Source organism: Acinetobacter sp. AS23 (assembly GCF_023612055.1).
Taxonomy (GTDB): Bacteria; Pseudomonadota; Gammaproteobacteria; order Pseudomonadales; family Moraxellaceae; genus Acinetobacter; species Acinetobacter oleivorans.
On record NZ_CP082274.1, the window covers coordinates 1,557,131 to 1,614,801 of the forward strand.

General features: G+C 38.1%; 56 protein-coding genes, 1 other RNA gene, 2 pseudogenes and 1 riboswitch (1 of these 60 cut by a window edge). Of the genes and pseudogenes, 36 read left to right on the forward strand and 23 right to left on the reverse strand.

Going from position 1 to position 57,671, the window contains the following annotated elements; all coding sequences use genetic code 11:
- The 3 genes from K6I41_RS07265 to sbnA all read right to left on the reverse strand — a co-directional run.
- On the reverse strand, window positions 1–1,604 hold the 5' portion of the coding sequence (locus K6I41_RS07265) for an IucA/IucC family protein (protein ID WP_250375763.1). It extends 37 nt beyond the left edge of the window; 1,604 of the gene's 1,641 nt are visible here — the first part of the coding sequence; it begins with the start codon at window positions 1,602–1,604; the stop codon falls past the left edge of the window.
- A 71-nt stretch (window positions 1,605–1,675) separates the two neighbouring features.
- Window positions 1,676–2,689 (reverse strand): 2,3-diaminopropionate biosynthesis protein SbnB, encoded by a 1,014-nt coding sequence (gene sbnB, locus K6I41_RS07270; RefSeq protein ID WP_003652251.1) that lies wholly within the window; start codon window positions 2,687–2,689, stop codon window positions 1,676–1,678.
- 21 nt (window positions 2,690–2,710) lie between these two features.
- Window positions 2,711–3,715 (reverse strand): 2,3-diaminopropionate biosynthesis protein SbnA, encoded by a 1,005-nt coding sequence (gene sbnA, locus K6I41_RS07275; RefSeq protein ID WP_250375514.1) that lies wholly within the window; start codon window positions 3,713–3,715, stop codon window positions 2,711–2,713.
- A gap of 498 nt (window positions 3,716–4,213) precedes the next feature.
- Between sbnA and K6I41_RS07280 the strand changes: the two are divergent.
- Window positions 4,214–4,309, forward strand: a pseudogene (locus K6I41_RS07280) (hypothetical protein); the annotation flags it as partial.
- 25 nt (window positions 4,310–4,334) lie between these two features.
- On the opposite strand, the gene K6I41_RS07285 reads toward K6I41_RS07280, so the two are convergent.
- A complete protein-coding gene (locus tag K6I41_RS07285; protein ID WP_250375515.1) occupies window positions 4,335–5,357 on the reverse strand; it encodes an ABC transporter substrate-binding protein in 1,023 nt (340 codons plus the stop codon).
- Entirely contained in the window at window positions 5,358–5,948 is a 591-nt protein-coding gene (locus tag K6I41_RS07290; protein WP_250375516.1) for an ANTAR domain-containing response regulator, read from the reverse strand.
- A gap of 384 nt (window positions 5,949–6,332) precedes the next feature.
- On the opposite strand from K6I41_RS07290, the gene K6I41_RS07295 reads away from it, so the two are divergent.
- The 12 genes from K6I41_RS07295 (at window position 6,333) to K6I41_RS07350 (ending at window position 21,611) form a co-directional block, all read left to right on the forward strand.
- Complete coding sequence (locus K6I41_RS07295; protein ID WP_250375517.1) at window positions 6,333–6,674, forward strand: hypothetical protein; 342 nt, start codon at window positions 6,333–6,335, stop codon at window positions 6,672–6,674.
- Window positions 6,675–6,685: 11 nt separating this feature from the next.
- Window positions 6,686–9,232 (forward strand): nitrite reductase large subunit NirB, encoded by a 2,547-nt coding sequence (gene nirB / locus K6I41_RS07300; protein ID WP_250375518.1) that lies wholly within the window; start codon window positions 6,686–6,688, stop codon window positions 9,230–9,232.
- A gap of 12 nt (window positions 9,233–9,244) precedes the next feature.
- A complete protein-coding gene (nirD, locus tag K6I41_RS07305) occupies window positions 9,245–10,867 on the forward strand; it encodes a nitrite reductase small subunit NirD (protein ID WP_250375519.1) in 1,623 nt (540 codons plus the stop codon).
- 18 nt (window positions 10,868–10,885) lie between these two features.
- Window positions 10,886–13,666 carry a nitrate reductase gene (locus K6I41_RS07310; RefSeq protein WP_250375520.1) on the forward strand — a complete coding sequence of 927 codons (2,781 nt, stop codon included), beginning with the start codon at window positions 10,886–10,888 and terminating at the stop codon, window positions 13,664–13,666.
- Window positions 13,663–14,292 (forward strand): molybdenum cofactor guanylyltransferase, encoded by a 630-nt coding sequence (gene mobA / locus K6I41_RS07315; protein ID WP_005306337.1) that lies wholly within the window; start codon window positions 13,663–13,665, stop codon window positions 14,290–14,292. The genes K6I41_RS07310 and mobA overlap by 4 nt, the downstream gene beginning before the upstream one ends.
- A gap of 148 nt (window positions 14,293–14,440) precedes the next feature.
- Window positions 14,441–16,714, forward strand: coding sequence for a molybdopterin-dependent oxidoreductase (locus tag K6I41_RS07320; protein WP_192836914.1), 2,274 nt, complete (start codon window positions 14,441–14,443; stop codon window positions 16,712–16,714).
- A 229-nt stretch (window positions 16,715–16,943) separates the two neighbouring features.
- Window positions 16,944–17,984: a GTP 3',8-cyclase MoaA gene (gene moaA, locus K6I41_RS07325; RefSeq protein ID WP_250375521.1), complete on the forward strand. Its 1,041-nt coding sequence runs from the start codon at window positions 16,944–16,946 to the stop codon at window positions 17,982–17,984.
- Entirely contained in the window at window positions 17,985–18,239 is a 255-nt protein-coding gene (locus K6I41_RS07330) for a MoaD/ThiS family protein (RefSeq protein WP_068930091.1), read from the forward strand. It begins immediately after the preceding gene.
- 3 nt (window positions 18,240–18,242) lie between these two features.
- Entirely contained in the window at window positions 18,243–18,728 is a 486-nt protein-coding gene (locus tag K6I41_RS07335) for a molybdenum cofactor biosynthesis protein MoaE (RefSeq protein ID WP_250375522.1), read from the forward strand.
- A gap of 23 nt (window positions 18,729–18,751) precedes the next feature.
- On the forward strand, window positions 18,752–19,675 hold the full coding sequence (gene moaCB, locus K6I41_RS07340) for a bifunctional molybdenum cofactor biosynthesis protein MoaC/MoaB (RefSeq protein WP_250375523.1): 924 nt from the start codon (window positions 18,752–18,754) through the stop codon (window positions 19,673–19,675).
- Entirely contained in the window at window positions 19,675–20,910 is a 1,236-nt protein-coding gene (locus K6I41_RS07345; RefSeq protein WP_250375524.1) for a molybdopterin molybdotransferase MoeA, read from the forward strand. The genes moaCB and K6I41_RS07345 overlap by 1 nt, the downstream gene beginning before the upstream one ends.
- A 218-nt stretch (window positions 20,911–21,128) precedes the next feature.
- Window positions 21,129–21,611 (forward strand): winged helix-turn-helix transcriptional regulator, encoded by a 483-nt coding sequence (locus tag K6I41_RS07350; protein WP_004791810.1) that lies wholly within the window; start codon window positions 21,129–21,131, stop codon window positions 21,609–21,611.
- A gap of 16 nt (window positions 21,612–21,627) precedes the next feature.
- Here K6I41_RS07350 and K6I41_RS07355 read toward each other — a convergent pair whose 3' ends face one another.
- On the reverse strand, window positions 21,628–23,019 hold the full coding sequence (locus K6I41_RS07355; RefSeq protein ID WP_250375525.1) for an aminotransferase-like domain-containing protein: 1,392 nt from the start codon (window positions 23,017–23,019) through the stop codon (window positions 21,628–21,630).
- A gap of 123 nt (window positions 23,020–23,142) precedes the next feature.
- On the opposite strand from K6I41_RS07355, the gene K6I41_RS07360 reads away from it, so the two are divergent.
- The gene (locus K6I41_RS07360) at window positions 23,143–24,006 is read left to right on the forward strand and encodes a DMT family transporter (protein ID WP_199987676.1); all 864 of its coding nucleotides are present in this window, start codon (window positions 23,143–23,145) and stop codon (window positions 24,004–24,006) included.
- Between the two features lie 2 nt (window positions 24,007–24,008).
- On the opposite strand, the gene K6I41_RS07365 is transcribed toward K6I41_RS07360, so the two are convergent.
- Genes K6I41_RS07365 through tusD form a run of 4 tightly spaced genes read right to left on the reverse strand, consistent with a single transcriptional unit; the run spans window position 24,009 to window position 25,404 of the window.
- Window positions 24,009–24,320 carry a TusE/DsrC/DsvC family sulfur relay protein gene (locus tag K6I41_RS07365; RefSeq protein WP_009390289.1) on the reverse strand — a complete coding sequence of 104 codons (312 nt, stop codon included), beginning with the start codon at window positions 24,318–24,320 and terminating at the stop codon, window positions 24,009–24,011.
- An 18-nt stretch (window positions 24,321–24,338) separates the two neighbouring features.
- A complete protein-coding gene (locus K6I41_RS07370) occupies window positions 24,339–24,623 on the reverse strand; it encodes a DsrH/TusB family sulfur metabolism protein (RefSeq protein WP_198307778.1) in 285 nt (94 codons plus the stop codon).
- A 17-nt stretch (window positions 24,624–24,640) separates the two neighbouring features.
- Window positions 24,641–24,991, reverse strand: coding sequence for a hypothetical protein (locus tag K6I41_RS07375; protein WP_192453986.1), 351 nt, complete (start codon window positions 24,989–24,991; stop codon window positions 24,641–24,643).
- Between the two features lie 44 nt (window positions 24,992–25,035).
- Window positions 25,036–25,404, reverse strand: a complete 369-nt coding sequence (gene tusD / locus K6I41_RS07380; RefSeq protein ID WP_004791822.1) for a sulfurtransferase complex subunit TusD — start codon at window positions 25,402–25,404, stop codon at window positions 25,036–25,038.
- 65 nt (window positions 25,405–25,469) lie between these two features.
- On the opposite strand from tusD, the gene galE reads away from it, so the two are divergent.
- The 7 genes and pseudogenes from galE to K6I41_RS07410 all read left to right on the forward strand — a co-directional run bounded on the left by galE (window position 25,470) and on the right by K6I41_RS07410 (window position 32,474).
- Entirely contained in the window at window positions 25,470–26,477 is a 1,008-nt protein-coding gene (gene galE, locus K6I41_RS07385; RefSeq protein WP_250375526.1) for a UDP-glucose 4-epimerase GalE, read from the forward strand.
- Window positions 26,478–26,593: 116 nt separating this feature from the next.
- A complete protein-coding gene (fumC, locus tag K6I41_RS07390; RefSeq protein WP_013197478.1) occupies window positions 26,594–27,988 on the forward strand; it encodes a class II fumarate hydratase in 1,395 nt (464 codons plus the stop codon).
- Between the two features lie 203 nt (window positions 27,989–28,191).
- Window positions 28,192–28,507: pseudogene (locus tag K6I41_RS19195) on the forward strand (hypothetical protein).
- Between the two features lie 416 nt (window positions 28,508–28,923).
- On the forward strand, window positions 28,924–29,154 hold the full coding sequence (locus K6I41_RS07395; protein WP_005306296.1) for a hypothetical protein: 231 nt from the start codon (window positions 28,924–28,926) through the stop codon (window positions 29,152–29,154).
- 295 nt (window positions 29,155–29,449) lie between these two features.
- A complete protein-coding gene (locus tag K6I41_RS07400; RefSeq protein ID WP_151989172.1) occupies window positions 29,450–30,001 on the forward strand; it encodes a cysteine hydrolase family protein in 552 nt (183 codons plus the stop codon).
- Between the two features lie 323 nt (window positions 30,002–30,324).
- Window positions 30,325–30,816: a hypothetical protein gene (locus tag K6I41_RS07405; protein ID WP_009390283.1), complete on the forward strand. Its 492-nt coding sequence runs from the start codon at window positions 30,325–30,327 to the stop codon at window positions 30,814–30,816.
- A 150-nt stretch (window positions 30,817–30,966) separates the two neighbouring features.
- A riboswitch (glycine riboswitch) is annotated at window positions 30,967–31,054 on the forward strand.
- Between the two features lie 175 nt (window positions 31,055–31,229).
- Window positions 31,230–32,474 (forward strand): D-amino acid dehydrogenase, encoded by a 1,245-nt coding sequence (locus K6I41_RS07410; protein WP_151989171.1) that lies wholly within the window; start codon window positions 31,230–31,232, stop codon window positions 32,472–32,474.
- 45 nt (window positions 32,475–32,519) lie between these two features.
- Here K6I41_RS07410 and K6I41_RS07415 read toward each other — a convergent pair whose 3' ends face one another.
- On the reverse strand, window positions 32,520–33,164 hold the full coding sequence (locus tag K6I41_RS07415) for an A1S_1983 family putative colistin resistance protein (RefSeq protein ID WP_013197483.1): 645 nt from the start codon (window positions 33,162–33,164) through the stop codon (window positions 32,520–32,522).
- A 99-nt stretch (window positions 33,165–33,263) separates the two neighbouring features.
- On the opposite strand from K6I41_RS07415, the gene ispF reads away from it, so the two are divergent.
- The gene (gene ispF, locus K6I41_RS07420) at window positions 33,264–33,755 is read left to right on the forward strand and encodes a 2-C-methyl-D-erythritol 2,4-cyclodiphosphate synthase (protein WP_004791837.1); all 492 of its coding nucleotides are present in this window, start codon (window positions 33,264–33,266) and stop codon (window positions 33,753–33,755) included.
- Here ispF and K6I41_RS07425 read toward each other — a convergent pair.
- From K6I41_RS07425 to glnL, 5 genes are all read right to left on the reverse strand, one after another.
- The gene (locus tag K6I41_RS07425) at window positions 33,743–34,267 is read right to left on the reverse strand and encodes a protein tyrosine phosphatase family protein (RefSeq protein WP_004791839.1); all 525 of its coding nucleotides are present in this window, start codon (window positions 34,265–34,267) and stop codon (window positions 33,743–33,745) included. The two genes, ispF and K6I41_RS07425, sit on opposite strands and share 13 nt — an antisense overlap.
- Before the next feature lie 193 nt (window positions 34,268–34,460).
- Window positions 34,461–35,378: an ornithine carbamoyltransferase gene (argF, locus tag K6I41_RS07430; RefSeq protein ID WP_005306284.1), complete on the reverse strand. Its 918-nt coding sequence runs from the start codon at window positions 35,376–35,378 to the stop codon at window positions 34,461–34,463.
- 112 nt (window positions 35,379–35,490) lie between these two features.
- Window positions 35,491–36,144, reverse strand: a complete 654-nt coding sequence (locus K6I41_RS07435; protein ID WP_005306281.1) for a TetR/AcrR family transcriptional regulator — start codon at window positions 36,142–36,144, stop codon at window positions 35,491–35,493.
- 264 nt (window positions 36,145–36,408) lie between these two features.
- Window positions 36,409–37,902 (reverse strand): nitrogen regulation protein NR(I), encoded by a 1,494-nt coding sequence (glnG, locus tag K6I41_RS07440; protein ID WP_004791845.1) that lies wholly within the window; start codon window positions 37,900–37,902, stop codon window positions 36,409–36,411.
- The gene (gene glnL / locus K6I41_RS07445; protein ID WP_004791847.1) at window positions 37,889–38,998 is read right to left on the reverse strand and encodes a nitrogen regulation protein NR(II); all 1,110 of its coding nucleotides are present in this window, start codon (window positions 38,996–38,998) and stop codon (window positions 37,889–37,891) included. Before glnL ends, glnG begins: the two co-directional genes overlap by 14 nt.
- Window positions 38,999–39,340: 342 nt before the next feature.
- Here glnL and rimO point away from each other — a divergent pair, with 342 nt between their 5' ends.
- From rimO to lpxA, 12 genes are all read left to right on the forward strand, one after another.
- Window positions 39,341–40,684, forward strand: coding sequence for a 30S ribosomal protein S12 methylthiotransferase RimO (gene rimO, locus K6I41_RS07455; protein WP_250375527.1), 1,344 nt, complete (start codon window positions 39,341–39,343; stop codon window positions 40,682–40,684).
- Between the two features lie 50 nt (window positions 40,685–40,734).
- Window positions 40,735–41,463, forward strand: a complete 729-nt coding sequence (gene pyrH / locus K6I41_RS07460; RefSeq protein ID WP_004791851.1) for a UMP kinase — start codon at window positions 40,735–40,737, stop codon at window positions 41,461–41,463.
- Window positions 41,464–41,548: 85 nt separating this feature from the next.
- Window positions 41,549–42,103 (forward strand): ribosome recycling factor, encoded by a 555-nt coding sequence (gene frr, locus K6I41_RS07465; protein ID WP_004791853.1) that lies wholly within the window; start codon window positions 41,549–41,551, stop codon window positions 42,101–42,103.
- A 5-nt stretch (window positions 42,104–42,108) separates the two neighbouring features.
- Window positions 42,109–42,861, forward strand: a complete 753-nt coding sequence (gene uppS, locus K6I41_RS07470; protein ID WP_004791854.1) for a polyprenyl diphosphate synthase — start codon at window positions 42,109–42,111, stop codon at window positions 42,859–42,861.
- Complete coding sequence (locus tag K6I41_RS07475) at window positions 42,861–43,685, forward strand: phosphatidate cytidylyltransferase (protein ID WP_004791856.1); 825 nt, start codon at window positions 42,861–42,863, stop codon at window positions 43,683–43,685. Before uppS ends, K6I41_RS07475 begins: the two co-directional genes overlap by 1 nt.
- A complete protein-coding gene (gene ispC / locus K6I41_RS07480; RefSeq protein ID WP_151989167.1) occupies window positions 43,686–44,882 on the forward strand; it encodes a 1-deoxy-D-xylulose-5-phosphate reductoisomerase in 1,197 nt (398 codons plus the stop codon).
- A gap of 1 nt (window position 44,883) precedes the next feature.
- Window positions 44,884–46,239: an RIP metalloprotease RseP gene (rseP, locus tag K6I41_RS07485; RefSeq protein WP_151989166.1), complete on the forward strand. Its 1,356-nt coding sequence runs from the start codon at window positions 44,884–44,886 to the stop codon at window positions 46,237–46,239.
- A gap of 36 nt (window positions 46,240–46,275) precedes the next feature.
- Window positions 46,276–48,798 (forward strand): outer membrane protein assembly factor BamA, encoded by a 2,523-nt coding sequence (gene bamA / locus K6I41_RS07490; RefSeq protein ID WP_174765175.1) that lies wholly within the window; start codon window positions 46,276–46,278, stop codon window positions 48,796–48,798.
- Window positions 48,799–48,838: 40 nt separating this feature from the next.
- Window positions 48,839–49,339, forward strand: a complete 501-nt coding sequence (locus tag K6I41_RS07495; RefSeq protein WP_250375528.1) for an OmpH/Skp family outer membrane protein — start codon at window positions 48,839–48,841, stop codon at window positions 49,337–49,339.
- 4 nt (window positions 49,340–49,343) lie between these two features.
- Entirely contained in the window at window positions 49,344–50,414 is a 1,071-nt protein-coding gene (gene lpxD / locus K6I41_RS07500; protein WP_151767440.1) for a UDP-3-O-(3-hydroxymyristoyl)glucosamine N-acyltransferase, read from the forward strand.
- A gap of 6 nt (window positions 50,415–50,420) precedes the next feature.
- Window positions 50,421–50,906, forward strand: coding sequence for a 3-hydroxyacyl-ACP dehydratase FabZ (fabZ, locus tag K6I41_RS07505; RefSeq protein WP_003652176.1), 486 nt, complete (start codon window positions 50,421–50,423; stop codon window positions 50,904–50,906).
- A complete protein-coding gene (gene lpxA / locus K6I41_RS07510; RefSeq protein ID WP_003652175.1) occupies window positions 50,903–51,691 on the forward strand; it encodes an acyl-ACP--UDP-N-acetylglucosamine O-acyltransferase in 789 nt (262 codons plus the stop codon). Before fabZ ends, lpxA begins: the two co-directional genes overlap by 4 nt.
- 57 nt (window positions 51,692–51,748) lie before the next feature.
- On the opposite strand, the gene K6I41_RS07515 is transcribed toward lpxA, so the two are convergent.
- Window positions 51,749–52,612: a YbgF trimerization domain-containing protein gene (locus tag K6I41_RS07515; RefSeq protein WP_250375529.1), complete on the reverse strand. Its 864-nt coding sequence runs from the start codon at window positions 52,610–52,612 to the stop codon at window positions 51,749–51,751.
- Between the two features lie 317 nt (window positions 52,613–52,929).
- On the opposite strand from K6I41_RS07515, the gene ffs reads away from it, so the two are divergent.
- Window positions 52,930–53,026, forward strand: an RNA gene (gene ffs, locus K6I41_RS07520) — signal recognition particle sRNA small type.
- 14 nt (window positions 53,027–53,040) lie between these two features.
- Here the strand turns inward: ffs and K6I41_RS07525 are convergent.
- The 4 genes from K6I41_RS07525 to K6I41_RS07540 all read right to left on the reverse strand — a co-directional run bounded on the left by K6I41_RS07525 (window position 53,041) and on the right by K6I41_RS07540 (window position 55,873).
- A complete protein-coding gene (locus tag K6I41_RS07525) occupies window positions 53,041–53,523 on the reverse strand; it encodes a regulatory protein RecX (RefSeq protein ID WP_005306262.1) in 483 nt (160 codons plus the stop codon).
- 59 nt (window positions 53,524–53,582) lie between these two features.
- The gene (gene recA, locus K6I41_RS07530; protein WP_250375530.1) at window positions 53,583–54,629 is read right to left on the reverse strand and encodes a recombinase RecA; all 1,047 of its coding nucleotides are present in this window, start codon (window positions 54,627–54,629) and stop codon (window positions 53,583–53,585) included.
- A 145-nt stretch (window positions 54,630–54,774) separates the two neighbouring features.
- The gene (locus tag K6I41_RS07535) at window positions 54,775–55,203 is read right to left on the reverse strand and encodes an RNA-binding S4 domain-containing protein (protein WP_005306259.1); all 429 of its coding nucleotides are present in this window, start codon (window positions 55,201–55,203) and stop codon (window positions 54,775–54,777) included.
- Entirely contained in the window at window positions 55,187–55,873 is a 687-nt protein-coding gene (locus tag K6I41_RS07540; protein ID WP_250375531.1) for an HAD-IA family hydrolase, read from the reverse strand. Before K6I41_RS07540 ends, K6I41_RS07535 begins: the two co-directional genes overlap by 17 nt.
- 390 nt (window positions 55,874–56,263) lie before the next feature.
- Between K6I41_RS07540 and K6I41_RS07545 the strand changes: the two genes are divergently transcribed.
- Complete coding sequence (locus K6I41_RS07545; protein ID WP_004791883.1) at window positions 56,264–56,557, forward strand: hypothetical protein; 294 nt, start codon at window positions 56,264–56,266, stop codon at window positions 56,555–56,557.
- Here K6I41_RS07545 and K6I41_RS07550 read toward each other — a convergent pair.
- Window positions 56,539–57,078 carry a GNAT family N-acetyltransferase gene (locus K6I41_RS07550; protein WP_250375532.1) on the reverse strand — a complete coding sequence of 180 codons (540 nt, stop codon included), beginning with the start codon at window positions 57,076–57,078 and terminating at the stop codon, window positions 56,539–56,541. The two genes, K6I41_RS07545 and K6I41_RS07550, sit on opposite strands and share 19 nt — an antisense overlap.
- Before the next feature lie 29 nt (window positions 57,079–57,107).
- Entirely contained in the window at window positions 57,108–57,557 is a 450-nt protein-coding gene (gigD, locus tag K6I41_RS07555; protein WP_004791887.1) for an Lrp/AsnC family transcriptional regulator GigD, read from the reverse strand.
- Window positions 57,558–57,671: the final 114 nt, after the last annotated feature.

The window sequence follows — 57,671 nt, forward strand, 5'->3', positions numbered from 1 at the left end:
CTCTGATAAGGGTTTGGCGTCGTTCCGATTTTACTTGGCATGCCTGTTGAGTCGCTTTCTTGCGCAAGTAAAGGCGTAAGTAGCTGTTTAAATGGCCAAGTCTTATTGTCAAAAAGATAGGTTTGAATTTGTGATTTTGTTTGTTCTGAAATGGGTTGGGTTTCTACAAAATCTTGAATAATGTCTTGAACCATCTCCCAAAAATCGCTTTCTGTACGATCCGTATATTTCAAGGCAGCTAAAGCAATTGGATAGAGGTTAATTTGAATCCCTAAGGTAATGAAGTAATTAAATAAGTCTTCATTTTTAGTAAAGATAAGATTGTTTGGCGTACTCGTATCGATGGTATAAATCGGGGGTGTAAAACCGCTTTCTTCAATGGCTGTGGTACATATTCTTAAGGTATCGTGGTCACGTAAAATAAAGCATTTCAACTTATTATTTTCATAACACACCATGGTATTTTGCCCGTGGCATTCAGGCATGATGCCTTTCGACCAAAGCGTTAAGAATGTTTGAATAAAATGAACACTTAAGTCTTTTAATAATGACCATTTGTCACCTTCAACGCCTAAAGTTTCCCAAGGGTCAACATAGGTACAGCTTAAAGCTGACATGGTGATTGGTGTAACGTTTTTATCTTGGCAAAAGTCGGGTAAATGTCTGACTTGGCAGCCAATCACCCCTAAATTTTTTACAATTGGCTCTCGCTTACCCAGTACCCACCAGTGCGTTTCATTACTCAAAAAGAGGCGATTTTTTATTAAAGAAATTTCATTAATGACGTCATTTAAAAAATCATAAGCCGTATGCCCATTCATTAAATAACGGCCTGGCATAGAGCGGATTGCACCTAATGTTTTGGCATTGGTTGAAAGTTTTAAATGCAGAGTAGGGTTTGTGTTGTGAATAAGCGTTCTTAAAGAAGAAGTTGGTAAACCAATTGTGGTGACGTGTTTTAGGTCAATACCTTCATACTTATTTTCATCAAATTTTAAATAGCGGTGTTGCGTCTCTAACAAAGGTAGGGCTAAGTAGTCATCTGAAAGCTCAGCCATTTTGTTAGTAATAAGACTTTCCTCAACTTTTGATAACAAAAGCTCTTTGTGAGGAACAGATTCCATATTATTGATCACATCATCTTTCTTAAAAGCCCACCAATACACCTCAATTTCTTTTTGAGTTGTGAGTGGTGCAAGTTCACCTTTTGAGTGAGCGAACGGATGAAATGGACGATCAGCTACCAGCGATAGCAATTCACTCGTAATCAAAGGCGAAGAAAATGAAAGGGCTGACTGTAAAATTTGAGGAATTTTTTCAGCCGTTACTAAGTTATCTAGCCAGTAATTAATCGCTTTTTGATGGTGTGGTGAAGGCCACCAAGTTGCTTGGGTTAAATAGTTAAAAACTTCAGAAATCGAAATTTTAGTTGTCGTATTGTTTAAGAGGTTATGAAGCAAAACTTCGGGTTGGGTAACATAGAAAGGATTTACACCATCTACTTTTAAACAGTTGAAATAGAGCTCCAACTCATCATTGAGAGTAATTGCCAGATAAGGCTTTTTATAGGAAATATGATCTTTAAAATCTCCATAATTCTCCATGTAGAGTGCATCTATCGTTTTTTGTAGTTGTGCTGTGTAAATCCGATCTAACATTTTAGTTATTCCTATTCTTATAAAAGCGGTAGAACCGTGCCAACATTTTGTTCTTGTGCGGCATTGAAGAACCACTTAGCGCAGACAATGTCATCAATCGCCATGCCCATTGGGTTGAGCAAAATGATTTCATCTTCGTGTTCGCGGCCGTTTTTATGACCAATAATGATGTCGCCAAGTTCAGCATGTAGTTTTTCACGGCTGAATAAGCCATCTTCAACCAGCACGTTGATGACTTTCTTTTCTCGGTTTGATTGGTCCCAGTCATCTACAATCACTTTGTCGACTTTTAAGAAGACTTCTGGCTCAATATCCATAATTGAAATGTTTGAAACAAAGCAGCCTTTTTTAAGCCACTCAAACGGAATGTAAGGCTTATCTGAAACGGTACAGGTAATGAGGACATCGGCTTGCTGAATTGCAGACTTGGCACTGTCATGAATTTCAATTTCTAGATGTGGATATTCCGATAAGAACAACGCTTTGAGTTTTTCAGCCGCTTCAGGGTTCACATCAAATAAATGGATTTTTTTCACTTGAGCATATTGTTCAAGTACAGTCTTAATCTGCATTTGAGCAATTGGACCGCAGCCAATCACGGTAATGTCTGAAAAGTCTTTTTTTGCTAAATATTTAATTGAAACACCCGTAATTGCCGCAGTTCGCATAGCACTGATTAAGCTGCCTTCCATTACTGCAACTGGATAATTTGTTTCTGAGTCATTTAAAACAATTAGTGCACTAGCACGCGGAATATTGAATTTTTTAGGGTTATGTTGTCTTGAGCCAATCCATTTGATGCCAGCAATTGGGTCGTTGCCGCCTAAATAACAAGGCATTGCGATAATACGGTCAGCAATATGGTCTGCACCTTGCCAGCGAAGGTACGGTTTTAAGGGTTGTACAAACTGTTTATTTGCATGCAGGGTTAAACCTTCAGTAATCGCTTCAATAAATGAATTACTATGATTTGCGCCAAGATTTAATAAATCTGATTGACTTAAATAGCGAAGGGTAGCCAAATTGCTCATGAATATTTCCTAAGGAGAAAGTTAAACAACATTTTGTAAAGTAAGATTTTCTTGGCATCGTACGTTTCGATTGAAGTGACGCTTCTTGATCATTTCAAACCATTCATCTTCATAAACCAGATCGAGATAACGGTCACCGCGATCGGGTAACAGCGTTAAGACGCACGATCCATCAGGAATGGTTGGAATCAGTTTTTTGATGGCTGAAATAGATGAGCCGCTCGAACCGCCTGCAAAGATTCCTTCATGTTCAAGAAGTTCTCTGCACCCGAGTGCTGATTCATAGTCATCTACATAAATGACATCATCAATTTCATCGGGGGAGAGGAGAGCTGGAACAGTGCTTGCTCCAATGCCAGGAATTTCGCGTGGACCAGATGTTCCACCGAACAGCACAGAGCCGACAATATCGACTGCGATGACTTTTAATTCGGGGAACTTTTCTTTAAGGCGACGAGACACGCCCATAATCGTGCCGGAGGTACTTGCTCCAATCACGAGGTAATCAATCTTGCGATCAATTTGATTTAGGATTTCTTCTGCTTCACCAAAGTAGTGACTTTTCCAGTTGTTTGGATTTGCATACTGGTTAATCCAGACTGCATTTGGCAGTTGTTGGCAGAGACGTTTTACGGTATCAATTCGGGTTTTTAAATAACCACCGTTTTGGTCTTTTTCAGAGACCATTTCGATGTTGGCTTTGTAGAGCTTCAGCATTTGTAGGTTTGCTGAGGCAATTTTCGGGTCAATAACGGCAGTAAATTTTAATCCATATATTTTGCATGCCATCGCAAGCGCAATCGCTAAGTTTCCTGAAGAACTTTCAACAATATGACTATCTTTATTAATCACTCCCGATTTCAGGCCTTCCTGTAGCATGAATAATGCTGGACGGTCTTTAATACTTCCTCCTGGGTTTAACAATTCCATTTTCGCAATCACTGAGATCGATTGATGCGTGAATAGCCTTGATAGTTGTAATAGTGGCGTTTTACCTATGCAGTCGAGAATATTTTCATGGATCATGGTAGATCTTCTCAGGTTTTATGTGATGTGAATGATAATGATTATTAATTTAATTATTATTACCATTTGTGCCATGATTGTTGCGGTTTGTAACGCAAAATAGGGGGGACTTATAGGATTTTTCACTAATTTTTTTTGTGTAATTGTTTGAATCGTAATATTTATATTTTATAAAGTTAGAAATTAATAAATGTTTTAAATATAACTAGATAGGCAATAAATTACTTTTTAGCTAAAAAAATTAATCTAATTAAGACGGATGATTGAAATTACTTTGAAGCAATAAAATTTATGACCTGACCCACATAATTTGTGTATCACTATTTTGTAAAGATGATAGAGAGGTTTAATGCATAAAAAGAGAGGAATATTTGAGTACTTTCTTAACAGGCTGAGAATGATTAACGAAATTGATGATGTGGCAGTTATTGATATGAAAATGTCTGAAAATGATATGTTTAGATAGATATGATCATTTCCATAAGCGCTATATTTTCAATGGATCAGTTGAGCCTAGAAAATATAGTAATGCGTGTTTCGCATTTTGTCTTATGGGTCTTTCAAGCTGTCTTTTTTATAAAAGACAGCTTTTTTTATGCTGATTTGACTCTTAGATTACTTATGAAGAATATCGCTGTTTGGCTTGTTCATAAGCCTCAAGATTAATGCATTGAGCTCCTAAGCTTATGATTTGTGCTTGGTCAATTTGAAGTTCATCCCACTTTTGCATTTGCTCAAGCAGCCAATAAAAGTCTTCTACTTTTGGAAACGCACTTTCTTTTACTAAATGACGAACAATTTCCTGAATCTTAAAATATTTATCGACATGCACTTCTTCTGAGCAATGAAAACGAACAATTTCAAACTCAACCAATAACTTTAAAATTGGAGCAAAGTCTTGGAACTCACTCAATTCTTGTTGGGCTTTCATAATTGCTGCGGTGAGCGCGACTAGTGTTTGTGGGTGCTGATTTGCCCATTCCTGTGTTACGGCTAAAACCTTGTCAGCCACTGGAGGAATAATGTTTTGGCTTGAGCAGATCATTTTACTTAAACCAAGAAGCTCACCTTGGGTATTCCAAGGTTCACCCACACAAAAACCATCAATCACATGTTTATCGAGTGCTTCGACCATATAAGGTGGTGGTAATGTTTTGAGCTGAATAGACTGCGCGATTTTTGGATTTGCTAAAGCCAACCATTCTCTTAAACAATAATGATGAATGGAATGCTTAAACACATGCGCTAATGAAATGGGGTGACCTTGTTCAAGATAGCTCGCCACTTTCTGCGCCGTTATTTGAGCCGTATCATTTTCTTTAATTGCAAGTTGATGAGTAAGTTTTTGACTTAAGCTAATGAAAGCACGGTTTTCACTTAAAACCAGTGATGTTTGTAGTGGTGTGCCAATTTGATCTGTGCCTACAGCCGCCGCAGGTAACATTGCAGATAAACAGTGCGCTGCATCTAATAATCCAAAAGCCAAACGGTCTCGAAGACTTGCCCAAGATGCTTCTTTAACTAAAGTGACGTCTAAACCGACTTCTTCAAAGAAACCTCTTTGTTTTGCCCAAAGTAATGCAAGACAATCAAGCAAAGGAATATAGCCGAGTTGTAATTGAGTCTTTTCTAATATGCTCATTTATTCATCCTTCAGTTGGTTGCCAAGTAATTTTTGAGCGTCAAGTAAATGCCTTGCCATTTCTCCAATCGTAATCCGGTGACTCATCGCATTTTTTCTAAGAAGCTGAAATGCAGTTTCTTCTGGTAGTCCATGTAATTGCATCAGTAGCACTTTAGCTTTTTCAACATCCTTACGGTCAGCAAGTTTGGTTTGAGCTTCTTTTAAATCACCTTCGAGTTTTTTGTGCTTTTTATATTGCTCGATCGAGATTTCTAAAATGGTATGTAAGCGGGCAGGATCTATGCCATCGACGATATAAGCAGTTACTCCTGCATCGATGGCTTGTTTGATAGTGTCTTTATCTGAATTTTTAGTGAACAGGACAGTAGGTAGATCATAGCTACTGACACAGCTTTCAATAATGTCGCGATGAGGATGATCCATATCGAGCAAGATTACATCGGCTTGTAAATCTTCAAGACGAAAGATATTCAAGTGATCCAAAGTAAGGCAAGCGACCACTTCAAAGTCATTTTCAAGCAGACTGTTTTTTATATAGTCCGCTCGCGCATGATCATCATCAATAAGGGCTATTTTGAGTTTTGGCATAAGTTCAGAAAATCAGGCTAAGAAAATGCGCCAATTCGACGCGTTTTTTGTTATTGGGTTTTAAGCAAGATTAGTGCCATCCAAAACCACTCAAAAATCAGGATTTAGTGGCAATTTTGGATGCTTAAGAGTTGGTGTGTTCGATCTTGGTGCAAAAATACGGTTCATTTTGTGGCAAAGCTTATTTTTGTTTAAACCATATGAGTGTGCAGTGATAGAGCAAGTAAAATAAGGTTTGATTCTTTTCTCACATGTTAAAAACTTATATCTGTATGAAATTAAATATAAAAGTATTATTAGGTTAAATTTTTTTAAATATTGGCATGTAAAGTGCTTACTTAATTACAGGTCGAAGACGACCATGAGTTTTAAAGACGGCCAACGATGTCCGTTCTGATCGAGTTTGTGAGTGCAACCGCACATACAAAGAAGTTACGTTCAGTCGGAGTGAAGGTCATGTCTTTATTTTTATTGCATAAAAAAGTTACATCTGAATTATTTAATTTTTCAGTTCCAGCGATGCGAGCCTTCTCTAAAAGGGGGCTCGCTTTTTTTATTTCTTTTTTTGATTTTGCTGTGCATTGGGTGTCGTTAACGAGTGAAAAAAATTGGTTTCAAGCAGCTACATGCCATGTGAGCTTGATTCATTTCTCGATAGAGCACAAAGCAAAAGAACAATGTCTATTTGAGAACGGAATAACGCAGCTTAAAAGCAACGTGATTTGAGGAGAAGCACTATGAAATTGGTAATGATTGGTCATGGTATGGTGGGCCACAAATTCATCGAAGCCATTTTAGAAAAAGCAGATGATGAACTAGAAATCACGATTCTCGCGGAAGAACCTCGTATCGCCTATGACCGCGTGCATTTGACAGAATATTTCTCTGGGAAATCGGCAAAAGATTTATCTTTAGCACGTTTTGACTTTGCCGATGCTCATGGCATTGACTTACGTCTTAATACAAAAGCAACTGCAATTGATACAGCTGCGCAAACAGTCACAACCAACCATGGTGATGTGATTAGCTATGACAAATTGGTGTTGGCTACTGGTTCTTATGCATTTGTTCCACCAATTCCGGGTAATGACCGTGAAAACTGTTTTGTCTACCGTACGATTGAAGACTTAGACGCGATTCGTGCAGCGAGTCTTAATGCAAAAACAGGTGTGGTGATTGGTGGTGGTTTGCTCGGTCTTGAAGCAGCGAAAGCTTTACGCGACCTAGAGTTGGAAACACATGTTGTTGAATTTGCTCCGCGTTTAATGGCAGTTCAAATTGATGATTTAGGCGGTAAAGTTTTACGCCGTAAAATCGAAGATCTTGGTGTAAAAGTTCATACACAAAAAGCGACTCAATCTATTGAATGCGGTGACAGCACAACGCATGTGATGAAATTTGCAGATGGTAGCGAGCTTGAAGCAGATGTGATTTTATTCTCTGCGGGGATTCGTCCGCGTGATGAGCTTGCACGTAATAGTGGACTCGCGATTGGTGAGCGTGGCGGTATCGTCATTAATGATTACTGCCAAACTTCAGATCAAAACATTTATGCCATTGGTGAATGTGCGCTTTGGCAAAACAAGATTTATGGTTTGGTTGCACCAGGCTATGACATGGCGCGTATTGCAGCAAAACATATTTCGGATGAGGAATGTAACTGCTTTGCTGGCGCGGACATGAGCACCAAGTTGAAATTGATGGGTGTGGATGTTGCCTCTGTAGGTGATGCGCATGCCATGACCCCGGGTGCATTAAGCTACTTCTATGCAGATGAGCATGCGCTGGTTTATAAAAAGATTGTTGTAAATGCAGATAAAACCAAATTGCTGGGCGCAGTTTTGGTGGGCGATGCGAAAGAGTACAATGACCTTTTACAAATGATGTTAAATGGTCTGGCTTTACCGGAAGTGCCTGAAAGTTTAATCATGCCAGGCTTTGAGCAGTCGGTAGGAAAATCTGGTGGTAGCGGTGTAGATTTGCTGCCGGACAGCGCAACAATCTGTTCGTGTAACAACGTATCAAAAGCAGACATTTGCCAAGCGATTAGTGATGGTTCGACCTCTTTAGGTGCATTAAAGAAATGCACCAAAGCAGCAACTGCATGTGGTGGTTGTGCACCATTAGTGACTCAAGTTTTAAAGTCAGAGTTACAACGTCAAGGTGTGACTGTAAATAACCACATTTGCGAACATTTTCCGTACTCGCGTCAAGAATTACATCACTTGGTTCGTGTCAATGAAATCAAAACTTTTGATGATTTAATTCACCAACATGGCCATGGTTTGGGTTGTGACATCTGTAAACCGACTGCGGCAAACATTTTAGCCTCTTGCTGGAACGATTTCGTACTTGAGCCAAGTCATGCAGGCTTACAAGACAGTAATGACTACTATTTGGGTAATATCCAAAAAGACGGTTCTTACTCGGTTGTACCACGTATGGCTGGTGGTGAAGTGACTCCAGATGGTTTAATCGCGATTGGTCAAATTGCGAAGAAATATAACCTGTACACCAAAATTACTGGTGGTCAACGCGTTGACATGTTCGGTGCGCAAGTTCATGAGCTTCCATTTATTTGGGAAGAGCTAAATGCGGCGGGCTTTGAGTCTGGTCATGCTTACGGTAAATCTTTGCGTACTGTGAAATCTTGTGTGGGTAGCACATGGTGCCGTTACGGGGTAGACAACTCAGTTGGTTTGGCGATTGAGCTTGAAAATCGTTACAAGGGTTTGCGTTCACCACATAAATTAAAAATGGCGGTGTCTGGCTGTACCCGTGAGTGTGCAGAAGCGCAAGGTAAAGATGTGGGTATTATCGCGACTGAAAAAGGTTGGAACCTTTATGTATGTGGTAATGGTGGTATGAAACCACGTCATGCCGAGTTACTTGCATCTGACCTTGATAAAGCAACGCTCATCCGTTACATCGACCGTTTCTATATGTTCTACATTCAAACCGCAGACCGTTTACAACGTACCAGTGTGTGGCGCGACAACATGGAAGGCGGTCTAGACTACCTTAAATCTGTGATCGTTGAGGACTCTCTTGGTTTGGCTGCCGAGCTTGAGCGCCGTATGGAACACATTATTGGCACATATCAAGACGAATGGCGTACTGCGGTAGAAAATCCTGAAGTTCGTAAACGCTTCCAAACCTATATCAACGCAGGTGCAAATGAGCAGGCTGATCCGCACATTCAATTTACAACTGAACGTGGTCAAATCCGTCCATTAACCGAAGCTGAACGTTCAGAAGACCGTATTCCAATGGTTGAAGCATAAAGGAGAACTTATATGAATATTGTACAAGACAAAAATATGCTTCCTGATGATCAGTGGATTGACGTTTGCGCACTCGATGATTTAACCCCAAACACTGGTGCGGGTGCGCTAGTTGGTGGTCAAGCGGTAGCAATCTTCCGTGTGGGGCATGAAAAACGTGTTTACGTGCTGAGCAATAAAGATCCATTTAGCCAAGCGAATGTGATGAGCCGTGGGATTATCGGAGATTTACAAGGTGAGCGTGTTATTGCATCACCAATCTATAAACAACATTTCAGCTTAGCAACAGGGCGTTGTTTAGAGGATAAAGACCAAAAGCTTTCAGTTTATCCGAGCAAAATTGTTGATGGCCGTGTTTGGGTCAATGCAGTACCGCAAAAAACTTATATTACCAATACAGGTGTATCACAAGACAAACTTAAACTGGTGCTAATCGGGAATGGTTTAGCAGGAATGCGTTGCCTCGAAGATTTACTCGATATGGCACCAGACCGTTATGAAGTTACGGTGATTGGTGAAGAACCTTGGGGTAACTATAACCGCATTATGTTATCTCCAGTTTTATCGGGTGAAAAAACCATTGAAGATATTATGTTGCATCCACCAAAGTGGTATGACGATAAAGGCATTAAATTTATTGCAGGCGATAAAGCGGTAAAAATTGATCGCCCTCGTAAAGTGGTTTACACCGGAAAAGGGCAAACTGTTGATTATGATCGTTTGATTTTGGCAACAGGTTCGGCTCCGTTTATTCCACCAGTTCAAGGTGTCAACTTAAAAGGCGTCTTAACTTTCCGTGATATTTATGACGTTAACACCATGATTGAATACTGTGGTTCAAAAACTAATGCAGTCGTGATTGGTGGCGGTTTACTTGGTTTAGAAGCTGCGTATGGTTTAAAACAACGCGGTATGAATGTGACAGTATTGCATTTGATGGACCGTATTATGGAACGTCAACTTGACAGCCGTGCGAGCCAGTTACTGCGTCATAGCATTGATCAAAAAGGTATTAACATTATTACCGATGCTAATACCGAAGCGTTAATTGGTGATGAAAACGGTCATGTGAAGCAAATACGCTTGAAAGATGGCACAGTGTTAGATGCTGACCTTGTGGTGTTCGCTGTAGGTATCCGTCCAAATATTAGCTTGGCGCAAAGTGCTGGTCTACGCTGCAACCGAGGTGTATTGGTGAATGACACCATGCAAACGTTTGACCCAAGTATTTACGCGGTGGGTGAGTGTATTGAACACCGTGGACAGACCTTTGGTTTAGTTGAGCCACTATGGGGCCAAGCTTTTATTTGCGCGACCCATTTGGCTGAACACGGCAGTTTAACTTTTAAAGCACCTACTGTGCCGACTCAGTTAAAAGTCAGTGGTGTCGATGTATTCTCTGCGGGCAATTTTGAGCCGAAAGATGATTATGAAGATATTATCCTGAACGATGAAAAACGCCAGATTTATAAGCGTATTATCATTCAAAGTGATCGGGTAATCGGTGCAGTACTGTTCGGTGATACTGAAGATGGTATGTGGTATGCAGAGTTAATTGCAGACCAAACCCCAGTCTCATCATTTAGAAATAAGCTGCTATTTGGTCGAGATTTTGCATTAAAAAATGCAGGCTAAATAGGGAAAGGAGCAGTTATGAACAGTATTCCAAGCGTTGAAGTCGATAGCTCCGATCATGTTGCAAAAACAATCAAAACAACATGTCCATATTGTGGGGTGGGTTGCGGTGTTAGCGTAAACGTCCAACAAAAACCTCAAGGACCTGTGGTGCAAGTTGAGGGGGATGCTGAGCATCCTTCCAACTTTGGACGCTTATGTATTAAAGGTAGCCGACTCGCGGATACATTGGGATTAGAAACACGTGTTTTACAACCAATGATGGGGCGCAAAGCTGATCGGGTGGTAACGACATGGGATGCGGCAATCAATAAAATTGCTAATAAATTCCAATCTTGTATCGATCAATATGGTCGTGACAGCATTGCATTTTATGTTTCAGGTCAGGTTTTGACTGAAGATTATTATGTGGTGAACAAGTTTGTAAAAGGCTATTTGGGTACTGCAAATATTGACACCAATTCACGACTTTGTATGTCATCTGCGGTTGCGGGCCATAAACGTAGTTTCGGTGAAGATATTGTCCCTGCAAGTTATGAAGATTTTGAACATGCAGATATGGTGGTATTGGTCGGATCTAATACTGCATGGTGCCATCCTGTGCTGTATCAGCGGATTATGCAGGCTAAAAGCCAAAATCCCGATATGTTTGTGGTGGTAATTGACCCACGTTTTACCAGTACTTGTGAGCAAGCGGATTTACATTTACCGATTTTACCGGGCCAAGATGTCGCATTGTTCAATGGCTTATTCCAATATCTATATCAAAATGGTCATGCCGATCAGACCTTTGTGAATGCCTATACTGAAGGTATGCAAGAAGTTTTGGCAAGCAGTCAGCCAGAAACTGATATCGAATATGTGGTAAAGCGTACGGGAATTGCACTCGATAAATTACAGCAGTTTTTTGAAAAATTTGCACAGACTGAAAAAGTAATCACCCTATTTTCAATGGGGGTGAATCAATCAAGTCAGGGCGTAAATAAAGCCAACAGTATTATTAACTGCCACTTACTGACCGGCAAAATTGGAAAGCTTGGTGCTGCACCATTTTCGATGACAGGTCAACCCAATGCGATGGGTGGTCGAGAAGTTGGTGGCTTAGCCAATATGCTGGCAGCGCATATGGACTTAGATAATCCACTACATCAAAAAGTAGTGCAAACCTTTTGGGATAGTCCATTTATTGCGACTCAAGCTGGCTTAAAAGCAGTTGATCTTTTCCGTGCCGTTGAAACTGGAAAAATTAAAGCCATCTGGATTATGGCGACCAATCCAGTCGTGAGTTTGCCAGATGCCGATCAAGTTAAACGTGCATTAGAAAAGTGCGAATTGGTCGTTGTATCAGATATCTGCGCAGATACGGATACTACTGCTTATGCTGATGTTTTGCTTCCCGCTTTAGGTTGGGGCGAAAAAGATGGAACTGTTACTAACTCTGAGCGCCGTATTTCACGTCAACGCGCATTTTTACCTGCACCGGGTGAAGCAAAAGCAGACTGGTGGTCGGTGAGTCAAGTCGCGAAAAAATTAGGCTTTAAAGGTTTTGACTTTAATAGTGCTGTTGATATTTTTAATGAGCATGCAGCGTTATCTGCACAAGACAATACAGACATAAATGCTCGTTCAGAAAGTAATAATTTTCGTTATTTCAATCTAAAAGGTTTAATGGATCTGAGTAATGCTGAGTACGATGCTCTACAACCAGTGCAATGGCCAGTGTGGAATAAAAACCAAGACGCTAAAGCCGTTCAACAACTGTTTGGGAAAGGACAGTTTAGTCATAAAAATGCCAAGGCAAAACTGATCCCAACTGTTGCAATTGATCCAGTACATGCAGTTTCAGAAGACTATCCACTCATTTTAAACACAGGGCGTATTCGTGACCAATGGCACACCATGACGCGTACTGGTTTGTCACCAAATTTGACTAGTCATCGCGCTGAACCATTCTGTGAGATTCATCCGAGTGATGCCTTAAAGTTTGGTGTTCGTGATCAAGGCTTGGTAGAAGTTCGTTCGAAATGGGGTAGTTGTGTACTACGTGTGACCTTCTCATCGGGTGTGCGTCGTGGGCAAATTTTTGCACCAATTCACTGGACTGAACAAGTTGCGTCCGATGCGCGTATTGGTAAAGTTGTTAATCCAGAAGTTGATGCAATTTCAGGTGAACCCGAGTTCAAACATACACCTGTCACCATTCAACAGTTCTATACCACTTGGCAGGGTGTGCTTTATGTACGTGAAGGATACGATTCGTATATCCAAGAATCGCTACAACACTGTGCATGGTGGAACAAGGTCAAAATGTTGAAAACTAACCGTTACGAACTTGCAGACCGTCAAACTTTTCATGACACTCAAAAGAACTTAAAAAGCTTCTTGCCGTTTGCAGATGAAACTTTTGAATGGCTGAGTATTGAAGATATTTCATCACAATTAAGTCATAGCGTTGTTTTGAAAGATGGCATCGTAATTGCAAGTCTATATATTGCACCGCCAGAATTATTGCCAGATCGTGATTGGGTGGCAAGTCTGTTTAAACGCGAGCGTTTAAGTGCGTTACACCGAAAAGCATTACTGGCTGGCATGCCAATGTCTGCTACAAATAATGACGGACCTTTAGTCTGTAGTTGTTTTAAAGTAGGTAAGAACAAAATTATAGATGTAATCAAAACTCAAAATATTACTCATGAAAAACAAGTGACGGCTTGTTTAAAAGCAGGTGGTAATTGTGGTTCATGTTTACCTGAAATCCGTGGCTTGATTAAAGCTTGCCAACAGGAGGTGGAAGTGTGAATAAGGGGTATCCCGTAACTGATCTGGTCATTCTGGCAGGCGGACAAGCCCGCCGTATGAATGGTTTAAATAAGTTGTTACAGCAATTTGATGGTGAAACTCAACTCATTAAAATTCATCAGAAATTAAGATCATCCGTGTCTGAAATTTGGGTGAATAGTCATCGTGATTATTCAATTTATCAAAGTATTGTGCCTGACATTCAATGTTATCAAGACGATGCTTCCGGTTTTTTCGGTCCACTGATGGGAATGAAAAGTGCATGGTCAAATGTAAGCGCAGACTATGTTTTGTTTATTCCTTGTGATGTGACCTATATCCCTACGCAAGTCGTTGCCAAATTACATGGCGCACTTCGGAAAAATAAACAGGCTCAGGCAGCCTATGTTTCAATTAATGGAGATGCCTTATATCCATTTTGCTTATTAAAACGTGAAAGCCTCATTAACATAACGGAGCAAATTGAAAAGCAACGATTAAGTTTGAAAGAGTGCTTTAAGCTTTTGCATGCACAAGTCGCTATATTTCAAAAACAGAATCTTTTTTTTCATAGTATTAATTCATTGGATGAGCTTCAGCAATACAAACAAATCAAAGCATTTAAAGAAATTTTTACAGCAAATTAACTTCGGATATTAGCGGTTTAAAATTTACATTGGTCGAGTGAACCACATTTTTAATCTTTGTGCGGTTGACTATTTATTGTTTAAGTTCTATTTTGGAACTTGATGTTTTTATTCTAGCCAGATGTATAAAAATAAACGGAGCCAGAAAATGATGGATGTAGTGCAGCAAAATAAAACAGATGTGACCGCATGTATTTTATGTTCAAGAAACTGCGGTTTAAGTGTGGAAATTAAAGATAACCAATTTGTTAAAATTAAAGGTAATCCTGAGCATCCATTTTCACAAGGCTACATTTGCCAAAAAGCTGCCAGATTACAGCATTACCAGAAACATGCAGACCGTTTGACTACGCCTTTAAAACGCCAACCAGATGGCTCATTTCAAGAAATTAGTTGGGATGTGGCGATACAAGAAATTGCCGATCAATTGGTTCAGATTAGAGATAATTTTGGCGGAACTGCTTTTGCTTCTGTTGGGGGCGGTGGTCAAGGCAATCATCTCGGTGCAGCGTATGGCCGACAGCTCTTGCTAGCCATGAAAAGTTATTATGCTTATAACTCTCTTGCTCAAGAAAAAACAGGTGATTTCTGGCTCAATGGGCGTTTGTTCGGTAGTCAGGCTTGCCATACCACAGAAGATGTTGAATATGCTGACTATGTACTTTTCATTGGAACAAATCCGTTTCAGGCACATGGTATTCCCAACGCACGAGACACGCTAAAACATATTAAGAAAGATCCGAACCGAACCATGGTGGTGTTCGACCCGCGTGTTACCGAAACGGCAAAACAAGCAGACATTCACGTGCAGCTAAAACCGGGAACTGATGCTTTTTTAATGTCGGCGATGATTGCAATCATTATTAAAGAAAAGCTTTATGATGTAGCGTTTATTGAGCAGCATACACAAGGTTTTGAAGACGTAAAAACAGCATTTAGTCGTGTGCCGATTGAAGACTATATTGCCAAAGCAGATGTTCCAGTCGACTTGATTTTCCAAGTGGTTCGAGATTTTGCCAAAGCTAAAAGAGGCTGTGTGCGGATTGATTTAGGTATTCAACATACTTTAAATACGACATTAAATGGATATTTAGAAAAACTACTGTACTTAGTGACTGGAAACTTTGGAAAGCAAGGTACCAATAATTTGCATACAATGTTTATTCCGATCTTAAGCGATACAGATGAAAGAAAGCCAAAATATCGACGGAGTGTTTATCATAAAATGTTCCCGATTTCGGGATTCTTCCCGCCTAATATTTTACCCGATGAAATCTTAAAAGCAGGGGAAAAGCGAATTCGCGCAGTTTTTGTAGATAGCTGTAACCCGTTATTAACTTATCCTGATACACCTGCTTATGAGGAAGCATTTAAAGCATTAGATTTGTTGGTTGTGGTCGATGTTGCTATGACGGAAACTGCTAGGCTTGCGGACTACATTTTGCCAGCGCATACCCAGTTTGAAAAATGGGAATTTACAGGTTTTAATTTAGAATTTCCTAAAAATGGTTTTCACCTACGTCATCCGGTATTGACCGCTCAAGCGGATACTTTGCCAGAGGCAGAAATTTATACACGATTACTTGAAGCTATGCAGGTGATTCCAAAACGCTTTCCAATTTTAGAAAAAATAGCTTCAGTTGACTCGAAAAAAACAGCCTATTTACCGTACTTGTCGGCATTAGGACTTACTTTTGCACGAAATAAAAAATACATTCCTTTTGCAGCCTCAATTCTCTATCGCACTTTAGGTAAACAGTTAGAAAAATCAGCTGATTCAGTTGCTTTTTTATTACCGCTGTCGATTCAATATGCTGTCTTACATACTAAAGCGGTACGCCGTGCAGGTTACAAAGGTAATCCTTTAACTTTAGGCGTTCGGTTATTTGAACAAATTTTAACGCAACGTTCAGGCGTAGTGTTGTCGCAACACGAATATGACGAAATCTGGAAACTGGTTGCTTATAAAGACAAGAAAATACGTCTTGTTATTCCAGAGATGTTAGCTGAGCTGGCAAATTTAAAAAATCATCAGGTTAATGTTGAAGAATTCCCATTCATACTTTTATCAGGTGAGCGACGTAGCTATAACGCCAATCAAATTTACCGTGATCCAGCTTGGCGAAAAGTAGATGCTGAAGGGGCTTTACGAATTCATCCTGAAGATGCAAAGCACCTAAATGTAGATGCAGGAGGTCAGCTTAAATGTATTTCACAACATGGAGAAATTCAGGTTACTGTAGATTTTGATGAGGGAATGCGAAAAGGGGTAGTTTCACTTCCACATGGTTATGGCATGCGCTTTCAAGGTGGTGAACCCATTGGACCACAATTAAATCGACTGATTTCCGCTGAACATTGTGATCCATTATCTAAAACGCCGTACCATAAATATGTACCCATCCGCTTAGAAAAGTGCTAGAAATAATGTAAGGCAAATAAGAGATTAATGCTGCACCAACTTTATACAGTTTTAAAATTACAGTGAAGTGGTGCAGCCAAAGGTCTATCAAAAAACCGAAGAAGTTATGGATGATAAATAGAACTGGAACAAATTTTGCAATAAAGATCAAAGCACTACTAAGGCGCAATTTTACAAGTTTAATTGCTCTTAATGAGTGCTTGCAATATTTGAACTGTTCTCGATATGAGTGCAAATAATGAAACAATATCACTCTGAAACTGCGCCAATGCTTTTGCAAGACCAATATGGGCGTATCAAGCGAAAGTTACGAATTTCGGTAACTGATCGCTGTAATTTTAAGTGTGTATATTGCATGCCTGAACATCCTGAATGGTTAAATAAACAAGACTTGCTTAGTTTTGAGGCACTCTTTCAGTTTTGTCGTTTTATGGTGCAACAAGGCATTGAAAGCATCCGTATTACAGGCGGCGAACCATTAATGCGTCAAGGCATTGTTCATTTCGTTCGTGATTTACAAGCTTTAAAAGCATTAGGTCTAAAACGCATTTCAATGACTACCAATGGACATTATCTTGCTAAATACGCTAAGCAGTTAAAAGATGCTGGTTTAGATGATTTAAACATTAGTTTAGATAGTCTTGATTCAATTCAATTTAAAGAACTCACCAAGAAAAAATTAGAACCAGTTCTTGAGGGTATTCAAGCTGCGAAAGATGCAGGACTACCCTTTAAAATTAACTGCGTGTTAATGAAAGATAAAAATGACGATCAAATCTTACCCATGGTAAGGTGGTCAATCGCCAATCATATTTCGCTACGTTTTATTGAGTTTATGCCGCTTGATGGTGATGCACTCTGGTCAAATAAAGATGTGGTGAGTGAAGCTGAAATTTTACAGGCATTGCAACCGTATTATTCGGTACAAGTCATTGAGCAACAACATGAGCCAGCACGTCAATATCTGCTTAACAATAGCTACGCTCTAGGCATCATTTCTACCATTACTCATTCATTTTGCCACCAATGTGACCGCATACGACTTACCGCAAAAGGTGAGCTATATAACTGTCTCTTTGCCCAGCAGGGTTTAAATATTAAGCCGCAGCTTCAAGCACTATTACGCGCACAGAACTCAACCGATCATGTGCTGCATAGTCAGCACTTAAAAGATCAAGTTATGCCGTATATCTGGAATAAAGCCAAAGGCTTTCATGCTTTACAACATCAACACACCCGTAAAATCAGTATGCATATGCTTGGGGGATAAATGCAGCAATCTATCCAAATTAAAATCGAATCATTTGGTGCAATTGAAAAATTGCTTCCACAAAATCTTTCGTTAGTTTTCCCCACCGATATTTTAGTTAAAGATGTCTTAAATGAAATTGTTTCGTTGCATCCGGAATGTACACAGGCCATGGAAAAATGTGCATGCGCTATTGGCGATAATGTCATAACAAGGCAATCTGCCTTAAATCAGCCATGTACTTTGGTTTTATTATCACCAGTTGCAGGAGGATGAGCCATGCGCGATTTTGCACGTATACAAGAACAGGCTTTAAGCCTTGATACTTTTGATCCGATTGAATCATTTCCTGAATGCGGTGGAATTGATATTTTTATGGGTACAGTTCGTAACCATCATGAAGGTAAAGCTGTTAAAGCACTGAAATATACCTCGTATAAACCGCTTTCTGAAAAAATGATACGTGAAATTGAACTAGAAATTGAGAAAAAGTATCAGGTATCTTATGTGCGAGTGGTTCATCGGATTGGATATCTAGAAGTGGGCGAAACAGCAATCATTGCAATTGCTTATGCAGCCCATCGCCGTGAAGCTTTTCAAGCATGTGAAGAAGCGGTTGAGCGAGTAAAGCATGAAGTGCCTGTGTTTAAAGAAGAGTTCTTTACAGATGGTACAAGTCACTATGTAGAAGGCTGCTGTATTCGTAAGGATGCACCGCAAGAACACAAGCATCACCATCATGCCGGCCATGAACACTCACACTGAAATAAGCAAGACTAGGATAAATAATGAAAAACGTAGGAATGAAGCCGGAAAGTTATCGTGTTGCCGAAGCACAAGCAATTTTATATGCACCACCGCACTGTATTGAATTATTAAGACAAGGAAATACTGAAAAAGGGGATGCATTAAAAACCGCACGTGTTGCAGGAATTTTGGCAGCAAAACGAACTGATGAGCTGATTCCTTTGTGTCATCCACTGCCGATTTATCGTGCAGATGTTGAATATGAATTAGAACATGATTTTGTAAAGATTATTACCGTGGTTGAAACCATTGGTCCGACTGGCGTAGAAATGGAAGCCTTAACGGCTGCAAGTCTTGCAGGCTTAACCATTTACGACATGTTAAAGCCACATTGTGAACCAGAAGAGCTCTGGATAGATCAATGTAAACTGCTTAAGAAAAAAGGTGGAAAATCACACTTTAAGCGCGTTCTTCGTCAGCCTGTTTCGGCTGCTGTTATTGTCTTATCCGATACCGTCGCAGCGGGCAGAAAGCCCGATACTGCCGGAAAATCTGTGGTTGAAACTTTAACCGAGGCAGGATTTGATCCGATTCACTACCAGATTTTGCCAGATGAAGCAGATACTTTAAAAAACTTAGTGCTTGAGCTGAGCAAATCATATGCTTGCATTATGACCGTCGGCGGTACTGGAATTGGTAAGCGTGATATTACGGTTGATACGCTAGAGCCACTTCTTGAGCGTAAGCTAGATGGCTTAATGGAAGCTGCGCGTTCATTTGGACAAAAACGTACGCCATATGCTGCAATGTCGCGTGGAGTAGCTGGTTTTATTGATCGGTCTTTAGTGGTGACTTTACCAGGAAGCCGTGGTGGAGCAAGCGAATCAATGGCTGCTATTTTACCTGCCTTAGTCCATATTTTTGATGTTTGCCGTGATTTACCACATCCAGGAGGCTATGAATAATGTCAGGTTGTGGCGCAGAACGTGGGTTGATTAGCGTAGATGAAGCAATTGAGCTGATTAGTAACCGACCTAAAAAATTAGGCTCAATTCAGCAAACTCTTCAAAATAGCCTAAGTAGATATCTTGCTAAGGAAATTTATTCAGAAATTAATTTGCCAAGTTTCTCTCAAAGTGCTGTAGATGGTTACGCACTTTGTAGCCACGCAGAAGATTTAAATAATCAAAAGTTTCAGATTACTGGCGAGATTCGCGCTGGAAGCGAAAGTCATGACATTCTGAGTGAAGGACAGGCAATTCGTATATTTACTGGCGGCAAAATTCCTGAAGGCACAACGCATGTTGCTAGACAGGAAATAGTAGAGGTCGTTTCAGCACAAGAAATTTCGCTAACTGAACATATTCGCCCTCAAGCTGATATCCGTTTTACGGGCGAAGAGATCAAAAATGGACAGTTGCTTGCACAAGTTGGACAGTTCTTAAATATTGGAAGCTTGGCTGCCTTAAGTATGGCGGGTGTACAAACGGTTGACGTTTACCGTGCACCGAAAGTCGTTGTTTTAGTCACGGGTGATGAAGTTGCCGAAAAAGCAGAAGATCTTGCAGAAGGCAAAATCTTTGATGCAAATGGTCCATTACTAAAAGCTTGGTTTGAAGATTACGGCCTAGAGGTTGAACTCATTCATGTGGCAGATGAAGCGGCGCAAGTCACGCATTACTTTAATGAGTTAAAAGATAGCTATGATGTCATCATAACCACAGGTGGAGTGTCAGTAGGTGATTATGACTTCGTTCGACCATGCGCTTTTGAGACTGGCTTTGAACAGATCTTTTGGAAAGTAAAACAAAAGCCAGGTAAGCCACTTTTTTTTGCTGAATATTCTCACACGGAAAAAGATCATCGTTGTTATTTGCTCGGGTTACCGGGTAATCCGGCTGCGGTCTATGTATCAATGCAAGTTTACGGTAAAGCATTGCTCGACACTTTGCAGGGAAACTCAGCAGAGCCAGAATGGTTTAGTGCAATTTTAGATCATGATTTAAAAGAAGATGCGCGTGAACGTTTTCTAAGAATGCATGCTTATTTTGACAATGGACAACTTAAAGTTAAAAGTCTGGCAAAACAACAATCACACATGCTTAGTAATTTAATGCAGGCCAATTGTCTGGTGCGAATTCCAGCAAGTGTGAAACTAGAAGCAGGTCATATTTTGAAGGGTGTATTCATCTCAAATTAATGATGAGTAATAATAGATATAACTCACTATACAATTGGGTGAGTTATATCTGTTAAGCAAATTTATATAATAGCTTTCTATTTTTTTATAATAAAAAATTCTTTTATAAAGTTGATAAGAAGTTATTTTTATAATGAATCTTGCATAACTCGTGGTAAGTGGTTTAGGGTATAAACAATAGGGCCATTAGGCTAGGAAATATCGAGGAACGCATAAAGATGAAATGGGATGACATCGGTGATCAACCTTGTTCGGTTGCTCGTATGCTATCAGTGATTGGCGATCGATGGACGATGCTAATATTACGTAATGCTTTTATGGGAATACGCCGTTTTGACGATTTTCAAAAATCATTAGGCGTAACTCGTCATGTCCTTTCAGATCGTTTAAAGCGTTTGGTTGAATATGAAATTTTAGCCAAAGCTCCTTATTTTGATCGTCAAGAACGCTTTGAATATCGCCTCACTGATAAAGGTTTTGAACTTTATCCAATTATTTTATCTATGGCGAATTGGGCAGATAAATGGATGGATCAAGGTTTAGGTAAACCTTTAGAGTATCGTCATAAAACTTGTGGTCATAAGTTCGAACCAGTCATGGTATGTTCGGTTTGCCATGAACCTTTACATGCCAAACAAGTGCAAGTTTCAGCTGGGCCAGGTTATTTTGCATATATAGAACAAAAACAGAAACAAGCTTAATTTACCCTGCTATAAATTATGAAGACTCTTGTTGAATGGCATCAGCTAGAGTCTTATAAATGTGGTCATGATTTGACTGTGTTACATTAAAACGTATGAATTGACCAGCATTGGGAGCTTGGCTAAATGCATTTCCTGGTGCGAGAATAACTTGATGGTTAATACAATATTTTGCAATTTTTGAAGCTTCAACACCCTCTGGCAAATGACACCAAACAAAAATTCCCGCTTGAGGCTTAATCCATGGCTTTATGCCTAAAGGTTCTAGTTTGGTAATGGTATCGTGCATCGCTTTTGCTAAACGAACTTTTAATAATTCTATATGTTTACGGTAAGATCCATCAGTTAAAGCACTTAATAAAACTTCTGCAGACACGCCATTGTGAGAAAAGCTTGTGGCAATTTTTAGGTCAGTGAGCTGATCAATCCATTCTGGTTTTGCAATGATATAACCACAGCGAATAGATGCTGATAACGTTTTAGAAAAACTTCCAATAAAAATTACACGTGACAGATTATCCAAAGCCGCAAGCCGAGGAGCAGCGTTATATTCAAAATCTGAAAAAATATCATCTTCAACGACAATCAAATTGGATTGTTCAATAAGTTTTAATAGTTGATGTGCTGTATAAAGAGACAGCGTCGCACCAGTTGGATTGTGAATTCCTGAGTTGGTGATATAAAGACGTGGATTGTAAGTCTCAATTGCTTCTTTAAATGCCTCTAAGTCAGGGCCTGTTGGTGTGTAGGGAATACCAATAACTTTGACTTGATGAACTTTAAGTAATGCATGAAAGTTGAAATAACAAGGATCATCAATCAAAACAACATCATCGGGCTTTAATAAAAATCGGCAAACCAAATCAATCGCTTGAGTTCCTGAATCAGTTAAAAGTACCTGATTAAGATTCGCCTCTATACCTTTTGCTTGAGCACGTCTTGCCAGTAAATCACGTAGAGCTGGTAATCCCAATGGTGTTGAATAACCCATTAAACAATCATCAGGGCTTTTCGCGGCCGTCCTTAAAGCTTTACGAATACTGTCTAATGGCATCCAGTCATCAGGTAGCCAACCGCAACCAGGCTTAAAAACATCTGCTTTCGCTTCCAGAGATTGACGTGAAATCCATAATGGATCAACTGAACGATCTAATTTAGGGCCTAATTCACTTAAAGCTAAAGGTGCGAGCGGACCAACAATATAAAAACCAGATCCAGTTCTTGATTCGATTTTGCCTAAAGCAATTAATCTTTCATACGCCTCTACAACAGTGGATACTGAAAATCCCAGATCATTTGCTAATTTACGAACAGAAGGCAAGCGTGCTCCCGGCAATAAAGATCGATTTTTTATTTGTTGCTCAATTTCTGAAATGACAATTTCAATTTTTGTTTTGCTCTGATTCACGCGCTTAAAATCCCAACTGTATTGGTTGTTAATACATAACAGTTCTTTTAAATTGTACTGCTTTGTATCTGGTTTAATCACCCTAGCACAGCTTAAATTCTTCGTATAGTGACGGAGAAAATTATGAATAGGTTTATGAATGGCTGGGTGAATGGTTTTATTGGCGTGGCTATTTTTGCGGGGTCACTACCAGCGACACGTGTAGCGGTAATGGGGTTTGAACCGGGCTTTCTAACCGCAGCACGAGCTGCGATAGCAGGTATTTTGGGGCTTATTCTTATATTGGTTTTAAAACAAAAGAAACCAGCCAAACAAGATTGGTGGCCTCTTGCTATTGTTGCTTTAGGAGTGGTGATTGGTTTTCCGTTGTTTACAGCACTTGCTTTGCAATACATGAATGCAGCGCATTCAATTGTCTTTGTTAGTCTTTTGCCGCTTGCAACAGCAATATTTGCTGTACTCAGAGGCGGAGAAAAGCCGAATCATTTTTTCTGGATATTTGCAGTATTGGGGAGTGCGGTTGTTTTTGCCTATATGTTCTTCCTTTCTGGTGATACATCACTTGGAATAGGGGACTTTTATATGTTGATGGCAATTATTTTTTGTGGCTTTGGCTATGCAGAAGGCGGTGTACTTTCAAGAAAAATAGGCGGGTGGCAAGTCATTTGTTGGGCACTGATTTTGTCTTTACCTTTTATGCTGTTGCTTACTATTTTCTATATGCCAGCTTCATTTCAGAGTGTGTCTACATCAGCTCTAGTCGGTCTTATTTATGTGTCTTTGTTTAGTATGTTAATAGGCTTTTTCTTTTGGTACAAAGGCCTTGCACAAGGCGGTATTGCTGCCATAAGTCAACTACAACTTTTACAGCCTTTAATGGGGCTAGGTATTGCAGCGGCTTTATTGCATGAACATGTGAGCTGGTCAATGTTAGTGGTCACAGCAGCAACTATTTTATGTGTCGCTGCTGCCAAAAAGTTTACTTAACTTTATAAACAATTTGCTGGTTTAGGAACACCCGCCAAACGGCTTAAATGGCGGGCAACTAAACCAGTATTAAATTGTTGCTGTAAAACAGCATTATTAATCTCTGGACTTACCGTTTTCATTAAAAACTTAATGAGAGGACGAGTTGCAGGAGAGTGCCCAAACTGTTGATAAAATTGACGTACAGCAGTTAAAACTTCGAAATGCCACTCGGTGAGTTCAATATCAAGTGACTTGGCAAGCTCTTGTGCAACTTCAGGATTCCAGATTGTATAATCAACCAAATGACCATCTTGGTCTAATTCTAAATTCATGAAACCAGCCTAAATATATTATTTAAAAGAAATACAACGATTAAATGTTAAAACAAGATCTGCAAATTGATCATAGTCCAATACATTTATCTGAGTTAAAGTATCCGTATCGATTAAATCTTTTTCGATGCTTAAGCATGAAACACTTTCAAACTGTTGAATCATTTCAGCTGAAAGTCGTACAACAGAATCACCCATAAAAATAATCTGGTCCCCTTTCTGATAAAGGTTCCCTAATTCATCAATAACATTCGGTGTATTGTGATAAGTAGATTGCACGAGATAAAGTGTTGATGGATTCATTAAAATTACACCTTCATCTACCAATATAAGACATGGTCAAAAGACTGAATGAACTCATTATTTAAATGAATGAATTCGAGCTCTTGTTCTGTTTGCTGAACAAAAGGATTTTGCTGATTTTTACTTTCGATCAGAATTGGGCTTAAGTCATAAAATTCAAAGCTTTCGACCATATTTGATGCGACTTTGAAAGCATGATGAAGTTGGCTAAAGCCTAAGTCATTTTGTAAAAGGCTAAGCGCAGCATCTTTCAATAATACTTTGACTGGTGAGCCAAAGGTTGCTAAAACCATAGTAGCGGAAAGGCTTTCATTGATTTGCAGACTGGTTAAGTTGGCTTGGCTTAAAATGACGAGTACAGATTTCACACAATATACCTTTTAAAAGCAACAATCTAAGCAAACAAAGTAACTTAAAATTGAATAAGACGAGATGCTGACTGTACCGCATCAGCAAGTTCACCTAACCCGACCAGTTGAAAGTCTTTGGCAAGGTTGTGATGAGTAAGGTGATGGCGACTGGCATTTTCTGCATCGGTAATACCACGAGCGAGGGCAGCACTCACACATACAGGAAGTCGAATCGCAAGCTTTTGCCATTCATGCGTTAAATTACGCTGGTCGTCAGGAACCCATTGAAAATCATTAGCAACCTGCACGCCATCTTGGTAAAAGAATACACGAAAGTCTTCATTTTTACTTTTGAGTGCCTGAGCAAGTCCTAAAGCATGCCAAGCATGAATGGAAGTAGGAGCAGAGGTAATTAGTAGTAATGTACTCATTGAGAATTCACTATGGTCATACGTCTAAATGGGCGTAGATGCATTAAGAGAAAGGTAAGTATACAATGATTTTAGTGACAGGTGGTTTAGGCTTTATCGGTTCACACATTGCGTTGAGTCTCATGGCTCAGGGTCAAGAAGTGGTAATTGTCGATAATTTGGCTAATTCAACCTTGCAAACGCTGGAACGCCTAGAGTTTATTTCAGGCATGTACGTTCCATTTGTTAAACTTGATGTACGTAATACACCCGCATTGAATAAGGTCTTCGAGCAATATTCAATTGATGCAGTTATTCACACTGCTGGGTTTAAATCAATTGAAGAATCTAATCTTAAACCTCTTGAATATTATAATGATAATGTAAGTTGCATCATGAGTTTACTACGTGCCATGCAACGCACAGGTGTTCGTCACTTTATTCATTTGTCTAGCCTTGCAGCATATGGAAAATCTGGTCTGCAATTAAGCGAAACAGACGAATTCAATTATGCTTATCCTAATCCCTATATTAAGTCTCAACAGATGATTGAAGAAATTATCCGTGATACTTATAAAATTGATCATGAGTGGAAAATTGCGATCTTGCGCTTATCTAATATCGTAGGTGCATTTGAACATGGGGTGCTCGGAGAGTATGTTGCTCAGCTCCCTAAAAATATTGTACCGCTTGCCATGCAAGTTGCAGCAATGCAACGTGATTTGATTGAATTACAAGATCAAGCTGAAACATCAGATCATACGACTGAACGCAGTTTTCTACACGTTTTAGATGTGTGTGAAGCTCTAACTGCCAGCTTACATTGGCTACGTGATCAAACACATTGTTGTGAAGCATTTAATATTGCCCATGACCAAGTTCACTCTGTGCGTCAATTACTAGATGAAATTTCACAGGTAACTCAATCTGAAATTCCGAATCAACCTGCGATTTACAAACATGTTGAATTAAGTCAGGTTGCGGCAGACATAACGAAAGCAAAAACATTATTGAATTGGACACCTAAACGTCCGTTAAAACAAATGATTGAAGATGAATGGCGTTTTTATCAAAATACATTAAATGGAAGATAAGATAATGATTCTTATTTACAATAATGGAATGCTTGAGTACGATACTAAAAATTAACTAGCCAGAGCAAATAATTGCTTCAGCCCGTAAGTTCTTTAACCAGACAACTGAGGTTTCTATGCAAACACGAATTGAACATGACACTATGGGTGAGATTGAAGTTCCAAATGAAGCATTGTGGGGGGCACAGACTCAACGCAGCTTACAGAACTTTAAAATCGGGCAAGAACGATTACCCCGTGCCATGATTCGAGCAATGGGGCTGGTGAAAAAGGCTGCTGCAATAACTAATGCTGAACTTGAACAGTTACCGCAAGATTTGAGCCAATATATTGTGGTTGCGGCTGAAGAAGTCATTGATGGTAAATGGGATTCACAGTTTCCTTTAGTGGTCTGGCAGACGGGTTCAGGTACGCAAAGTAACATGAACTGCAATGAAGTGATTGCCAATATTGCCAACCAAAAATTAGGCCAAGTGTTGGGTGCGCAAAAACCTGTACATCCAAATGATCATGTCAACCGTGCTCAATCAACGAACGATTCATTTCCAACCGCTATTCACGTAGCAGCAAGTTTGCAAATTAATGAATTGCTTATTCCTGCAGTAGAACAGCTTAAAGCGACTTTGCAAAAAAAATCAGATGAGTTTCAGTCTATTGTTAAAATTGGTCGTACCCATTTACAAGATGCAACTCCATTAACACTAGGTCAAGAATTTAGTGGCTATGTGTCTCAGCTTGAGCATGGATTAGTTCGTTTGCAACAGGCATTGACAGGTTTATATGAATTACCATTGGGTGGTACTGCGGTAGGTACAGGGTTAAATGCACATCCTGACTATGCAGTGAAAGCAGCTGCTCAACTTGCTTTGCTTACAGGTTTACCATTTGTGACTGCTCCAAACAAATTTGAAGCGCTTGCAGGGCGTGACGCTGCTGTTTTTGCTTCTGGTGCATTAAAAACGCTTGCAGTTAGTTTAAATAAAATTGCGAATGATATTCGTTGGTTGGCCAGTGGTCCACGTTGTGGTTTCGGTGAAATCCGTATCCCAGAAAATGAACCTGGCTCAAGCATTATGCCAGGTAAAGTAAACCCAACACAAAGTGAAGCAATGACTATGGTTGTTGCGCAAGTGCTTGGAAATGATACGACCATTAATGTGGCTGGTGCTTCAGGTAACTTTGAATTAAACGTATTTATGCCTGTGATTGCTTATAACTTATTGCAGTCTATTCAATTGCTGGGTGATGCTTGTAATAGTTTTAATGATCACTGTGCGGTAGGAATTGAACCTAATCAGGATAAAATTGATCACTTCTTACATAACTCTCTTATGTTAGTCACTGCTTTAAACCCAGTGATTGGTTATGAAAATTCTGCAAAAGTTGCCAAGACTGCCTATAAGGAAAATAAAACTTTGAAGCAGGTTGCTGTTGAGCTTGGTTTAGTTACAGCAGAGCAATTTGATGAAGTGGTTAAACCTGAAAAAATGGTTTCACCAAATAGTAAATAATCTCTCCTAATGGGCTTTTTTATTCTTAAATACTTCTGTAATATCCGCGAGTTGCTAAGTACAACAAAAGTCCTGAATGATCAGCGCAAAAAATCATAAGGGGAAGGCCTGCTTGAAAAAGTAGGCTTTTTTTATACCTTGAAATATAAATGTCATATCTAGACTTTATTTTTGCTACGTTATTTTATTTTAAGTTCAAATAAATGAAAAAGATTAAATCAATAACTGTTTTAGCAGTAATAGCTTGTACCTTGCCGGGTTGTTTACAAATGTTTCCACCTACTGTAGCTGAGGTGAATCCTGGGGTTTCAACTTCATGCTCAAAGTAATGCATTTGGTTCAAGAGAAGCCTTGAGGGCAAAGTTAATCAGTAAAGCAGAAGAAATATGTAAAGATAAGGGTTTTGATGAGTTGGATAGCAATAACAAAATCGTAAATCATCATACTGTTTATAATTCAGGAATGCTTATTCCAGTGAATACCAAAGCAGCTGTTTTGAAAGTTAAGTGTAAAGATTAATTTAAATAGTAGTGAACTCCATTCGAGAGTTAATTTTGTTAGACATATGACAGTACAAGAAACCCGACTAACTATCGACTAATGGCGGGGTTTTTTATTATTAAGTATTTCTGTAATATCTGTATATAAGTTTAGCGCTGACTGATTGGTGTTAGAAATCAAAAGAAGGGGTAGGTTTTTTTAACTAGCATAAATTTATATGTTTTTTGGTTTTAAATATTTGAATTATTTTATTTTTAATTCGATTTATATTGATGGAGTTTAGGTGTTATCAAATTGGAAAATGACTGTATGCATCTTTCCAATTATAGTTTTAAGCAACTTTTTAGTTAGGCTTATTTTTGGGTGAAAAGAGGAAGCAGCCTTTTTTATTAATTAAGAAAAAACATAATTTTTTAGATGGAATTTAAATATTGATGTACACAATTAGATATGTTCATCGGAACAACACTTACTATATCGCTTCGAATATCGAAGGAAATTTTATTATTCTTGAATCAATGGATTCAGAATTTCGTATGGGTCATCAAATTTCTTATGACGGTGAGAAGGTATTTAACCTTACTTTGAATGATGAAACTGATGCAGTCATTAAATTAGAGAGTAATGAAAAAACAGCATACGAATACTTACTTTCAGTTAAATAAATTAGTTTTTATGATGAATTATTTCTTTAAGAACTAGGTATGCTTAAAAGATATTTCATACAATAAAAAGTTTTATTTTTATTGAAAAAGCTATGGTATGGTTATTTAAGCTTTAATTTTTGGGCAGTTAAAACAAATGAACTGTTTATTGAATAAAATCACTACCACCACCACGACCTTTAAAGAAGGCTGTGTGTGATTTTTATTAAAGTGTCTTAATAAGATAACTAAACCCAGCCAATAATGGCTGGGTTAATTTTTCTCTGTTCATTATTGGTTTTTACAGAGAGAAATGATGGAAAAACTCAATAGCAATTCAAAATCGGCTTTACTGGTTATTGATATGCAAAATGGCCTATTTAACGGCCAGTCTAAGCCACATAATGCTCAACTCGTACTTTCAAATATTCTTAGTCTTATTGAATATTGCCGTTTAAATGATAGACCAATTATCTTTATTCGGCATGTTGGTGAGAAAGGCACCCCATTAGATCCGAGTGGACCGAATACTCAGTTAATCACAGAGTTAGCTCTTAATCTAGATAAAGATACGGTCATTGAAAAAAAGTATCCTAGTGGCTTTAAAAATACTGTTTTAAAAGAAGTGTTAGAGAAGCTTGATGTTGATGAAATCATCATTACTGGAATGAAAACCGAGTATTGTATTGATACTACTGTTAGGGCTGCTTCTGAGTATGGATATAAATTGATATTAATTTCAGATGCACATACAACAACTGATTCAGTAACTTTAAATGCTCAGCAAGCAATTGATCATCATAACCAAATTTTAAGTAATGCTTTTGCTAAGTTAAAAACGACAGAAGAGTTCATTTCTCAAATTTAATTTAGAAATGAACCGACAACTTTATTCAAAAAGTCTTATTAGCTGTATCACTAAAACATAAGAAAATCTTTTGATGACTAGTGGTTGCTCTGTTTTTAGCGGTAGCAAGAATTGAACTTGTATCAACAAAGAGCTCTTTTCGGAGGGCTTTTTATCAAGAGGGTATAAGTTTCACTAATTAATGGCGAATTAGCGTTGAATAAGCTGTCATAATTGTTAAAATGCCCACCTTGTCCTGTTTTTATATTGTTTTTGTTTTGCATTTATTTTGCAAGATTGAAGATAAAGTAATTGAAAACAGAAGCTTAGCTAAGGATTTTTGAATGCTCTCTATTTATTTAACAGATACCCAACAACATGTGCAATTTAATGATTATCCCGGTGATCAGCCTGTTAAGTTTCTGTTAAATCTTAAAAAGATTTTCCCAAGTACAGGTGACCTGTTATTGCCAGTTTTACCTGATGATAATGATTTAGAAAATGTAACATGGGAATCAACTTCAGAAGATTTTGATGTCTTTAAAAAGCTCTTGGCTGGATGGGGTGTTATTGAACTCCGTTTAAATGCAATTACGGCTTATAAAGATAAAAACTTTGCGAATGAGTTAGTGAAACAAGCTCAAGCGAAACGTAAGAAAACAGCACAAAAAAATCATCAGCTCTCTTTGGTTGCACTTGATTATATTTTTATGCACGAAGTTCACGCATTGATTGATGCGGAATTGGTCACTATTGGTGAGAAATTTTATTTACCAACCTTGCGTGAGCAATGGAAGGGTATAGTTTCAGACCCAGTGCTCAATGGAAAATTCTAATTAAACACAAAAGGTGAATTTACGAAAATTCACCTTTTTTATTTTTATAATTAAATTAATGATTTATAACTTGGTAATTGCTGGTACAAAAGTTTACAAGAAAAGAATGCGTTTTTTCTAAAGTGGCAGATACATTGCTTATATAAATACAAAATTATTGCGGGAGAGAGGTTCGAAAGAACCCGCCGAAGGAGCAACAAGCCCGGAAACTCTCAGGCAGAAGGACTGTAATAATTAAAAAATCTGGAGAGAAGCTTAGATTTATAAGAATTGAAAATAATAACTTATAAATTATAAACTCACCGAAGGGGAAGATCTAAACGTTAAAAGGTAACGTTGGGGTCGAAACTCTCAGGTACCAATGACAGATGGGCTGTACTGATGAAATGTTTTGCATTTCTGAGGAGTCTGTTATGCCACATGTTATTGTGATAGGTGCGGGAATCACAGGGGTTACCTCTGCTTATGAATTATCGCAACTGGGTTATCAAGTCACAGTGATTGATCGACATCTATATCCTGCAATGGAAACATCATTTGCCAATGGAGGGCAATTATCGGCTTGTAATGCCGAAGTATGGAACCAAAAAGCCACTGTAGTTAAAGGCTTTAAGTGGATGAGACAAAAAGACGCACCGCTACTGCTGAATCCTTCATTTAGTCTGCATAAATATAGCTGGCTAGTTGAGTTTTTATCCCATATTAAAAACTATGAAGCAAACACGATTGAGACGGTCCGTTTGGCATTACTTGCTCGTAAGCGTTTGTTTGAGGTTGCTGAAAAAGAGCAGCTCGAGTTTGATTTGGAGAAACGTGGAATTCTCCATATGTATCATAGTAAGGCTGACTACGAGATTGCTAAACAAGTAAACAATGTATTGAACAAAGGTACATTAGAGCGCTATTCGGTTTCACCTGATGAGATGAAAACCATAGAACCATCATTAACAGGTGAATATTTTGGTGGTTATTACACACCAAGTGATGCAACGGGGGATATTCATAAATATTCAACCTCTTTGGCTGAAAAGACTAAACAATACGGTGTTGAGTATAAATTTGGGCTGGAAGTTACAGATATTAAGTGTCATCCAGACAAAGTGATCGTAAGTTGTCAGCCAAGTGCAGAGCATCCTTATCTTGTTGGATCCGATAGCATCCAAATCGAAGGTGATGTGCTTGTAGTTTGCGGTGGTGTAGGAAGTTATCAACTCGCCGATATGATTGGAGAGCGAGTAAATGTCTACCCAGTAAAAGGTTATTCAATTACCGTGCAATTAAAAGATGAGCAAAGTGTAAAGAATGCGCCGTGGGTTAGTTTACTAGATGAGAGCGCTAAAATTGTGACTTCTCGTTTAGGTAAAGATCGGTTGCGCGTGGCGGGAACTGCTGAATTTAATGGTTACAACCGCGATATACGAGCTGATCGTATTCAACCTTTGGTAAATTGGGTAAACCGTAACTTTGATATTTCAACTGAGCATGTGGTACCTTGGGCTGGGTTAAGACCGATGATGCCTAATATGCTACCTGTGGTGAAGCAATCTAGACAGCCTCGTATTTTTTACAATACAGGGCATGGGCATTTAGGGTGGACTTTGTCTGCGGCAACCGCGGTTTTAGTGGGTCAGGATATTGCTCAAAAATATCCGATCTAAAAAGTAAAAAGCCAGTGTGCAAACACTGGCTTTTTACTTAAAGCACTAATCATATAATCGGTAGATTCCGCTAAAACGCTCACAGCCTTTTTGTTGGGTTTTTACATTTAGTAAAGCTTTTTGGAAATTAAACTGATATTTGCAGTTATGCTCATTATCTAAAATTTCATTTTTTTGTTCAGGTGAACTATAGGCCATCAAAGAAATCGTTTGAGTTTCTTTACGATTATTTGGATTACGGTATGCTATTCCTTCAATCTTGATTTTATCTTTCGCGAGCTGATGGACCTGAATATGAACAGGTTGTGCTGCTAGACGTCCATTTTCAAACTTAAGATAATGTTGGGTAAGCGTTTGCTTAAGCGATGCATAAAAATTTAGGTCGTCAGTTCGTAAATCAAACTGTTGTTGAAAGCATGAATTACTCTTGCATTGCTGAGTATGTTTAGACCACAACTTTTGTGTATCCTGCAAAAGCTGTAAGGGAGCATCAGTAACTAAATATGCAGAAAGATATTTATTATTGAGTTGCTTTCTCGATTCACTAAATGTTTTTGAACAGATTTTAAGCTCAGCTCCACGATTGGAACAGTCTATTGGTTCTGCAAAAACATGAGATGAACATAAACAACTCAGTGTCACGGCAAAACTTAATCTTTTCAATTGATTCATATCAGTATTAGACAGCATGATCGCTTATACTTTCAGTCTACTTTGCTAGGTGTACTATAGCGAAACAGAAAGGCTGAATACAAGATTTCTTAAGTTTTTATGGAAGGTAATAGTTATATGGTTGCTCAAATTCGCATTGGACAAGGAATGGATGTGCATGCCTTTGAAGAAGGGAACTTTGTTACATTGGCTGGCATTCAAATTCCACATACGCATGGCTTGAAAGCGCACTCTGATGGCGATGTTGTACTCCATGCTTTGTGTGATGCTTTGTTAGGTACTTTGGCACTTGGAGATATAGGGCAACATTTTCCTGACACTGACCCAGAATTTAAAGGTGCGGACAGCCGAGTACTATTAAAGCATGTTTACCAGTTAATCTTAGATCGCGGTTATCAGTTAAATAATGCGGATATTACAGTGGCTTGTGAGCGTCCAAAATTAGCTAAACATAATTTGGAAATGCGTCAAAGTATTGCTGATGTTTTAAATGTAGATGTTAATCAAATCAGTATTAAAGCAACGACAACCGAAAAACTTGGGTTTACCGGTCGTCAAGAAGGGATTTTAGCTACAGCAACTGTTTTAGTCTCTCATCACACTAAGTGATCGGCTTGTTGCAAAGACTGCTGAAGCTCAAGAGTTGCCTTACGGCCTTGTAGCTGTAAGGTAATACTATGAATAAGCCCTGTCCAAGTTTCATTGGGTTCCCAAATTTCATGAAGTAAATCTTGAGAAGTAGGCATATCCATATTCATATAAAACTGTCTATAGACATACATCAGGCAGCTAGAGCGATCGTTTTTAGAACAGTGAATCCAGACAATTTCATTCTGGACTAAATGATCAATAAGATCGAGTACCAATAAACATTGCTCAGCCGATGGAGTTTCCCAGTCAATTGGAATATGGATGTAATTTAAACCGAGGTCTAAACAAATACGATCTTCATTTTCAATATGATTTGGTGCATTACTTAAAGCGAGATTAATGACGGTACTACAACCATATTCTTTAATTAGTTTCAGTTGTTCAGCAGAAGGCTGTGCTGAACTAAATAAATGCTCATGAATAATTGAAAATGCGGGAATTTGAGATAATGATTGTTCAAGGGTAGTCATGATCGCACTCTACGAGAGTAGGCTTAGCTTATTGTGTAGAATGTTATACACGATTCTAGGGAATAGTTGAAATACAGCCTGCTTATATATTCGACAACGTTATCAAAACTTTAAAAATAATTAACTGGAAAAGTACAAGTTTTATAAAATAAAAAAACAGCATCATAAAGATGCTGTTTTTTTGTCTAAATAATTATGATTTTAGATTTTCATTCAATAAAAATTCTACTAAAGCTTTTTGAGCATGAAGACGATTTTCTGCTTCATCCCAAACCACTGCATTTTTATGATCAAGCATAGTTTCAGAAATTTCTTCGCCACGATGAGCAGGTAAGCAGTGCATGAATAAACATTCAGGATGAGCAAGTCCCATTAATTTTTCATTGACTTGAAAAGCTGCAAAAGCTCTTTCACGAAGCTTCTGTTCTTCTTCTTGTCCCATGCTTGCCCATACATCTGTCACAATGAGGTCAGCATTTACAGCAGCATCTTCTGCGTTGTCAAAAACTTCCACACAATGACCAAACTCTGCTAAGAATTCAGGTTTAGGCTCATATCCTTTCGGTGATGCAATTTTAAGTTTAAAGCCCATCATGTGTGCAGCTTCAATATATGAGTTACACATATTATTGCCATCACCAATCCAAGCAACGGTTTTACCTTTAATGCTACCGCGGTGTTCATTATAAGTCTGTAAATCTGCAAGTAACTGGCAAGGATGATGGTCATCTGTCAAACCGTTAATCACAGGAACTTTTGAATATGATGCAAAACGTTCAACAATGTCATGACCGAAAGTACGAATCATCACAATATCAAGCATACTAGAAATTACACGTGCTGAGTCTTCGATCGGTTCGCCGCGGCCTAATTGTGTGTCGCGAGGTGATAGGAAAATCGCGCTACCACCAAATTGGTTAATGCCTGCTTCAAAAGAGATACGTGTACGCGTGCTTGATTTCTCAAAAATCATTCCCAATACTTTACCAACAAAAGGTTGATATACCTTATTGTCATGCTGCATTTTTTTAAGTTCGCTTGCGCGTTCTAAAATGCGATTAAGTTCTAGAGTGGATAGATCACGTAAAGTCAGGAAATGTCTTAGAGCCATGTAGCTACTCCATAATAATCGTTATGAAATACAACAATTATCTGTTGTTGGCTGGGTGGAGGAGGGAAAAAAGAAGTCTACTATACTATAAGCATTTTAAAATGCAAAAGAATTAGACTTTATGATGGCCCTTTAAGAAAATATCTACGCAATATTCAATATAATCAGTGGCTTCCTGCTCATCTGGTAGGGCTGGCATACCCATAATCATGCGCCATTCAATATCGCGTAAAATCCCAAAATACATGAGTGAAGAATAATAAGGAGAAGGGCATGTAATTTCGCCTGATTTGTCTGAAAATTCTAATGCTTGGGTAAGTGTATTCTGTAAATTATGTACCCATTTGTCATATAGATATTGTATGAGGACCGTATTACACTCGGTCTGTTCGATAATTAGTCGTAAAAATGCAACATGCTCGGGTTGAATGATGTGAACATAAACACGATTGAGCGTTTGAATTAAGTATTCTCTTAAAGTAGTTTTCTCTGGTTGAAATGGAATGCAAACGTCTTTAAAAAACATTTCACGTTTATAGTCGCAAATAGCAGTAAAAAGTCCTTCTTTATTACCAAAATATTTATAGATAGAAGTTTTTGAACCTCCTGCATGGTTAACAATGTCATCAAGAGAAACAGCATCATATCCTTTATCCAAAAACAGCTCGGTTGCACTTAGCAATAGAGCTAGGCGACGTTCTATACCTCTGCGTGTTTGTGGTTTTTCACATACTGAATGATGTGGGTCAAGGACGGAATCATGCATAAAATTTTATAACAACAGTTAACTTTACTTATTTAGTATAGCAAAACTATCTTTAAGGATGGTCATCGCTATTTTTTTAGATCATCTGCTGAACAGTAAATAGATATTTTAAAAAATAAAAGAATAGAAAATATAAGCTTAGAGTGAATTTTGAAATGATTTAATGATGTAACCTGATGTTCAATTTAAAATTGAATAAAAAATCTAATCAAAATAAAGCGGCTAAGAATTTCTTAGCCGCTTTTATTTTAGATGCTAAGCTTTTTAGGCTTCGGTTTGACTAACCTTATGTTCATCTTCTTCATCATCGTCAGCAGAATCCATTCCAAGTTCTTTTAACTTGCGAGTTAAGGTGTTACGGCCCCAACCCAGTAATTCTGCTGCATGGCGTTTGCGTCCACGTGTTTGTTGTAAAGCAGCGTTAATTAAGGTGCGTTCAAACATTGGCGTAGCAATATCCAAAATCTTCATTTCACCATTCTTAAGCTTTTGAATTGCCCATTGATTTAGTAACTCATCCCAATGGTGTAAAGAAATGCGTTCAAATGAAGGGGCAGGTTGCCCAGAGTCACTATTCTTTTGTAATGGAACTTGTTTAAGTTCAGAAGGTAAATCTTCTGGATAAACTTCACGTCCAGTGATCATCACAGTTAACCAGCGGCACGTGTTTTCAAGTTGTCGAACATTACCGGGCCACGGTAACTGTTGCATATAGTCCGTTGTTTCAGTACGTAAGATTTTTGGACTCACGCCAAGTTCTTTACCGGCACGTGCAAGAAAATGCTGAGCCAGCATTGGTATATCTTCGCTACGATGAGCAAGTTTAGGAATATGAATGCGAATTACATTTAAACGGTGATATAAGTCTTCACGGAATCGGCCTTCATTCACCAGTTTTTCTAAGTCCTGATGTGTTGCTGCCACAATTCGAACATCAACTTTAACTGGAATATGTCCACCTACACGATAAAATTCACCGTCGGCGAGCACACGAAGTAGTCTAGTCTGTGTTTCAAATGGCATGTCGCCAATTTCATCAAGGAATAGTGTTCCACCATTTGCTTGCTCAAAGCGGCCTTGATGTTGAGTGTTTGCACCTGTAAATGCACCTTTTTCATGACCAAATAACTCGGTTTCAATCAAGTCTTTTGGAATTGCAGCCATATTTAAGGCAATAAAAGGTTTCGCACGGCGTGGTGAGTGCTTGTGTAAAGCATGCGCAACTAATTCTTTACCTGTGCCAGATTCACCATTAATTAAAACAGTAATATGAGATTGAGATAAACGACCAATAGCGCGGAAAACCTCCTGCATTGCTGGAGATTCACCAATAATTTCTGTTGATTGAAGTGGTGAAGCTGTTTTTGTAGCTTCTTGTTGTTGTAGTTTGTTGATATGCAGAATTGCACGATTGACTAAAGCTAAAGCTTCATCAATATCAAAAGGTTTTGGTAAATACTCAAATGCACCTGTTTGATAACTTGATACCGCAGACTCTAAGTCAGAATGTGCTGTCATAATAATGACAGGTAAATCCGGATGAGTGTTTTTAACTTTAGATAAAAAAGTTAAACCATCAATTCCAGGCATTCGAATGTCAGTTAAGATGACATCGGGAGCATCATGATGCAAACGTTCAAGCGCAGTTTGAGCTTCTTCAAAATTGGTAACGTCAAAGCCTTCTTCTTTAAAAGTCTTTTCCAATACCCATCGCATGGCGCGATCATCATCAATAACCCATATTTTATTTCGCGACACGGTCTGACTCCCAAGGTAAATATAAGCTAAAAATAGTTTTTCCAGGAACAGATTGGCATTCAATCATTCCGTTATGTTGATGCATAATATTCTGTGCAATACTCAGGCCAAGCCCAGTACCTTTTGCTCGTCCAGTAACCAATGGGTAAAATACGGACTCTAAAATACTCTCAGGTATACCTGGCCCATTGTCTTCAATATCAACCCGCACGGTAGATCGATTCAGCACACCATTAATTGTGACAAGTCGTTGTATGCGAGTACGTAGAATTAGCTCTGGTTCGTGATCTATAAAGAATGCTTTATTCTCTGTTATGGCCTGAATTGCATTTACACTAATGTTGAGCATGACTTGGATTAACTGATCACGATCGGCATTCACATCAGGTAAAGACAAATCATAGTCACGTATAATTTTAATTTTTTTCTTTGTCTGATTCGCAATAAGAGAGCGTACTCGTTCTAAAGGTTCGTGTACGTTAACATTTTCATAGCTTGGTAATTGTCTAGAACCCAACATGGTGTCAGCCAAGTTAGTTAAACGATCTACTTCATTAATGATGACATCGGTGAATTCAGCATAAGTCTTATCATTTAAACTGCGAGCGAGTAACTGAGTTGCTCCCCGAATACCTGCAAGTGGGTTTTTAATTTCATGCGCAACGCCACGCACAAGCTGCCTAGCGACCTGATGTTGTTGTACCAGATTTTCTTCTTTTGAAATCTTTAACATACGGTCAATTGGGTTGAGCTCAATCAACAATAATGGATGATAACTTTTACCGGCATTTAATTGAGAAACTGTGTAATCCACATGTAGATCTTTGAAGTTAACATTAATGACAGCTTCTCGACGCGTGTAAGGTTGTCCGGTTTTTATGGTGTTCAATAAAGCTTCATGTGTATTAAAAGTATCATCTGGTGCATGAAGTAAATTTAAAACAGGCTGTCCTGAAGCACGGAGCAAACTAATGTCAAATAGTGCTTCACAGGCTGAATTTAAGTAAAAAATATTCAAGTTACTATCGATTAATAAAATCGCAGTAGTTAAATTGTCTACCAATAGGCGATAGTCGATAGGGTTGTGTTGATCCATTAGCGAATCGTTCCTGTCTTAAAATAGCGCAATGGCATCTTCATTGGTTATCGGATTTTCACCGTTATAGAACATGAACGATGCAAAATATACGCCAACTTTGTTTATGGGTTATTTTAAAGTTTTAAGTTACTTAAAAACGCGCTGAAATCGTTCTTTATATCTTTTGATCAAAACAAATAGCTTTAGTCTGGATAATAACATGATCTAAATTGGTGCAAAGATGAGTTTTGGTGCAAATGTTGGTTGTATTTTGGTGCATTACACAAAGAGTAGGCTTTCCACCTATGCTTGAGACAAGAAAAGACATACAATACGCGCATTCAAGTGGAGCGCAGATTCATGAAGACCCCCAAAGTCGGTTTTGTTTCTTTAGGTTGTCCTAAGGCATTGGTAGATTCTGAACGAATTTTAACTCAGTTAAAGACTGAAGGTTATCAAGTTGCATCAGATTATGATGGTGCTGATTTAGTAGTTGTTAATACCTGTGGTTTTATTGAATCTGCGGTACAAGAGTCGCTAGATGCAATTGGCGAGGCCATGAGTGAAAATGGTCGAGTAATCGTTACAGGATGCTTAGGTAAAGACGAAGATAAAATTCGTCAAATGCATCCGAACGTTTTAAAGGTTACTGGTGCGGCAGCTTATCAAGATGTGATGGAAGCTGTACATGAATATGTACAAGCACCACCTAAACATAATCCGTTTATTGATTTGGTTCCTGAACAGGGAATTCGCTTAACACCAAAGCATTATGCCTACTTAAAAATATCTGAAGGATGTAACCATCGTTGTACCTTCTGTATTATCCCAAGTATGCGTGGCGACTTGGTTTCTCGTCCAGTTGGTAGTGTATTGGAAGAAGCTGCGGCACTTAAAAGAGCGGGTGTTAAAGAAATCTTGGTTATTTCTCAAGATACATCGGCTTATGGCGTAGACACCAAGTACAAACTTGACTTCTGGAATGGTCAACCGGTTAAGACAAAATTCTTCGACATGTGTGAAGCACTAGGCCAATTGGGCATCTGGGTGCGTCTACACTATGTATACCCATATCCACATGTTGATGCAGTTATCGATTTAATGGCTCAAGGTAAAATCCTGCCATATCTTGATATTCCTTTCCAACATGCAAGCCCACGCGTTCTTAAGTTAATGAAGCGTCCGGCACATAGTGAAAATACACTAGAAAAAATTAAGTTATGGCGTGAAAAATGCCCTGATCTTGTGATCCGTTCTACTTTTGTGGTTGGTTTTCCAGGCGAAACTGAAGAAGACTTCCAGATTTTGTTAGATTGGTTAGTTGAAGCTCAACTTGATCGTGTAGGCTGCTTTACCTATTCACCAGTAGAAGGCGCTACGGCAAATGATTTACCCGATCATGTGCCAGAAGAAATTAAGCAAGAGCGTTACGAGCGCTTTATGCAAGTGCAGCAGCAAATATCTGCTGCCAAATTACAAAAACGTATTGGTCAAACGATGACTGTATTAGTCGATGGTTTAGAAGACGAATATCCTGTTGCCGTTGCACGTTCTTATGCCGATGCTCCGGAAATTGACGGTAATGTGTTTGTAGAAGATATCGATAAGAGCACTATTCAACCGGGCGATATATTGGAAGTCGAAATTACCGATGCAGATGAATACGATTTATTTGCAAAGTTAATTAAAATTAAATCGGTTTAATCGAAATATATTTAAAGAGCATTCAGTTTAAGAGGTTTTGGAGCAAAGTCATGGCGGAAACAATTAGCCCACGTTATTCACGTATTCTATTAAAATTATCTGGTGAGGCATTGTCAGGTAATAAAGATATGGGTATTGATGCCCAAGTTTTAGATCATATGTCACTTTCAATTGCACACTTGGTTGGTTTGGGTGTGCAAGTGGGTATCGTTGTGGGTGGCGGTAATTTGTACCGTGGTAGTCAGTTGCAAAAAGATGGCCTAGTTGGTCGTGTAACAGGCGATCAAATGGGTATGCTTGCAACTGTGATGAATGGCTTAGCTATGCGTGATGCTCTAGTTCGTCGTAATATCAGAACTCGTCTTATGTCTGCATTACCAATTGGTACAGTGGTAGAGTCTTATTCAAGTCGTGATGCGATTCGTCATTTGAGTCAAGGTGAAGTTTGTGTTTTCGTTGCGGGTACAGGAAATCCATTTTTCACAACAGATACAGCAGCATGTTTACGCGGTATTGAAATTGAAGCTAATTTGATTTTAAAAGCGACTAAAGTTGATGGCGTTTATAATAAAGATCCAAGTAAATATGATGATGCTGTTAAATACGATCATTTAACTTTTGACCAAGTGTTAGATGAAAAGCTTGGTGTTATGGATTTGACTGCTATTTGTTTGTGTCGCGACCATAATGTGCCATTGCAAGTTTTTGATATGAATAAATCAGGTGCGTTATTGTCAGTAGTAATGGGTGAAAAAGAAGGGACGCGCGTTACTAAGTAATGTACGTGTTACTGAAAGCTCTTTATACTAGCGCTAAATTAAATTTGTTAAATATATCTTTGAATAAATAAGTAAGGTAGATCATATGATTAACGATCTGAAAAAAGACAGCGAACAGCGTATGTTAAAAACTCTAGAGTCTTTAGAACTCGGGTTTGCTAAAGTTCGTACCGGCCGTGCACACCCATCAATCTTAAATGGTGTGATGGTTCCTTACTACGGTTCTGATGTGCCATTAAATCAAGTAGCAAACGTGGGTATTGAAGACTCTCGTACACTTATTGTTCAGCCATTTGAGCGTACAATGGTTTCAGCTATTGATAAGGCAATCCGCGAAAGTGATCTTGGTTTAAACCCGATTACAGCAGATGCAATTCGTGTACCTTTACCAGCATTAACTGAAGAAACACGTCGTGATATGCAAAAAGTTGCGCGTAATGAAGCTGAAAATGCAAAAGTTGCGATTCGTAATATTCGTCGTGATGTTTTAGGTGATATCAAAGCATTGTTGAAAGAAAAAGAGATTTCTGAAGATGATGAGCGCCGTGCAGGTGACGATATTCAGAAAATTACTGACAAATATGTTGCAGAAGTAGACAAGCGTCTTGCAGCGAAAGAAGCAGAATTGATGAAGGTCTAATTTTTATGACCGATTCTGAAGAGTATCATCTTCCCAAGCATGTTGCCATCATTATGGATGGCAACAACCGCTTTGCAAAAAAAAATCAAATGCAAAAAGGTGATGGGCATCGGGAAGGTAAAAATGTTCTTGATCCTATCGTTGAACATTGTAAAAAAACTGGTATTCGTGCTTTAACTGTTTTTGCATTTTCAAGTGAAAATTGGAATCGACCGCAGTATGAAGTCGATCTGCTTATGAAGCTTCTGGAAGAAAGTATTCATGAGCAAATACCTCGCATGAAGAAATTTAATATTGCTTTGCGTTTTATCGGTGATCGTTCTCGATTATCCTCACACTTAGTTGCCTTAATGGAAGATGCAGAGCAACAGACAGCACACCATGACACTATGACCTTAACCATTGCAATAAGCTATGGTGGGATGTGGGACATTGCTAATGCAGCAAAACAGGTTGCAGAGGCCGTTTCCCGTGGTGAATTTAGTGCTGATCAAATAAATGTTGATTTGTTCGAAAAATATGTCAGTCTAAACGATCTGCCAGCTGTGGACTTGCTAATCCGCACAGGCGGAGATTATCGCATATCTAATTTCTTGTTGTGGCAAGCAGCTTATGCGGAACTGTATTTTACCGAAGCGTTATGGCCAGAATTTACAGTAAAAGAGTTCGATCATGCATTGAATGTTTTTTCAGGGCGTGAACGTCGTTTTGGCAAAACATCTGAACAAATTCAGCAAGAGAAAATAGAGAATTTATAATGTTAGAGCGGATTGTTACCGCATTGGTACTTGTTGCAGTTGTTTTAGGCTGTATGTTTGCTACGCAATCACATTATCCAATGTTGGTTCTTATGATTGTTGCAGCAGGGGTAGCGGGGTATGAGTGGTATAAATTAATGCCTCGCGAAACTGCAAATGCTGTAAAACCTAAAGCTTGGTGTTACGGTCTGCTTGTTGCATTTGTTTCAGGTGTCGCCCTATTTTTCCATGATATTGCATTGCTTTTGTGGTCTGCTTCAATTTTGACTTGGATTGTCAGTGTATATTGGGTTAAGTCATTTCCTGAATTTGATGGTTGGTATAATGCAACCTTGTATGTGATTGGCATAATTTTAGTCTGCGCTGCGGTAACATCAATTTTTGTAGTATGGCAAAGTTCACCATGGTGGTTAATGTATCTGTTCTTGCTCGTATGGGGTGCGGATAGTGGTGCTTACTTTGTTGGTCGTAAATTTGGAAAAAGAAAACTAGCTCCGACTGTAAGTCCTAATAAATCAGTAGAAGGTTTGTACGGTGGTATTATTACAACCGTAGTAATAATGGTGGTTGTGCAATATCATTATCTAAATTTAACTTTAATTCAGCAAATTCTGTTTCTTATATTGTCGTTAATTACGGTATTTGGTTCAGTTTTAGGTGACTTATTTGAATCAATGATTAAACGTCGTGCCGGTATTAAAGATTCTGGTCGTGTTTTACCAGGTCATGGTGGTGTGTTAGATCGTATTGATTCTTTACTTGCTGCAGCCCCGATTTTTGCAACGGGAATGTATATATTAAAACTTATTGGTGTAGATTTATAGATGACACAATCTGTTTGCATATTAGGTGTAACCGGTTCCATTGGTCAAAGTACCTTAAAAATTTTAAATCAACATCCTGATAAGTATTCAGTGTTTGCGGTTTCAGCTCATAGTCGAATTTCTGAGTTGGTTGAAATTTGCAAACATTTCCAACCAAAAGTTGTGGTCGTTCCTGAGCAGAAAGTTGCCGAATTAACAGCTCTATTTTCATATAATGAATTACAAAATATTGAAATTTTGGTTGGTGAGGAAGGCCTGATAAGCATTGCTTCACATCCAGATGTTGATATTGTTATGGCTGCAATTGTTGGTGCTGCAGGTTTGTTGCCAACTCTAGCTGCGGTGAAAGCTGGTAAACGCGTATTGCTTGCTAATAAAGAAGCTTTGGTTATGTCTGGTGAAATCATGATGCAAGCAGCACGTGATCATCAGGCATTATTATTACCGGTAGATTCAGAACACAACGCTATTTTTCAGTCATTGCCTCATAACTATTTAGAAGCTGAAAGAAATGGACAACCGCAACAGGGTGTATCAAGAATCTTATTGACCGCTTCAGGTGGACCATTTTTAAACCATTCGTTAGAACAATTAGAAAAAGTTACTCCTGCACAGGCTTGTAAACATCCCAATTGGTCGATGGGACAGAAAATTTCAGTTGACTCAGCTACTTTGATGAACAAAGGATTAGAGTTAATTGAGGCATGCCATTTGTTTTCAATATCTGAACATTTTGTTACAGTTGTTGTTCATCCACAAAGTATTATTCATTCTATGGTGCAATATGTGGATGGTTCAACATTGGCGCAAATGGGTAATCCAGATATGTGTACGCCAATTGCACATGCTTTAGCCTGGCCTGAGCGTTTACAGACGAGTGTTCCTGCTTTAGATTTGTTTGAATATTCTCAGCTTAATTTCCAAGCGCCAGATATTCAGAAATTCCCAGCACTTGATTTGGCTCGTCAGGCAATGCGTGCGGGAGGTTTGGCACCTACTATTTTAAATGCTGCAAATGAAGTTGCTGTTGCTGCATTTTTAAAGGAACAGATTGGATTTACAAATATCCCACAAGTGGTAGAGCATACTTTGCAAAAATTGGAAAATTCAGTTGCTGAAAATATTGAGTGTATTTTAGCTAAAGATGAAATAGCACGACATATAGCACAGCAATATATATCAAGTATAGGAGGCTGAAATGAGTGCATTATTTATGATTGCAGCAGCGGCTCTTTTACTTGGTCCTTTAATTGCAATTCATGAGTTTGGTCATTATTGGGTAGCACGAAAACTAGGTGTTAAAGTTTTAGTGTATTCGATTGGTTTTGGACCTACATTAATCAAGTGGACATCAAAAAAATCTGGCATCAAATATCAACTTTCAGCTTTACCATTGGGCGGCTATGTAAAAATGCTTGATGAGCGTGAAGGTAATGTTGCAGAGCAAGATTTACCTTATGCATTTAACCGTCAAAAACCATGGAAACGTATAGCAATTGTTGCAGCGGGTCCATTAATTAATCTGATTTTTGCTGTCTTACTTTTCTGGATCTTATTTTTACCAGCACAAGAACAACTGAACACTAGAGTCGGTAAAGTTATACCAAACTCACCAGCAGCAACTGCACAAATGCAAGTCGGTGACAAGATTATTGCTGTTGATGGAAAAGAAACGCAAACTTGGGAAAAGCTTAACTTTGCTTTGATTGATCGTGTAGGTGAAACTGGCAGTGTAAATGTTGATGTGGACCGCGCAGGTACTGAAAAAAATATTGTTTTACCCATTAAAGACTTCTTAAAAAACCAGAATGAATCAGCTTTAGATGTGTTAGGTTTTTTACCATATCGTCCTGTTATTCCTGCTGTTGTTACTGAATTGACTCAAGATGGAGCTGCAATTCGTCAAGGAATGAAAGTAGGTGATCGTATTGTTTCAATTAATGGTCAAGCAATGAAGGACTGGTTTGATGTTGTCGAGGTCGTACAACATTCTCCAGAAAAATTACTCAATATTGATGTGTTGCGTAATAGTCAATTAGTCCATTTACAAGTCATGCCTCAAGGAAAACGAGATAACATGGGGCAAGTGAGTGGTGTTTTGGGTGTGAAAAGTGATGCAGGAAAAATTACAATTCCTGACGAATATAAGCAAACAATTCAATATACTCCAATACAAGCTTTCGAGATGTCACTAGATAAAACTGGTCAAATCTCTAGCATGATATTGAGTTCGATTGTAAAAATGGTTAAGGGTTTAATTGGTTTAGAGAATCTTTCTGGACCAATTACAATCGCGAAAGTAGCGGGACAAAGTGCAGAAATGGGATGGCAGACTTTTATCTCATTTATGGCTTTAATGAGTGTAAGTCTTGGAATTTTAAATTTATTGCCAATTCCAATGCTAGATGGTGGACATCTCGTTTATTACATTATTGAAGCTATTCGTGGTAAGCCTGTTTCTGAACAAATACAAATGTTTGGTCTAAAAATTGGTATGGTACTGCTCGGTAGTATGATGCTTTTAGCTTTATTTAACGATTTTATGCGTTTGTAAACGTATATGGATTTATAACTTACTGGAAAAACTGGCATGCGGCACACACATTTTTTAATGCCTTTGGCACTTGTTAGCGCTATGGCAGCGGTACAACAAGCATATGCAGCTGATGATTTCGTCGTTCGAGATATTCGTGTAGATGGTTTGGTCCGTCTTACTCCTGCAAATGTTTCTACCATGTTGCCAATCAACAGTGGCGATCGCGTTAATGAACCGATGATCGCAGAAGCAATTCGAACATTGTATGCCACTGGACTTTTTGACGATATTAAAGCATCAAGAGACAACGATACTTTAGTTTTTAATGTCGTAGAGCGCCCAATTATTTCAAAACTTGAATTTAAGGGTAATAAACTTATTCCTAAAGAGGCTTTAGAGCAAGGCCTCAAAAAAATGGGCATTGCTGAAGGCGAAGTTTTTAAAAAGTCAGCTTTACAAACAATTGAAACTGAATTAGAGCAGCAATATACCCAGCAAGGCCGTTATGATGCTGATGTAACTGTTGATACGATAGCTCGTCCAAATAACCGTGTTGAACTTAAATTAAATTTTAATGAAGGTACGGCTGCTAAAGTTTTTAATATCAATATTATTGGTAATACTGTTTTTAAAGACAGTGAAATTAAACAAGCCTTTGCAGTTAAAGAAAGCGGTTGGGCTTCAATTGTAACTCGTAATGACCGTTATGCTAGAGAGAAAATGGCAGCGAGCCTTGAAGCTTTGCGTGCGATGTATCTCAATAAGGGTTATATCAATTTTCATATTAATAACTCACAGCTTAATATTAGTGAAGATAAGAAGAACATCTTTATTGAAGTTGCTGTAGAGGAAGGCAGTCAATTTAAATTTGGGCAAACCAAGTTTTTAGGTGATGCACTTTATAAACCTGAAGAGTTACAAGCTTTAAAAATCTATAAAGATGGCGATACCTATTCGCAAGAAAAAGTAAATGCTGTTAAGCAATTGCTATTGCGTAAATACGGTAATGCTGGTTATTACTTTGCAGATGTGAATATTGTTCCACAAATTAATAATGATACAGGTGTTGTTGACTTAAATTACTATGTAAATCCAGGTCAGCAAGTTACTGTGCGTCGTATTAATTTTACAGGTAACAGTAAAACTGCCGATGAAGTATTACGTCGTGAAATGCGTCAAATGGAAGGCGCTTTAGCGAGTAATGAAAAAATCGATTTATCGAAGGTTCGTTTAGAGCGTACAGGATTCTTCAAGACTGTTGATATTAAACCAGCTCGTATTCCAAACTCACCAGATCAGGTGGATTTAAACGTAAATGTTGAAGAACAGCACTCGGGAACTACAACATTAGCGGTAGGTTACTCACAAAGTGGTGGTATCACATTCCAGGCAGGTTTGAGCCAAACTAACTTTATGGGAACGGGTAACCGTGTTGCGATCGATTTATCTCGTTCTGAAACTCAAGATTACTATAACTTAAGTGTTACCGACCCTTACTTTACAATTGATGGGGTGAGCCGAGGTTATAATGTTTACTATCGTAAAACAAAGCTAAATGATGATTATAACGTTAATAACTATGTAACCGATAGTTTTGGTGGTAGTTTAAGTTTTGGTTATCCAATTGATGAAAATCAAAGTTTAAGTGCCTCAGTTGGTATTGATAATACTAAAGTAACCACAGGTCCTTTTGTTTCTACCTATGTCCGTGACTACTTGAAGGCTAATGGTGGTAAAGCGACAGGCACAGAGACCTACTGTCCAATTGATAATCAAATTCCTATAAAAGATAAAGATGGTGTTATCACTGGTACTGAATGTAAGGAGGGTGGCCAAAGAACTTATGAAAATGCATTTGAAGGTGAGTTCTTTACTTATAACCTGAATTTAGGTTGGTCATATAACACATTAAACCGCCCAATTTTCCCAACATCAGGTATGTCACATCGTGTAGGTTTGGAAATTGGTTTACCAGGTAGTGATGTCGACTATCAAAAAGCAACTTATGACGCTCAGGCATTCTTCCCTATTGGTACTACAGGTTTTGTACTTCGTGGCTATGGTAAGTTAGGCTATGGTAATGATTTGCCATTCTATAAAAACTTCTATGCGGGCGGTTATGGTTCTGTCCGTGGTTATGATAACAGTACCTTGGGTCCGAAATATTCAAGTGTAAATTTACAAGAAGAAGGTAAAAATGACTCTTCTCCAGAGGAAGTAGGTGGTAACGCTCTTGTGCAATTTGGTACAGAGCTTGCTTTACCATTGCCATTCAAAGGAGATTGGACTCGCCAAGTACGTCCAGTTTTATTTGCTGAAGGCGGTCAAGTATTTGATACCAAGTGTGACGTTGGTTCTTATTCTATGATTATGAATGGTCAGCAAATCGCAGATGCTAAAAAATACTGTGAAGATAACTATGGCTTCGACTTAGGTAATATGCGTTATAGCGTAGGTGTTGGTTTCACATGGATCACCATGATTGGACCATTATCTCTTAGCTATGCATTCCCTCTAAATGATAAGCCTGGTGATGAAACTAAAGAGATCCAGTTTGAAATCGGTCGTACTTTCTAAGTACGACTTGACTAAACATGCAATAAGGACACAAATTTAAATGAAAAAATTAAATATATTAATGTTAGGACTAGGTTTGACAGTTTCTGCCATGACTAATGCTGCCAGTTATGGTGTCATTGATCTTGCTAAAGTTGTTGAAAGCAGTACTTATTTGAAACAACAAAACGCAAGTTTAAATCAATCAGTTAAGCCAACCACAACTCGTCTTGAACAGTTGGGTAAAGAATTGGAAGGTCTTCAACGTCAAGCCCAAACTCAAGGGCAAAAAATGAAAGAAGATGATATCAAAAAGCTTCAGGCACAATATCAAACAAAACTCAATGAATTTAATTCTACTCAACAAGGTTTGCAGTCTAAAGTTCAAACTAGTTTGCAAGGAATGAACTCAACTTTTGAGACTCGTGTGAAGCAAGCAGCTGAACAATTACGAAAAGAAAATAATCTTGACTTCATTTTGAATAAAAATTCAACTGTTGCCTATGACGCTAAATATGATTTAACTGATAAAATGATACAAAAGGTTAATTCAATGAAATAAATTAATGAAAGTGCAACATTATCGTTTAGATGAACTGGCTCACCTAGTAAATGGTGAGCTAGTTGGTACGGGTAGTCTTCAATTTATAAACTTAGCAAGTTTAGAAAATGCTGAAACTCATCAAATTGCTTTCGTGAATGGCGAAAAGTATATTGATCAAGCAAAGGCTAGCCGTGCGGGTGCGTACATTGTTACAAGCCTTATTAAAGAACAACTTCCTGACAAACAAAATTTTATTATTGTTGATAATCCATATTTAGCATTTGCCATACTTACACATGTTTTCGATAAAAAAATCACATCGGTGGGTATCGAAAGTACTGCTCAAATTCATCCTTCTGCGATCATTTCTGAAACAGCATATATTGGTCACTACGTCGTCATTGGCGAAAATTGTGTAGTTGGTGATAATACAATTATTCAGTCTCATACTCGACTGGATGATAATGTGGAAGTTGGAAAAGATTGTTTTATTGATGCTCATGTTACCATTACGGGTGGATCTAAATTATTTGATCGTGTGCGAGTTCATGCAAGCACTGTAATTGGTAGTGAAGGTTTTGGCTTTGCGCCATATAAAGGAAAATGGCATCGTATTGCTCAATTGGGTTCAGTTGTTATTGGTAATGATGTTCGCATTGGTTCAAATTGTAGTATTGATCGAGGTGCACTCGACAACACCATTTTGGAAGATGGGGTAATTATTGATAACCTTGTGCAAATCGCACATAACGTTCATATCGGTTCAAATACAGCTATCGCTGCTAAATGCGGAATTGCTGGTAGTGTTAAAATTGGCAAAAACTGTATTCTAGCAGGGGCTTGCGGTGTATCAGGCCACCTTTCTATTACCGATAACGTGACTTTGACCGGAATGTCAATGGTCACAAAAAATATTTCTGAACCTGGTACTTACTCTTCAGGAATTGGATTATTTGAAAATAGCCATTGGAAAAAGACAATTGTACGCTTGCGACAATTAGCAGATGTGCCATTGACCCAAATCACTAAACGACTTGATCATATACAAGCTCAAATAGAGTCTCTTGAATCAACCTTTAATTTGCGTAAATAGAATATTATGACCGAGTCAACTACACCTAAATTTGCCATCCCTGAATTACCAATGCAGATTCAAACGATTCGTCAATATTTGCCGCATCGTTATCCTTTCTTATTGGTTGATCGTGTGACTGAAGTTACTGACAATAGTATTGTTGGTTATAAAAATGTTTCTATCAATGAAGAGTTCCTACAGGGACATTTCCCAGAATATCCAATTATGCCTGGTGTTCTAATTGTAGAAGCATTAGCTCAAGTTTCAGGTGTTCTAGGGTTTATTATGAACAATGAAACGCCAAAACCTGGTTCTTTATTCCTTTTTGCTGGTGCGGAAAGAGTTAGATTTAAAAAACAAGTAGTTGCTGGTGACCAACTTGTATTAAAATCTGAATTAGTAATGCAAAAACGCGGTATCTACAAATATAATTGTACGGCTACCGTGGATGGTATTGTAGCAACAACCGCTGAAATTATGATTTCACACCAAAAAACAGAGCAGGCATGAGCAATCACGACTTAATTCATTCTACGGCCATTATTGATCCATCTGCAGTGATTGCTCCAGATGTCCAGATAGGACCTTATTGCGTTATCGGTCCAAATGTGACAATTGGTGCGGGTACTAAACTTCATTCTCATGTAGTAGTGGGTGGTTTTACCAAAATTGGTCAAAATAATGAGATTTTCCAGTTCGCAAGTGTTGGTGAGGTTTGCCAAGATTTGAAATATCAAGGTGAAGAAACTTGGTTAGAGATTGGTGATCATAATTTAATTCGTGAACATTGCAGTTTACATAGAGGAACTGTGCAAGATAATGCTTTAACTAAAATAGGAAGTCATAACCTATTGATGGTTAATACACATATTGCACATGATTGTATTGTTGGTGATCACAATATCTTCGCGAATAACGTTGGTGTTGCTGGGCACGTACACATAGGCGATCACATCATTATTGGTGGTAATTCTGGTATTCATCAATTCTGTAAAATTGATTCTTACAGTATGGTGGGTGGAGCATCACTAATTTTAAAAGATGTGCCAGCTTACGTTATGGCTTCTGGTAACCCAGCTCATGCATTCGGTATTAATATCGAAGGAATGCGTAGAAAGGGTTGGTCTAAGAATACAATTCAAGGTCTCAGAGAGGCTTATAAATTAATTTTTAAATCAGGTCTTACTTCTGTTCAAGCTGTTGAGCAGATTAAAAATGACATTCTTCCGAATGTTCCTGAAGCTCAATTACTAATTGACTCTGTTGAACAGTCAGAACGTGGTATTGTGCGTTAAGAAAATATATTAAAAAAAGACACTGCATTTGCAGTGTCTTTTTTTTTCTTAAAATTATTATTTATTAAAAAATCTGGCTTCTTCAGATTTTGGATACTGACTTAAAATTTTAGTTTTATATTGGTTTGCTGAAGCTGTATTTTTATCGACATCTTTAGCAATGCTATAGAGCTGATAAAGGGCGCGAGGAGCTTTGCTCGAATTTGGATATCGAGTTGCTACTACATTGTAGTTCTTTTTAGCTTCATTATAATTCACCGGATCAGTTGCTAAATTAAACTCAGCTAACCAAAAATATGCATTCCCTGTATAGACGCTATTAGGATGATTTTTGATAAAGTTCTGCATTGGAGCAATAGCTTTTTTTGCGCCACCTTGTTTATAGGCATCTAAAGCAACAGTGTAAGCTGCCTTTTCAAGCTCTATAGGGTTTGATTGGTTTTGTGAAGGTGGTTGTGAGGCTTCTGGTTGGGGTGGAGGAGTAGTGGATGGGGTGCTTGTTGGAGCAGCATTCACTACTTTATTTTCAACTGCAGGAGTTTCTGTGCTTGCCGTAGCAGGAGTATCACTGTTCGCTGGATTATCTGATTGAGCACTTTCAGGATCAACTTTCTGATTAAGGAGTTCTAGGCGTTGATCTAGGTCTGTGTAGCGATTAGATAGATCTTTTTTCAATTGTTCAATATCATTTGACTGTTCTTCTAATTGTCCACGTAGGGTACGTATATCATTTTCTAATTGTTGATTTTTTTGCATTAATTCCCAGTTTAAATTACTAGGTACCGAGACATTATTAGAAGAAGTATTAGTTGTGCTACCACCACTTTGGCTTAAACCGCGAGACTCAATTGGAATGTTGGCATAGAGAGAGGTAGTGCTCATTAAGGCAATAAATAAGAAAGAATGCTTCATCAATCGCATGAGTATAGGTCCATAATTTTATGTAAAAGCCAACTTAAAAAAGGAATATATAAACTATTCACTTAACTATCTAACTAAGATTTTAATTGGTCAATGCAATTAAAACAGCTAACAATATAAATGCAAGAATAGTTTACAATCTTCAAGCATATTTTATCCAAAATTAGATACAAGAAAGAATATGGGAGAGTGAAGAGCAGAAAGTTAATGCTTTTTGCTGATGAATTAATCAATCGAAACATAAACTTGCTTAAAACTGTGAAGAAGACTTGCAACTATTTTAAAAATCTCTATACTCTGTTTTGCAATGGTAGCCCCGCTGGTGGCTTCGCAATTGTACTCTGTGAACCCCGCCAGGACCGGAAGGTAGCAACGGTAGCAGATCTATGATGTGCCGAAGTTTTGCTAGTGGGGCTGCCACCATTCTTTTAATCCACTCTCCGTTGGATTGCCTTCATAATTACATCTAAATCAAATCCTCTATATTGTAAGAACCTCATCTGTTTTGCTTTAAGTTTAGGATCTTTTTCTACTTCTTCACCAAATTTCTTCACTTTCAATTGATAAGCCTGTTCTACCCAATCAATATTATGAATTTCATCAGCAATTAAATCATTTTCAATTTGTTTTGTTTTTAAAGCTTGTTTAATACGTTTTGGACCTTTGCCTTTACGAATTTGGCTAGCTAATGTTAATTCGGCAACGCGTTGATCACTTTGATAGTTTTGTTCAGATAATTCTTCAACAAGTCGCTTAACTTCTTCAGGATTTTGTGCATAACGAGTTAATTTTTCAGTAAGCTCTGCTTTGGAGTAATCTCGACGAGTCAATAAAGCAAAAGCATAAGAGCGTAAACGTTGACCTGTAAGCAAAGCTCTTTGTTGAGACTGTTCTTCAGTTCTTTTGAACATAGTATTAGGGTTCCCTTGTAAAAAAACGCCCCGAAGGGCGTTTTAAGGCTCATGACTAATTAAGATTCTAGTAGAAGATCAACTTCATCTTCATCTTCAACTTGAGCAGTATTAGTACCAGTTGTTAATAACTGTTCACGGATGTTACGTTCAATTTCCCCAGCCATTTGAGGGTTTTCTTCAAAGTGGCGAATAACATTGTTCTTACCTTGACCAATTTTATTACCTTGATATGAATACCAAGCGCCTGCTTTTTGTACGATATCTTGTTGTACAGCTAAATCTACAAGTTCGCCTAGCTGGTTTGTGCCTTTACCATATAGGATTTGGAAAATAGCCTCTCTGAAAGGAGGAGCCATTTTGTTTTTAACCACTTTAACTCGAGTTTCAGAGCCGACGATTTCATCGCCTTCTTTTACTTGGCCAATACGGCGGATATCTAAACGTACAGAAGCGTAGAACTTCAATGCGTTACCACCAGTTGTGGTTTCTGGACTACCAAACATTACTCCAATCTTCATACGGATCTGGTTAATGAAGATAACCATACAGTTTGAACGTTTAGCATTACCCGTAATTTTACGAAGTGCCTGACTCATTAGACGAGCTTGCAAGCCCATATGAGAGTCACCCATCTCACCTTCAATTTCTGCTTTAGGAGTAAGTGCAGCGACTGAGTCGACAACGATTAAGTCAATTGCACCAGAACGAACGAGCATATCTGCAATTTCGAGTGCTTGTTCACCGTTATCAGGTTGCGATACAAGCAGATTATCAATGTCTACACCAAGCTTACGTGCATATTGTGGATCTAATGCATGCTCTGCATCGATAAAGGCACAAGTACCACCAGTTTTTTGACATTGTGCAATTGCTTGTAGAGTCATTGTGGTTTTACCAGAAGATTCTGGACCATAAATCTCTACAATACGACCTTTTGGTAAACCGCCAATCCCCAATGCAATATCTAAAGTCAAAGAGCCTGTAGATACAGCTTCAACAGCTTGAACAGTGTTGTCACCGAGACGCATCACCGTATTTTTGCCAAATTGTTTCTCAATTTGACTTAGCGCGGCTTGTAATGCTTTGCTTTTATTCTCATCCATCTCAAAAACCTCAATACTCTATGTTCATCACGTTTAACCCAAGTGGATGCATTGAATCTCAACTTGTTTCACTAGGGTAATAGTGACAGATTTTTTCTATAGCTTCTATGTGTTGTATGTGTGTGTGCGACACAACTCGACGTTTTTATTCATCACCGTATGACCAATTTTGATCATTCTCCTGTTTAAACCGAATAATTTGACGGCGATCCTTTTTACCCGGTCTATGGTCAGGTCGAGCTAGATTATGCAATTTTCGTTGGGATGCAATCAACTCCCGTCTAGCAATACTTACTTCGGTCTCTTCATAAAGTTGCTGTGCGATTGGAGCTGGACCACGTGTGTTCGAAAGAGCTTTTATCACAACAGTTTTTTTATCAAACCCTTGCTGAATAACAAGTTCCATTCCAACTCGGATTTCTTTGGAAACTTTTACACGCTCATTATTGTGATGTACTTTACCTCCTTCAATCGCTCCTTTAGCAATTGAACGAGTTTTAAAAAAACGAGCAACCCATAACCATTTGTCGACACGCATGGTCTCTACAGCATCGTTTTCAGGCAATTTTGACATCATTATCCTTTCTATCAATTTCATTCAATATAGACAGCAATTCAGTAAGGCGATCTAGTGCTTTAAATTCTAAATCTTGATGCTGTTTTATATCCTTTAGACTTGAGGGCTGCGAGATAGTAAACAAGTGTTGAATACCAAATTTTTCTGCTGTCTTTAATACTGGAGCCGTATCATCAATAAAAATCGTTTCATCTGGATTGAATGGATGTAATCTTTGGAGTTCTTGCCAAAAATTAATATCTTCTTTGGCATAACCTACTTGTTCACTTGATATGATGACATCGAAGAAATGTTCAATCGCAATATTATCGAGTTTTAAGCGTAAGCTCGCGCGGTCAGCATTTGTAACTAACCAACATATGTATCCTTGCTCTTTAAGTTGTTGCAAAAGCTCAATGCAACCAGAACGAGCTTGAATCTTAAATTGAAATTCTTGTTGTAATTTGAGTACATCAACGCCTACAGTTTTAGTCCAATAGCTTGATGAATACCAAACAAGCGTATGGCGATGTGATTGATAAAATTGATATAGCTTTTCTTTGCTCACGGAGAGGGGAAGTTGATGTATTTTTGAATGTCGCTCAGGAAGACATTCATTCCATATGAAATCATCAAAAGCGAGATCTAAGAGTGTTCCGTCCATGTCAAACATTATGATTTTAGACATTTTTTTAAAGATCTCCAAAATCATTTAAATCAAAATTTTTAAAACACATCTACCATATAACCTTTTAAAATCATAAATTAAATAAACTTATAAATACTCAAACTAATTTAAAGCTCCATCCAATAATTTTCTAAAATTTACATAGCTTCATAGGATGGATAGGAGAGATCAATGGTTTGAAATTATAACGTGGAATTTGGTAAAACAAAAAATAGTAATGAGATAGTTTTAGTAGAAAATCTCTCCTTAAATTTAAAATTTATTTAAGGTTTTAGCACGTAGGATTAAATTTGCTTACATAGGATACGTATTGACAAACATTTTATAAATTGAAGGATATTTATTTAAAGTTATATTTAAAATTATTCCTATAAGAACTTAGAGAAAGCAATGAAAATTGGATTTATTGGTGGAACCAATGACGGTATCGTAATCAATGCTGCCGATGGCCTTGATACTTATAAACTTGAGTGGCACTACAAAGCAGAAAAACATTGTGAGTCACAACTTACCTTGGGGCTGAATGGACCTGAGTATGATTATTACAATTTATTAATTCTAAGAAAGAATAAAGAGGCTAAACTTTTTTATGTCCTTACCACTATGGAAAAAGAAGAAATAGCAGATAAACTTAATGAATATTGGGAATGTTCAACCTCTGTCGGCTATGATTTTGATGAGTAAACATTTGTGATTTCATATAGCACATGTTCTCTTAATTCGTGATGAAGAGGAACTTTAGGATGTTCGAAGTTTTTAACTTTTTGCATTCCAAGTTTTTTCATGACAGCTTGAGAGGATATATTAATGGTAGCGGTAAATGAAACGATTTTATCTAAATTCAATATATTAAAACCATAATCTAAAACTGCTTTGGCACCTTCTGTTGCATAACCTTGTTTCCAAAATTCTTTTGAAAGTCGCCACCCAATTTCCACACATGGAGAAAAGTCAAATTGTTCAGGTTGGTTGTGTAGACCAATAAATCCGATAAATTGATGGGTTTCTTTTAATTCTACTGCCCAAAAGCCCCAACCTTTTTCTTGGATAAGTGATGAAATTTTTTGGATTAAATTCAGGCTTTCTTGAGGGGTTAAGAGATTCGGGAAAAATTGCATAACATCTTGATCTAAGCCCATTGTTATAAATGGCTCAAAATCACTTTCTTTCCACTGTCTTAAAATTAAACGCTTTGTTTCGATCATGAGATGACTCTTTAATTAAAAATGAGGTGTCAAAGTGGTTTTTGCACAATCTTCTGTAAAATAATCTTGGAATTGATGCTCACTACACCTTTTATTTTATTTAAGGTATTAATGACGAAATGAGAAAAAGAACTCAAATCTTTGGTCGCAACGTGTAAAACATAATTAGATTCGCCAGTAATAATATATGCATTAATGACTTCATCAAAATTTTTGATCTGACTTAAAAAGAAGTTGTGATCATTTTCTGTTAGCTGGGCAAGTTTTATTTCGACGATTGCCTCAATTTTTATGCCTAGTTTTTCATAGTTAACTTTCGCTTGATATTTTTCAATTACACCATTGCTCTCTAGAATTTTAACTCGTCGATGACAAGCTGAAGCCGAAAGGTTAACCAGATCGGCCAGTTCTTGGTTACTTAACCGAGCATTATCTTGTAAATACTTCAGGATTTTTAGGTCTATTGCATCTACATTCATTTTCGAATTTCATCCATGTTTTTTAATTTTAATTCGAATTTTATACGAAAATAGCAAATTTTAATCAAATATTATCGAATAAATCGAAAGAATTGGCGTGATAAAATTCAAATA

Excerpts from the sequence above, each read along its gene's own strand:
- K6I41_RS07535 (WP_005306259.1), bottom strand. The coding sequence starts at position 55,203 with ATGTCAAAATTGCCTGAAAACGATGCTGTAGAGACCATGCGTGTCGAC.
- K6I41_RS07295 (WP_250375517.1), top strand. The coding sequence starts at position 6,333 with ATGTCCGTTCTGATCGAGTTTGTGAGTGCAACCGCACATACAAAGAAG.
- nirD (WP_250375519.1), top strand. The coding sequence starts at position 9,245 with ATGAATATTGTACAAGACAAAAATATGCTTCCTGATGATCAGTGGATT.
- K6I41_RS07285 (WP_250375515.1), bottom strand. The coding sequence starts at position 5,357 with ATGAGCATATTAGAAAAGACTCAATTACAACTCGGCTATATTCCTTTG.
- K6I41_RS07395 (WP_005306296.1), top strand. The coding sequence starts at position 28,924 with ATGTACACAATTAGATATGTTCATCGGAACAACACTTACTATATCGCT.
- rimO (WP_250375527.1), top strand. The coding sequence starts at position 39,341 with ATGAAGACCCCCAAAGTCGGTTTTGTTTCTTTAGGTTGTCCTAAGGCA.
- K6I41_RS07290 (WP_250375516.1), bottom strand. The coding sequence starts at position 5,948 with ATGCCAAAACTCAAAATAGCCCTTATTGATGATGATCATGCGCGAGCG.
- sbnA (WP_250375514.1), bottom strand. The coding sequence starts at position 3,715 with ATGATCCATGAAAATATTCTCGACTGCATAGGTAAAACGCCACTATTA.
- moaCB (WP_250375523.1), top strand. The coding sequence starts at position 18,752 with ATGAAAAACGTAGGAATGAAGCCGGAAAGTTATCGTGTTGCCGAAGCA.
- glnL (WP_004791847.1), bottom strand. The coding sequence starts at position 38,998 with ATGGATCAACACAACCCTATCGACTATCGCCTATTGGTAGACAATTTA.
- K6I41_RS07515 (WP_250375529.1), bottom strand. The coding sequence starts at position 52,612 with ATGCGATTGATGAAGCATTCTTTCTTATTTATTGCCTTAATGAGCACT.
- K6I41_RS07360 (WP_199987676.1), top strand. The coding sequence starts at position 23,143 with ATGAATAGGTTTATGAATGGCTGGGTGAATGGTTTTATTGGCGTGGCT.
- K6I41_RS07540 (WP_250375531.1), bottom strand. The coding sequence starts at position 55,873 with ATGTCTAAAATCATAATGTTTGACATGGACGGAACACTCTTAGATCTC.
- K6I41_RS07345 (WP_250375524.1), top strand. The coding sequence starts at position 19,675 with ATGTCAGGTTGTGGCGCAGAACGTGGGTTGATTAGCGTAGATGAAGCA.
- sbnB (WP_003652251.1), bottom strand. The coding sequence starts at position 2,689 with ATGAGCAATTTGGCTACCCTTCGCTATTTAAGTCAATCAGATTTATTA.
- rseP (WP_151989166.1), top strand. The coding sequence starts at position 44,884 with ATGAGTGCATTATTTATGATTGCAGCAGCGGCTCTTTTACTTGGTCCT.
- K6I41_RS07350 (WP_004791810.1), top strand. The coding sequence starts at position 21,129 with ATGAAATGGGATGACATCGGTGATCAACCTTGTTCGGTTGCTCGTATG.
- K6I41_RS07415 (WP_013197483.1), bottom strand. The coding sequence starts at position 33,164 with ATGCTGTCTAATACTGATATGAATCAATTGAAAAGATTAAGTTTTGCC.
- nirB (WP_250375518.1), top strand. The coding sequence starts at position 6,686 with ATGAAATTGGTAATGATTGGTCATGGTATGGTGGGCCACAAATTCATC.
- ispC (WP_151989167.1), top strand. The coding sequence starts at position 43,686 with ATGACACAATCTGTTTGCATATTAGGTGTAACCGGTTCCATTGGTCAA.
- K6I41_RS07405 (WP_009390283.1), top strand. The coding sequence starts at position 30,325 with ATGCTCTCTATTTATTTAACAGATACCCAACAACATGTGCAATTTAAT.
- K6I41_RS07410 (WP_151989171.1), top strand. The coding sequence starts at position 31,230 with ATGCCACATGTTATTGTGATAGGTGCGGGAATCACAGGGGTTACCTCT.
- fabZ (WP_003652176.1), top strand. The coding sequence starts at position 50,421 with ATGACCGAGTCAACTACACCTAAATTTGCCATCCCTGAATTACCAATG.
- pyrH (WP_004791851.1), top strand. The coding sequence starts at position 40,735 with ATGGCGGAAACAATTAGCCCACGTTATTCACGTATTCTATTAAAATTA.
- K6I41_RS07330 (WP_068930091.1), top strand. The coding sequence starts at position 17,985 with ATGCAGCAATCTATCCAAATTAAAATCGAATCATTTGGTGCAATTGAA.
- K6I41_RS07435 (WP_005306281.1), bottom strand. The coding sequence starts at position 36,144 with ATGCATGATTCCGTCCTTGACCCACATCATTCAGTATGTGAAAAACCA.
- K6I41_RS07370 (WP_198307778.1), bottom strand. The coding sequence starts at position 24,623 with ATGAATCCATCAACACTTTATCTCGTGCAATCTACTTATCACAATACA.
- uppS (WP_004791854.1), top strand. The coding sequence starts at position 42,109 with ATGACCGATTCTGAAGAGTATCATCTTCCCAAGCATGTTGCCATCATT.
- lpxD (WP_151767440.1), top strand. The coding sequence starts at position 49,344 with ATGAAAGTGCAACATTATCGTTTAGATGAACTGGCTCACCTAGTAAAT.
- K6I41_RS07425 (WP_004791839.1), bottom strand. The coding sequence starts at position 34,267 with ATGACTACCCTTGAACAATCATTATCTCAAATTCCCGCATTTTCAATT.
- ispF (WP_004791837.1), top strand. The coding sequence starts at position 33,264 with ATGGTTGCTCAAATTCGCATTGGACAAGGAATGGATGTGCATGCCTTT.
- K6I41_RS07320 (WP_192836914.1), top strand. The coding sequence starts at position 14,441 with ATGATGGATGTAGTGCAGCAAAATAAAACAGATGTGACCGCATGTATT.
- K6I41_RS07400 (WP_151989172.1), top strand. The coding sequence starts at position 29,450 with ATGGAAAAACTCAATAGCAATTCAAAATCGGCTTTACTGGTTATTGAT.
- fumC (WP_013197478.1), top strand. The coding sequence starts at position 26,594 with ATGCAAACACGAATTGAACATGACACTATGGGTGAGATTGAAGTTCCA.
- K6I41_RS07525 (WP_005306262.1), bottom strand. The coding sequence starts at position 53,523 with ATGTTCAAAAGAACTGAAGAACAGTCTCAACAAAGAGCTTTGCTTACA.
- K6I41_RS07310 (WP_250375520.1), top strand. The coding sequence starts at position 10,886 with ATGAACAGTATTCCAAGCGTTGAAGTCGATAGCTCCGATCATGTTGCA.
- tusD (WP_004791822.1), bottom strand. The coding sequence starts at position 25,404 with ATGAGTACATTACTACTAATTACCTCTGCTCCTACTTCCATTCATGCT.
- frr (WP_004791853.1), top strand. The coding sequence starts at position 41,549 with ATGATTAACGATCTGAAAAAAGACAGCGAACAGCGTATGTTAAAAACT.
- K6I41_RS07475 (WP_004791856.1), top strand. The coding sequence starts at position 42,861 with ATGTTAGAGCGGATTGTTACCGCATTGGTACTTGTTGCAGTTGTTTTA.
- argF (WP_005306284.1), bottom strand. The coding sequence starts at position 35,378 with ATGGCTCTAAGACATTTCCTGACTTTACGTGATCTATCCACTCTAGAA.
- lpxA (WP_003652175.1), top strand. The coding sequence starts at position 50,903 with ATGAGCAATCACGACTTAATTCATTCTACGGCCATTATTGATCCATCT.
- bamA (WP_174765175.1), top strand. The coding sequence starts at position 46,276 with ATGCGGCACACACATTTTTTAATGCCTTTGGCACTTGTTAGCGCTATG.
- K6I41_RS07365 (WP_009390289.1), bottom strand. The coding sequence starts at position 24,320 with ATGAATTTAGAATTAGACCAAGATGGTCATTTGGTTGATTATACAATC.
- gigD (WP_004791887.1), bottom strand. The coding sequence starts at position 57,557 with ATGAATGTAGATGCAATAGACCTAAAAATCCTGAAGTATTTACAAGAT.
- galE (WP_250375526.1), top strand. The coding sequence starts at position 25,470 with ATGATTTTAGTGACAGGTGGTTTAGGCTTTATCGGTTCACACATTGCG.
- K6I41_RS07550 (WP_250375532.1), bottom strand. The coding sequence starts at position 57,078 with ATGATCGAAACAAAGCGTTTAATTTTAAGACAGTGGAAAGAAAGTGAT.
- K6I41_RS07545 (WP_004791883.1), top strand. The coding sequence starts at position 56,264 with ATGAAAATTGGATTTATTGGTGGAACCAATGACGGTATCGTAATCAAT.
- recA (WP_250375530.1), bottom strand. The coding sequence starts at position 54,629 with ATGGATGAGAATAAAAGCAAAGCATTACAAGCCGCGCTAAGTCAAATT.
- K6I41_RS07495 (WP_250375528.1), top strand. The coding sequence starts at position 48,839 with ATGAAAAAATTAAATATATTAATGTTAGGACTAGGTTTGACAGTTTCT.
- K6I41_RS07335 (WP_250375522.1), top strand. The coding sequence starts at position 18,243 with ATGCGCGATTTTGCACGTATACAAGAACAGGCTTTAAGCCTTGATACT.